The organism is Lacticaseibacillus hegangensis, from assembly GCF_003946465.1.
Taxonomy (GTDB): Bacteria; Bacillota; Bacilli; order Lactobacillales; family Lactobacillaceae; genus Lacticaseibacillus; species Lacticaseibacillus hegangensis.
This window is the reverse complement of sequence record NZ_RHOL01000013.1, coordinates 1-55174: the sequence shown is the minus strand read 5'-3', so window position 1 is coordinate 55174 and position 55174 is coordinate 1. Positions and strand designations below refer to the sequence as shown.

Sequence of the window (55174 nt, the reverse complement as noted above, 5' to 3'; positions counted from 1 at the left end):
TGATGGCTAAGGCTTACTTGGAAGCCAGCGCACCCATTGGATCCCATGGCTTCAGGACGGTTGGGTTGTCGTATTCAGCCTTGATTGTCGTCTGCTCGTCGGCGGACAGGTACTTCTTGTTCACGACGACTTGGTAGACGAATTCGGAGAACCACTCATCGGAAGCGACAAAGTAGCCATTTTGGCCGGCCTTTTCGCCCCAGGAGTTTTCGACCTTCCACTTGGTTGGCTTGCCGTCAACGATGTCAACGCCAGTCAGGACCATCGCGTGGGTCATCAAGCTTTCGCCGTAGTCCAGGCGCTCTGCTTTGGTCATGTCAAAACTCGTGTTGAACAGGGCGTTCTTGTCGTACAGCTTTGGATCCATGATGCCAAGCTTGCTATCGGAAGACTTGCCGACATCAGAGCCGAACCAGACTGTTTCGCCGGCTTCAAGCTGCTTGATGGCCAGCCGCTTCATTTCTTCAGATGTGACGTTGAAGTGACGCACTTCGCGGCCGCCGACCACATTGCCGAGCATCTCGACGGTGTACAGGTGGTTGAACGGTTTGTCGGCAGTCGGACCATTGATCAGGGACTGGTAAGCGTCAGTGTCCCAGCCGACGTACTTGGCGAAAAAGGCCTTCGGGGTCAAGTCGCGGTCGATGTGGTAGTTCTTGTCATCGTCGCGGTACTCGAAATCGAACTTGGTCGGCGGCACGCCCAGCGTGTAAGCCAGGATGCGGTAGTCTTCGGACAACATCTTGTCCTTGGCTGATTCGATGTCGTCCTCTGAAGCTTTATCTGCAACCAGCTTGCGAAGGGTGACAGCGTCTTTGCGCAGCTTCAGGTTGAGCACCGAATTCATCTCGTTGGACTTGCTGGAGGAGTACGTTTCAGGCATCACAGACTTCGGCACGATCCCGTACTTGTCGATGAGGGCCGTCAGCATGTCCCACTGACCACCATCGCCTTGAGGGTTGGCCATCAGCCAGGCCACCTTGCGTGAATCGATGTCCTGATCTGCGGTCTTGATGACATTTTCATAGAAGTAGTTGGACTTTTCGAACTTGTCCCAGAAGAATGTGTAATTCTGGGAAAGTTCGAAGTCCTTGATCTTAAACTGCTTTTGAATGCTGTGGCGCATGGTGTTCAGCGCGGCAAACATCCAGCAGCGGCCGGACTGTTTCTGGTCGGCAACCTTGCCGGTGCTCAAATCGATGGAGAAGGTCTGAGTCATCGTGGTTTGGCTTTCAGTGTTCTCGGCACTCTTCAGCACCCCATTGTTCATGACCGCCTTTTGAATCGCGGCGGACGCAGGGGTCTTTTCGAGATCCTGTTGGTACTTTGCGAGGTCTTCAGCAGTAACTGCCTTTGACATATGCACTTCACTCCTTTTTCATTAGAAAATGATGAAATATTAACAGACTTCCACATTTTAGCATAACCACCTCACAGATTGAACCCGTGGGGTCAAGAAAAAACCGACCACCGCGGTGGCCGGTCCAGATCTATTCGCTTGGAGTGGGCCGAAGCACGTCTGCGTACTCCGGCTTGGTGTCAAATTCGTGGCGGGCAAAGGTACAAAGGGGCTCAATTTGCTTGCCGGTTGCGCGCGCTTCGTCGACGACCGCGCGGACCAGTTTACCGGCAATGCCCTGGCCGCGCAGCACGGGATCGACAAAGGTGTGGTCGATGACCAGGTTTTGGCCGTCATCGATGGCCTGGTAGGTGACTTCAGCGATCAGCTTACCAGTTTCGTCATTCATGAAATAGCGGCCTGGTTCGTGTTCAAAAGCCATGTTGTCACTCCTCTCGTCTTCGCTTAATTATAGCAATTCGTTAGGATTAAGCCAAGAAACCGCTTTATCGTCGGCGGTCAAGGTTCAAGGTGGTATGATAGGAACACGTTCAACAAAATGGAGGTTACTATGCGCACGCGAGGATTTGAGATTGTTTCCGCCTACCGAAATGCCGGGGTTAAGCTGCCCGAGCGGCAGACCAAAAACGCGGCGGGCTACGATTTTTTTGCCCGGGAGGACTTTGTCCTGAAAAGCATCTGGCGGTATGACTTTATTCGCCTGTTCCGGCTGATCAAAAACGAACATCCGCTGACTGACGGCGACCTGCAGCGTGCCAGCAAGATACTGAAGCCCTTGCTGGTGCCGACTGGCGTCAAGGCCTACATGCAGCCCAATGAAGTGCTGGTGTTGGCCAACCGCTCCAGCAACCCGCTCAAGCGCGGCTTGGTGATTCCCAACGGCATCGGCGTGATTGATGCGGACTACTACGGGAATCCGGCTAACGAAGGCGAAATTTTTATCCAGATGGTGAATTTTTCCCCGCGCGACGTCGTGATCGAACAAGGCGAGCGGATCGGGCAGGGGATCTTCATGCCGTACCTGCTGGCAGACGGCGACAACGGCACCGGTGCGAAGCGGACCGCTGGGTTCGGCTCGACCGGGCGGTAAAGCACAGAAAGAAGGCGGCCCATGGCCAAAACCAAAACGCAATACGTGTGCCAGAACTGCGGCTATATCTCGGCCACGTTTCTCGGCCGTTGCCCGAACTGCGGAGCCTGGAACTCTTTAGTGGAAGAAACCCAAAGCGTGACTCCGGCCAAGGCGGCGCCGGCCCCACGCCACACCAGCGCCGGCGGCCAGGTCAAGCCGATGCTGATGAGCAAGGTCTCCATGCAGCGCGAGCCGCGCACCTCGACGGACCTTGGCGAGCTTGACCGGGTCCTCGGCGGGGGCATCGTGCCTGGGTCGTTGATCCTGATTGGCGGCGATCCCGGCATCGGCAAGTCCACGCTGCTGACGCAGGTCTCCGGCCGTCTTGCCAGCAAGGGGGCGAAAGTGCTGTACGTGTCGGGGGAGGAAAGTGCCGCCCAGATCAAAATGCGGGCGACCCGGCTGGGCGTCGGCGATTCCGGCATGTACCTGTACCCGGAAACCGACATGCCGAGTATTTCCCAGGCAATAGACGACATGCACCCGGATTACGTCGTCATCGACTCAGTGCAGACCATGAACGTGCCGGAAATGAACTCGGCGGTCGGGTCGGTCAGCCAGATTCGCGAAGTGACGGCCGAGCTGATGAAGATTGCCAAGACGGAGCAGATCACGATTTTCATTGTTGGCCATGTCACCAAGGAAGGCGCCATCGCCGGCCCGAAGATTCTCGAGCACATGGTGGACACCGTCTTGTACTTTGAAGGAGACATGCACCACACGTACCGGATGATCCGCTCGGTCAAGAACCGTTATGGCTCGACCAACGAGATTGGAATTTTCGAAATGCACCAGAACGGCCTGGCAGAGGTGGCCAACCCCTCGGAATTATTCTTGGACGAGCGGCTGCCAAACGCCACCGGCTCCGCGGTGGTCGTGTCGATGGAAGGAACCCGCCCGATCTTGGTCGAAATCCAGGCGTTGATGACGCCCACCATGTACGGCAACGCCAAGCGGACAAGCAGTGGCCTTGACCACAACCGCGTGTCGTTGATCATTGCGGTGCTGGAGAAGCGAGCCAACCTGATGCTGCAAAACCAGGACGCTTACCTGAAGGCGACCGGTGGGGTCCGGCTGGACGAGCCGGCTATCGACTTGGCCATGGCGATGGCGATCGCCAGCTCGTACCGCGACTCGGAGATCTCCCCGACTGACTGCTTTGTCGGCGAGATTGGGCTGACCGGCGAGGTACGCCGGGTTAATCGGATCGAGGACCGGATCAAGGAAGCAGCCAAACTCGGGTTCAAACGGATTTTTATTCCAAAGAATAATCTGCAGGGGCTGCCGGCACGTGATAAAATTAAAGTGATTGGCGTGGCTAGCGTGTCCGAAGCGCTGGACCGAGTCTTTGTAAAATAACTTGGAAAGGAGGAACGAGATGAAAAAACGTGTAATCAACATTTTGTTTGCGTTAATTGGGATCGGCGTTGGGGCAAGCGTTATGCCGCTATTTTGGGCGCTGTTAAAGCTCGACCAAACCACGTGGCTGAACAACGTCATCGTCGACAGCCTGATCGGCATTGTGGTTTTCTTGATGCTTTCGGAGCTGCTTTCCGGCTGGATCATCCGCAAGCTTGACCAGGTCGAAAAAGCCATGAACGCAAAGTCACCATCGTTCCTGTTGTTTGGCAGTTTAGGTACCATCATTGGCCTCGTGTTTGCAGCCATTATTTCGATTTTCTTTTCCAGACTTCCTGGGCCTTTAGGCACTATTCTGCCGCTGATTTTGATGCTGGTGTTCGGCTACTTCGGGTTCCGCATCGGCACCACGCGCCGCGAAGAGTGGCGTCGCCTGTTTGGGGTGCGCAACCGGGATAAAAAGCCGGATGACGGCAGCCAGTCAGTGCTGGACCGCAAGGCTGGCGAAAACTTCCACAAATACAAGCTGCTGGACACGTCGGTCATTATTGACGGCCGAGTGCAGGCAATCGCCAAGACTGGTTTTCTGGAAGGTACGCTCCTAGTCCCGACCTTTGTGGTCCATGAGCTGCAGCTGATTTCTGACTCGGCAGACGCCTTGAAGCGCGGCCGCGGGCGGCGCGGCCTGGATATCATTAACTCGATGAAAGAGGACCCGGAGATCAACGTCGAAATGTACGACGGCGACTTCGAGGACATGACCGAGGTCGACTCCAAGCTCCTGAAGCTGGCGAAAATGCTGGACGGGGTGGTCGTCACCAACGACTTCAACCTGAACAAGGTCGCCCAGTTCCAGAACGTGCCGGTGTTCAACATTAACGAGCTGGCCAACGCCTTGAAGCCGGACCTGATCCCTGGCGAAGGCATGACCGTCACCGTCATCAAGTCTGGGACCGAGCGTCAGCAAGGGGTTGCGTACCTTGAGGATGGCACGATGGTTGTGGTCGAAGACGGGCAGTACTTCATGAACAAGCCGCTGGAGGTCATCGTGACGTCTGCGATTCAAACTGCCGCGGGCCGCATGATTTTCGCTAAACCGGCGCATCAGCAGCAGTCACTGAAAGCCGAGGATGAAAAGCACGAGCAAAAGCCGACTAGCAAGCCTGGCAAAGCCAAAAAGTAACCGGAAAGTCCGCTGAAAACGCGGGCTTTTTATTTTGGAGAAATGAAAGGCCAAGCGCCTTGTGGTACACTAGCAATGCATGTTCTGGGCGCAAACCCGGGACGGGTACACGACACACAAAAAATGGAGGCATCATATTTTGTCAGATCGACCAATTCGGGTGCGTTACGCACCAAGTCCAACCGGCCACTTGCACATCGGCAACGCCCGCACGGCGCTGTTCAACTACCTGTTTGCCCGTCACTACAACGGGACGATGGTGCTGCGGATCGAAGACACCGACACCAAGCGCAACATTGCAGATGGTGAAAAAAGCCAGATCGATAACCTGCACTGGCTCGGGATCGACTGGGATGAAGGCCCTGACAAGGGCGGCGACTTTGGCCCGTACCGCCAGTCTGAACGCAAGGACATTTATCACAAGTACATCCAAGAACTGGTGGCCAAAGGTGACGCTTACGAATCTTACAAGACTGAAGAAGAGCTGCAGGCCGACCGTGATGCGCAAAAGGCTGCCCACGAAGCCCCGCATTATGTCTACGAGTATGAGGGTCTGACTGAAGACCAGAAGCAGGCCAAGATCGCCGAGGCCAAGGCCAAGGGGCTGAAGCCGGTTATTCGCTTCCACATTCCAGCCGATCACACGTATGAGTGGAACGACATCGTTAAAGGCGACATCTCCATTGATGGCAACACCATCGGCGGCGACTTCGTCATTGAAAAAGCCGACGGGATGCCGACTTACAACTTCGCCGTGGTCATCGATGATCACCTGATGCAGATTTCCCACGTTCTGCGCGGGGACGATCACATCGCCAACACCCCAAAGCAAATGGCGATTTACGAAGCCTTTGGCTGGGAGCCGCCAGTCTTCGGTCACATGACCCTGATCATCAACGGGGCTACGGGCAAGAAGCTGTCTAAGCGCGACGAGTCCGTGCTGCAGTTCATTGAGCAGTACAAGGAGCTCGGCTATCTGCCAGACGCGATGTTTAACTTCATCACGCTGCTGGGCTGGTCCCCAAAGGGCGAAGACGAGATTTTCACCCGCAAGGAGTTCATTAAGCTCTTTGACGAAACGCGCCTGAGCAAGTCACCGGCGCGCTTTGACCAGAAGAAGCTCGAATGGGTCAACAACCAGTACATCAAAAAGACTGATCCCAACGAGCTGACCGCGCTGGCCGTGGATAACCTGATCGAGTCGGGGCGCCTGGCCAAGGATCCGGATCCTTCGACCATTGAGTGGGCCCGCCAGCTGATTTCCCTGTACATCCCGCAGATGAGCTACACCGGGCAGATCAGCGACTTGGCCACCATCTTCTTCGAACAACCGAAGGACCTGGATGAAACCGACATGAAGGAGCTGGCCGACGACAATGCGCTGACTGTGCTTAAGCTCACGCAAGAGAAGCTGCGCGCTTTGCCGACTTTCTCTGCGTACTACATTAACCAGGCCGTTTACCACGTCCGGCTTGAAACCGGTGTGAAGGGCCGCAAGCTTTACATGCCCGTTCGCATCGCCACCACGCGCGAAATGCACGGGCCGCAGCTGGCCGAAACCATCGAGCTGATGGGCCGCGAGAAAGTCCTCGCCAACATGGATTACGTCATCAACGCACTGGAAAAATAGTTTTCGCTTGGCCGCTTGCCTGTGGGTGAGCGGTTTTTGCGTGCAACCACGAAATCTGTCAGGTGTACAGGGCTGCTTTTCACGGGTAAAATGGTTGGATACGAACAGGGGGATGGACCATGGCAGCGGCAACTCCGCAAAGCATTCTAAAAGAAAAATTCGGCTACGACGACTTTCGGCCTGGGCAAGACCAGGCGATCCAGCGCGTGCTGAATCACGAAAACACGCTGGTGATCATGCCGACCGGCGGCGGTAAGTCGCTGTGTTACCAGATTCCGGCGCTGCTGCAGGACGGGCTGACGATCGTGGTGTCGCCGCTGATCGCGCTGATGAAGGACCAGGTCGACGCGCTGAACGCCAACGGGATCCCGGCGACCTACATCAACTCGACGGTCGATTCGCGCGAGGCCGAGCACCGGCTGGACCTGTCGGCGCGCGGTGAGTACAAGCTGCTGTATGTCGCGCCCGAGCGGCTAGAGCTCGGCGGCTTTTTGCAGGAGCTGGGTGATTTGCGCATCGACCTTTTGGCGGTTGACGAGGCGCACTGCATTTCGCAGTGGGGCCACGATTTTCGTCCCAGTTACCTGGAGCTGACACGCATTGCCCAGGAACTGCCATCGCACCCGACTGTGATCGCGCTAACTGCGACGGCGACCACCCGGGTGGCCGACGACATTGGCCAGCGCCTCAGCATTCCGCAGGCCGGTTTCATCAATACCGGGTTTGCCCGGCCCAACCTCAGTTTTCAGGTGGTCAAGGGTCAGGATAAGGACGCTTACCTGCTCGACTACCTGAAGTTAAACCAGGATCAAAGCGGCATCGTCTACTGTGCCACCCGCAAAGAAGTCGAGCGGCTGTATGGGCTGCTGGACCGCCACGGCGTCAGCGTGGCCAAGTACCACGCGGGGATGGCTGAAGTTGAGCGCAATGCCAACCAGGAGGATTTTCTGTTCGACCGCAAGCTGGTGATGGTCGCGACCAATGCGTTTGGGATGGGCATTGACAAGAGCAACGTGCGCTTTGTGATCCACGCGCAGGTGCCAGGTGACCTGGAATCTTACTACCAGGAAGCCGGCCGGGCGGGGCGGGACGGGCTCGATTCCGAGGCCATCCTGCTGTATGCCCCGAACGACCTGGGCATCCGGCGCTTCTTCATCGATCAAAGCGACGGTGATGAGGACTACAAGCAAAATGAGTATCGCAAGCTGCAGGTGATGAACCAGTACGCCAACACGGGCGACTGCCTGCAGCAGTTCATTCTGCGGTACTTCGGTCAAACCTCCGAACCGTGCGGGCGCTGCTCAAACTGCTTGGACACGCGCGAGGCGGTGGACGTCACCGAGTCTGCGCAGAAGGTCTTGTCCTGCGTGGTGCGTTTGCATGGCCGTTTTGGCAAGGGCATGGTTGCCGATGTGCTGGCAGGGTCCAACAATCAGCGCATTCGCCAGTTTGGCTTTGCGGAATTGTCCACTTACGGGCTGATGGCGAGCATGCGCAAAAAGGACATTGCCAGTTTTATCGATTTTCTGACTGCCGGCGGCTACCTGGAAGCGCAAGGCGGGCAGTACCCGACTTTGGGCGTTACTCAGCTGGGCGCGGACGTGCTGCGCGGGGCGGCCAAAGTTTCACGCAAGCAGGCCGTCAAAGCTCACGCCAGCGTGGCAGTGGATGACGAGCTGTTCCAGAAGCTGCGCTCACTGCGCTATGAGCTCGCACAAAAGCAAAACGTGCCGCCTTACGTCATTTTCTCCGATGACACACTGCGCCAGTTGGCGCTGTTGCAGCCGCAAGACGAGGCGCAAATGCTGAACGTTAAGGGCGTCGGCGAGGCCAAACTGAAAAAGTACGGCAAAGTCTTCCTACAGGCACTGGCCGCAAGCTAGTAACCCCAGACGTTATCGCGTAGAATAAAGAAGGCTGTGAAGGCAAGCGGGTTTAGCGAGTGGGCTAGTCTAGGGCATGGCTTTGCCTGCAAAGCAGGTGAAGTCATGAGCGTAGTTAGGTCAGCTCGCGTTGCTTGCCGGAGCGCAACTAAGAAGACTGCGAAGGCGCGTGGGCTTCGCCAGAACAGCTTGCGTTGCTCACCTGAGTAAAACGAAGAAAGGGGCCATTTTATGCTTCAGCTTTATAACACATTGACGCGGCAAAAAGAGCCGTTTAAGCCGCTCGTCCCTGGGGAAATCAAGATGTACGTCTGTGGCCCCACGGTGTACAACTACATTCATATCGGCAACGCCAGAAGCGCAATTGCGTTCGATACGATTCGCCGCTACTTTGAATATCGCGGCTACAAGGTGGATTACGTCTCGAACTTCACCGATGTTGACGACAAAATCATCAATGCGGCCCATGAAACCGGTGAGGCGCCGCTAGCGCTTGCTCAGCGCTTCATTGACGCGTACATGGAAGACACGGCCAAGCTGAACATTGAGCCGGCCACGGCGCACCCGCGCGCCAGTGAAATGATTCCGGAGATCATCACGTTTGTCGCTGATCTGATCAAAAAGGGCTACGCTTACGAAGCCGATGGCGACGTTTACTACCGCGCCCGCAAGTTTGCCCATTACGGCGAGTTGTCAAACAAGAACGTTGACGAGCTGGAGCAAGGCGCCTCGCAGCACGTGGCCGACGCTGAAACTGCCCGCAAGGAGGATCCAATTGATTTTGCCTTGTGGAAAGCGGCAAAACCCGGTGAGATTTCCTGGGACTCCCCATGGGGCGCCGGGCGGCCCGGGTGGCACATTGAGTGCTCGGTCATGTCCACGACACTTCTGGGCAAGACCATCGACATTCACGGCGGCGGTCAGGACCTGGAATTTCCCCACCACGAAAACGAGATCGCCCAAAGTGAGGCCGAAACTGGTCAGAAGTTCGTCAACTACTGGCTGCACAATGGTTTTGTCACCATCGGCGAAGACGACGAGAAAATGAGCAAGTCGCTCGGCAATTTCATCACGGTGCACGACATTGTGAAGACAGTTGACCCGCAGGTGCTGCGCTTTTTGATGGCATCGACCCAGTATCGCCGGCCGATTCGCTACTCCGAGGCCGGCCTGAAGGAAGCTGGGCGCAACTTGGAACGCCTCAAAATCGCCCGCGACGCTATCAGCTACCGGCTCAAAGACGCGGCTGCTGGCACCGATTCGGCACTAGAGGCCAAGCTGGATGCGCTGGAGACGGATTTTGTTGCCGCCATGGACGATGACATCAACGTGCAAAATGGTCTTGCCGTCGTTTACGAGCTGGCCAAGCTGATGAATGAAACCGCCGCTGCACCGACTGTGGCGGCTGCGACTCTGCAGCACATGCTGAATAAGCAGGCCGCCTGGCTCGCCATTTTTGGCGTGACCTTCAAGGAAGAGCTGCTGGACGCCGATGTCGAGGCGTTAATTGCCGCCCGCAACGCCGCGCGCGCCGCCAAGAATTTTGCCAAAAGCGACCAGATCCGTGATAAGCTGCAGGCACAGGGCATTTTACTGGAAGATACCGCACAAGGAACGAGGTGGCGCCGCAAATGAGCGCAGATGCAAAACAGTTGAACGGAATCGCCCTAGCTTACCTGGGGGATGCGGTGTGGGAAGTCTACGTGCGCCAGCATCTGCTGGACCGCGGCTTAGTGCGCCCGAACCAGCTGCAAAAGGCGGCCAAGTCGTTTGTGTCGGCGAAGGCCCAGGCCAAGCTGATTGACGGCATGGAGTGCCAATCGCTGCTGTCCGAGACCGAATGGGACTACTACAAGCGCGGCCGCAACGCCAAGAGCTACACCCACGCGAAGCACACCGACGTGGTGACTTACCGGATTTCAACCGGCTTTGAGGCGCTGTTTGGCTACCTGAAGCTGACGGGCCAGGATGAGCGGATCGAGCAGCTGGCGCTTTGGGGTATCGACTACGTAGAAGAAGGAGGCACTGGCCATGGCCAAATCAAACCCGCGGAAAAATGATCCGCGCCGCGACCAACCGACGGATGAGGCCCACCAGGACGAGTTTGTCTTCGGCCGCCACGCCGTTGAAGAAGCCCTGCGCGAAGGGTCGAATAAGACCATCAATAAACTGTTCGTGCAAAAGGACCTCAACTCCGATCCCGTGCGGGTGATCGTTGACAAGGCGAAAAAGCAAAAGATCCTCGTTTCGCAGGTGCCCAAGGTCAAGCTGGACTTGCTGACAGACGGCGGTAATCACCAAGGGGTGATGGTCGCCATGGCTCCTTATGCCTATGTGACCATCGATGACTTGTTTGACCACGCGTCCGGGCACGATCCGTTTTTCGTGATTCTCGACAATTTGGAGGATCCGCAAAATTTGGGTTCGATTTTGCGCACGGCCGACGCGGTCGGGGTCGACGGCATCATTATCCCCAAGCACCGTGCAGTCGGCCTGACCAGCACGGTCGCGAAGGTTTCGACCGGCGCGATTGAGCATGTTCCGGTCGCCCGTGTCACCAACCTGGCTCAGACCATCAAAACGCTCAAGGAGCGCGGACTGTGGATCTTCGGCACCGCGATGGACGGCCAGGACTTTCGCCAGTGGAACGCCAAGGGCAAGGTCGCCCTGGTCATCGGCAACGAAGGCAAGGGCATCAGCCCCGGTCTGGCGAAGCTGATGGACGCTACCTTGACCATTCCCATGGTCGGTCATGTGCAGAGCCTGAACGCCTCGGTGGCGGCTGGCATCCTGATGTATCAGGGCTTTACCAGCCGCGGAGGCAAGTAGATGCGCCGGCACCTGCTGCTCGTGGACGGTTATAACGTGATCGGCAACTGGCCTGAGCTCGCCAAGCTCAAGGCCACCGGTCACTTTGACGCCGCGCGCGACCGGCTGCTGGACATTCTGGCGGAGTACCGCGCCCACGAAAATGCGGACATGATCGTGGTGTTTGACGCGATGTACGTGCCTGGCATCGGCGAGAACTACTCGAAATGGAACCTCAAAGTGGTGTTCACGCAGCAGGATGAAACCGCCGATTCCTATATCGAACGGCTGGCCAACGACCTCAACGGGCCGCTGGTGCAGCTGTCTGTGGTGACCTCTGATCAGGCGGAGCAATGGACGGTGTTTTCTCGCGGGGCGCTGCGAATCTCGTCGCGCGAGTTTTATCAGGAGATTAAACGGTCAGAGCGCGAATTCAATCATTCCACGGACCCGTTCATCATGCGTGAGCCCAAGCGCAACCAAATCTGGAGCAAAGACCAGTTGAAAAAACTCGACCACGCCCGGCGCAAACTGACGCGTCGCGAGGCGGAAGACAAAAAGAATGGACACAAGTAAAAATGACGTCGCCTCGCAATCGCGAGGCGACGTCATTTTGCTTCAATTTTGCGGGCGTTATTTCAGTAGCGCGTCTTTGACCTGAATCTTCTTTTTGATCAGGCCTTGTTCATAAAAGACATCGGCAATCTTCTGCTGCTCCTGGACGATGGCGTCGGTGACCGGCGTCATAGAGTAGGTGCGGCGCTCAACATCGAGCTTGATGATCGGCTTGGAGAGCTTGAGCGTCTTGCTCAGCATGTTGATCAGCTGGGTATGATGGGTGCGCGCCCAGGCCATATCTTGCCCCATGTACTTGATCAAGGCCTTGGAGATGGCCTTGTGCTTGGTGGCGTAACTGCGCGTTGACACCACAAAGTCACGGTTTTTCGCCAGGCCCTTGGCGTTGGTCAAAAGCTTCGCGTTTTGCTGGACCTGCGCCGTGGCGGTGTAGGGATCCCAGGTGACCCAGGCGTCCACACTGCCCTTGGCAAAGGCCACTGAGGCCGCGCCTTGATCCATGTTGACAAGCTTGACGTCGTTCAGCGCCAGGCCTGCTTTGGCAAGCGTCTGGATGATGGCAAACTGAGCCGCAGTGCCTTTGGCGTACGCGATGCGCTTGCCCTTGAGATCAGCCAGGGTGTTGATGCCGCTGTTCTTCTTGACCAGGACACCAGTGCCGTACTCCTTGGAGGCGCCGGCGCCGATGTAGACGAGGTCAAGCCCGTTGGCCTGGTTGACAACCGGCGGCGTGTCGCCAAGGCGCGCGTAGTTGATGTTGCCGGACTTCAAGGCGGTCATCAGGGCCGCACCATCTTGGAATTCCTTGAAGACGACCTGGTAGCCAGCTTTCTTCATTTTTTTGACCAGTTCGCCGTGCTGGCGCGAAATGTCTGCCGGGTCGGCCTTTTGATAGCCGATCACCACGCGCGTGAGCTGGTTCTTCTCGCTGCTGCTGGGCCGGGTCTGCGTGTAGCCGTAGCCGGCGATGGCCAGCCACGCCGCCAGCAGGACCAGCAGGGCACTGACTTTGAGGCGTTTAGATTTCATGCTGGCCCTCCGCGATCCATTGCTTCAGCTGTGGGCGCAGGACTTTGCCGGTTTGGTTGCGGGGAAAATCGTCTAGGAAAATGACCCGCGTCGGGGCCTCAAACTTGGCCAAGTGAGTGCGCCCGTATTCGAGCAGGGCCTTGCGCTGAGCGTCTTCATTGGCGCCTGGCGTGGTGGAGACCACGACTGCGGTCACTTCTTCGCCGTAAAGCTTGTCGGGGGTCCCGATGACGCAGAGCTGGGCGATGAAGTCCAGTTCATCGAGGACGTTTTCGACATGTGCAGGAGCGACTTTTTCACCACCATGGGAAATGATTTCCTTGGTGCGGCCCTTGACGAACAGGTAACCATCTTCGTCGAACTCACCCAGATCACCGGTCAAGAACCAGCCGCCTGTGAACGAGTCCGGGTGCGGATCAAGGTACGCATCGATGACGTGATCACCGCGAATCGCGATTTCGCCCACCGTGCCCGGAGCGGCAGAAAAGCTGCCATCGGCGTGGTGGATCGCGACGTCGGTGCCGACCGGCTTGCCGGCCGAGCCAATTTTCGGCGCGTCAAACGGGTTGATGGTGCACTGACTGGAGGCCTCGGTCATGCCGTAGCCCTCAATAATGCGCGTGTTGAAGCGGTTTTGGAACTCCACCAGCTGATCTTCAGGCAGCGCGAACGAGGAGCAGCGCACAAATTCGAGCTTCACCTGGTCTTTCAGCTCCTGGTAGGCCGCGTTAGCCTTGTCGTTGAGTAGCAAAATCGAGATCATGGTCGGCACGACCGCCGTCCAGGTCACGCCGTCCTGGGCCATCCAGCCCCAGTAACGCGAGGCAGAAAATTTAGGGGCGACGACAATTTTGGCATCGGCGTAGCGCATCGCCAGGCCGACCATCACCTGCGAGTTGATGTGAAACAGCGGCATGGTGATGAGCGCGACAGACTTGTCGCTCATGCGATTGCTTGGGGCGTCGTGGCTGGCCGCGTTGTACACAATGCGCTGCGACAGGCCGACGCGCTTCGGCTTGCCGGTGGTGCCGGAAGTCGACATGATCAAGGCGATGTCTTCCTCTTTTGGCGCGCTGTGATCCGGCTCGTCCTGCAGTTCCGCGGGCAGGGTGACCAGTACTAAGCTGGGAAAAGTCAGCAGCGACAGCACCGTTTTGCGATAGCGCGCGCCGTGCAGCTGCTCGGCCATGGCCGGTTCAACGAGCATGGCCTGATAGTCGTGGCTGGTTTGGTCGGCTACCAGCTCAGAGACTGGAGTGGTCGGTGACAAGGGGTGCACGGCGATGCCTTTTTGCCAGGCGGCCTGATCGATGGTGAAATAGGCGGCAGAGTTGGCCAGCGACACGGTCAGCACGTCGCCGCGCCCAAGCCCGGCAGCCAGCCAGGCCTGCTGCAGCGTTTGAATATCTTGATCTAAGTCCGCGCCGGTGAACCAGCGGGCTAAGGAAAGGTCCTTCAGGATCGGATCTTTGGCATGGCGCTGGGTTTGCTGTGCGAGTAAGTCATTGACACGAGTCATTTTGCGATTGCTCCTTTAGGTTTGCGATTCTTTTTCAAAATGTGCCACTGCGGCCGGCCAATCAGGATGCCAAACGGCGGCACCTTGTAGAAGAACCAGGCCAGGGCGAAGGAAATCCCCAGCACCAGCGCGTAGCCGACCGGAATCATGACCAGATAGCCCCAATCAGGCAGGTGGATCAGCGGCATCAAATACCCCAGAATCGTGAGGCCAATGGTCTGATCCAGATAGATCCCAAAGGAGACTTTTGAGCCGTTTTTGACGAAGGTCTCAACGCCCTTGGGAATGCCATGCTTGCGCCAGTCTGCGTACTTCAACCCGATGAAGAATACCGTCAGGATCATGAAGGTGTCGTAAACAAACATGTAAGGTTGGTGCGGCGACACGGCATAGCTGTGCGCAAAACCCAGCATGTTTCGGTTCCAGAAGTAGTACGGCACAGTGCCAAAGGACATGGCAATCGTGATGCCGATGACCCAGCGGTGCCACTTGCGCAGCCACGCGAGCACGGCGTTATAGTGCAGCGAGACATAAGTCCCGAAGATGAAGTAGAACTGGTAGGTGAACACGTTGATGCCGTAGGACGCCACCCACCAAGGCAAAGCGGAGCGGTCCATGAACTGGTAGCGATACTTGATGAACGCGACAATGGCCAGCTGCAGCAGTGCGGAGACGGCGAGAATCGCGTTGTGGTTTTTGACCTTTTTAAACAGCATCACCATGAAGGGGAACAGCACATAGAGCTGTAAGGTGACCACGATGTAGTACAGATAGAACTGGTCACCATGCAGAATGGCCGAGGTCAGCGTCGGCCAGAAGGTCTGCCAGGTGAAGGGCGGCAGGCCGAGCAGGCAGCTGGCGACCAGCAGGATGATGTTCCACAGCAGGTACGGCCAGCCAGAGCCGGCAAAGCGCTTCTTGAAAAATGTTGGCCAGTCATTGCGGTGATAGTAGTTGAGCGTCAACACCAATCCGGTGATGAACATGAAACCCATCCGCGTGAAATGGATCAGCAGGTGGGTCGCAAGCAGCGACATGTGCGCCCAGCCGTTCGCGTCGGTCATCGCGTGGGTGAAGGCGGTCGTCGTGTGGTTGAGCAGGACCCCGAAGATGAAAATGATGCGCATGATATCAACTTCGTACAGGTATTTGCGTTTTTTCTTAGGGGCCGTTTCAGCCAAGCCGTTCACCTTCCTTTGCTTGATCATCTGGGGCAAGAATCACCTTGAGGACTTCGTCGGCCACGCGGGCCACTCTTTCCGGGCTTTCACCCTTGGCGCCCGGCGTTTCAAACACGGCCCGCCCGTTTTTGACCACGATGACGCGGTTGGCCATGCGAGCGGCTTCGTCAACGTCATGGGTGATGAGCAGGGTGGTCAGGTGACTGGCGTCGCAGATTTTGGTGATGAAACTCTGCATGTTGCGGCGCGTCAGGGCGTCCAAGGCGCCAAGCGGTTCGTCGAGCAGTAGCAGTTCCGGGTCCGCCATCAGCGCGCGGGCCAGCGCCAGGCGCTGCTTTTGGCCACCGGACAGTTCGGTGGGGTAGGTCTCTTCAAAGCCGGCCAGGCCGACCGCTGTGAGCGTTTTTTTCGCCCGGGCCTGGACTTTGGCGTCATGGGCCGCGAATGACACGTTGTTCAGCGTGGTCATCCATGGCAGCAGGCGGCCGTCTTGAAACATCACGCGGGTCACCAGGTTTGCGTCAGCGTATTCGATGGTTCCTGCGGTTGGCTGCTCAAGTTGGGCGATCAGGCGCAGCAGCGTACTTTTGCCGCCACCGGACATCCCGACCAAGGCGACAAACTCGCCGGGTTGCAGGTCGAATGACACGTCGCGCAGCGCATGGTTATCGCCATACTGCTTGTAGATGTGAGAAAGCTTGACGACGGCTTTAGTCATTTGCCGCACCGCCTTTCGTTTGCCAGTCGAGGCACAGATCTTCCAGCGCCTTGGCAATCAGATCCGAGACCTTGCCCAGCAGCGCGTAAATCACGATGCAGAGCAGGACAGTTTCCATGTCCATGAATTCCTGGGCGTTGCTGGCCATGTAGCCAATGCCCGAGTTAGACGAAATGGTTTCCGCCACGATCAATGTCGTCCACATCACCCCTAAGGCGTACCGCACCCCAACGAGGATGGTCGGCAGGGCGCCAGGAAAAATGATTTTGGTGAACAGCTGACGTTTGGTCAACCCGTACGACTTGCCCATTTCGATTAGGTTGGGATCGACGCTGGAAATGCCGTGGAAGGTGTTGATGTAAATCGGGAACATGACGCCGATGGTGACCAGCGAGATTTTGGCCGTTTCCCCGATGCCCAGCAGAATGATGACAAGCGGGATCAAGGACAGATGAGGAATGTTGCGCAGCATCTGGATGGTGGAATCAAACAGCAGCCAGCTGATCTTGGACAAGCCATTGGCGAGGCCCAAAACAAAGCCGGCCAGGCCCCCAATCACAAAGCCGGTGGTGGCGCGGTAAAGCGAGATGCTGATGTTTTTCGGCAGCTCGCCGGTTTGCCAGAGGCGTACGCCGTCTTGAACCACCGCGAGCGGCGAAGGCAGGAGCTTGGAGTTGACCCAGCCCGCCGTTGCGGCCAGCTGCCAGATCAAAATCAGGATGACCGGAATCAGCCACGGCAGCAAATTATGCCAGTTAACATGAAAAGACCGCGGTTTTCCCGCGGACGACTCGGACGTTTGGTCCATGAGTGTATCCCCCTTAAGCCTGATGAAACAAGCCTACCGATGAAACTTGAATATTATGTGAAAATATTAAGAGTTAGCTAAGTAGGCACTGATAAAAATCATTTTAAGCCTTCCCAAAATGAATGTAAATGCTTTGGGCACGGCGTTTTAACAGCTGCCAGCCGGGTTAAGAAATAATGCCTTGTTCCCGTCTCGCGATGGCGTCGCGTGAAAACCTAGCCTGACGCCCTGTGTGGCTGGTCGCACTGGGACCTTATCGCAGGGGTCATGTAAAAATTGAAAATGTTTTTGTGAAATGCGCTCGCAAGCTTGGCTAATTAAACCAGTAAAGTCTGTTGTGATGGGGCCCACACTTGCGCAACATTTTCTCACAATCTTTGCCAAACGCCTGTTTTATAGGCAATCAGTTAACGCCTTGATACAATGAAACCGCTTTTAAAAAATCAGGGGGAGGCGTCGATATGACACCTGAGGAGTTGGAAATGATCCGCGGTGCGGCCACGGATTCGGAAATGTTTAAGCAAGTTTTCGATCAATACAAACCGATGGTGCTGCGGGTCATCACGGCCTATTACATTCGCGATTACACCCGCGACGACTGGCTGCAAGAAGCCAGAATTGCGATGCTCAAGGCGATCTCGCACTACGACGGGACCGCCGGCTCGAAGTTTGGCCCGTTTTACCGGATGGTGCTGCTGTCACACATTCATTCGCTGCTGCGCAAGCATTTAGCCCAGAAGCGGTCGGCAGATACGAACGCCATGGTCATGGCCAATCCCGGGGCGATTTTGCCGCCCAGTTTTGCCTCTGGGCAGCGCATCGAAGATAACTTGGTCCTGCGCTCTCAGCTGGGCGAGTATGTGGCGCAGCTGAGTCCACTGGAGCGGCGCGGCCTGCAAATGGTGCTGGAAAACTCCGATGCGGCCACCAGACGAGCTTATCGGCGCGCCATCGAACGCAGTAAGCTGAAGTTGACCCAATATTTCTCGGCCCAGATGAATTGACCAAAAAACACCCCTTCACGGCGATCTTACTGAATCGCAGTGAAGGGGTGTTTGGCTTGCGAGGCGCTCAGACTGGCGTTAGCTTTGCCGAGTCAAAAGCTGTTTGGTCAGGCGAATTAGTGTGGCGCGAGCCGGTTGATCTGGCAGGCTGGCCAGACCGGCCACTGCCTTATCGGTATACTGCGCGGCCAAGGCCTGCGCCTTGGAGACCCCGTCATAGCGCGTGATCAGGTCTAGCACACTTACCACATCTGAGTCGGTCATTGCGGCACGTTTATTCAACAGCGGGGCGAACTCGGCCTGGTGGTCGGCCATCGCCAAAATCAGCGGTGCCGAGTACACGCCTTGGCGGATGTCTTCGTGAACGGGCTTGCCCATGGCAGTGTCGGTACTGGTGTAATCCAGGATGTCGTCCATCAGCTGGAAGGCAATGCCGATGTTCAGGCCAATGGCTTCACATTTTTTGGCAAAGCGGAGGGACTGACCGCTTTCGTAGGCGCCGATGAACGCCGCCAGCGCAAATAACTGTCCAGTTTTACCTGTGACTTGCTCGGTGTAGTCGGCAATGGTCATGTCCACGTTGAAGCGCCGCGCCATCTGGGCCATTTCACCATTGAGTATGCGTTCCATGGACGCAGAGTCCTGTTGAACTGAGCGCAGGTCAGAGGCGTAATGGGCAATCAGCTGAAAGCACACGACGAAGAGGTAGTCACCGGCGTAAACCGCGACGTCGTTGCCAAACTGCGCAGCAATCGTCTTTGTCCCGCGGCGCACCGGTGCTTTGTCGATCACATCATCGTGGATCAACGTGGCCGTGTGCAGCGTCTCGACGGCCGCAGCCAGGGCGATAATTTTCTCGTGATCCGTTTCGTGGAACTGACTGAACAGCAGGCAGTAGGCGGGGCGGAGCAGCTTGCCGCCGGCGTTGATCATTTGGACTAGGGCCTTGGCGACGGCCGGATTATCGGGATGAATATTTTGATCGATCAAATCAAGCGTGGCGGTCAGGTCGGGGGCAAGTGCCGGGTAATCCTGCCACATGGCATGGATCTTCATGATTGACTCCTTTTTTTGGTGTGGTCAAAGCGCAGTCGTTTCAGCGTGTCAATGTGCTCAAAGAGGAAGTTTGCGGCAATGCCGACCGCCAGTCCGGCCAGGATGCCCATGAACGACAGCACTGGCAGGTAAAGCATCACGGTCCAGCTTTGGGCGATCAGACTAGCGACCAGCAGCTGGCCGACGTTGTGCAAAATGCCACCAGCTGCCGAAATGCCGATCATTGACACCCGTTTGTCACCCAGCTGCTTGATCAGCAGCATCCCCAGCCACGACAGCAGTGCACCGGCGCCGCTGTACATGAAGGTCGAGAGCGTCCCCCCGAGCAGCGTGGTCAAAAGCAGGCGCAGCAGCATCAGCAAGAAGCTGTCAGACACGCTCATGGTGTACAGAGACACGATGGTGATCAGGTTGGCCAGGCCCAGCTTGGCACCAGGGGCGAAGGCGAACGGAAACGGGATCATTCGCTCCAGCAGGCCAATAATGACGCCCTGGGCGCAAAGTAGTGCGATGTAAATGACCTGGCGGGTGCGCGCCGGCCGATACACGCGCGGCTTCATTCTGTCACCATCCCGCCGCCGCTCTCGCCGGTGCTGGATTTGATCTCGACCAGCAGTTTGTGCGGTAGGCACACGATGGTCTGACCCGGCTTTGAAATCCTGCCTTTTTTCACACAGACTTGGTCTGGACAATTGGCGTCGATGATCTGGATCTGATCGCCGGTCGTCACGATGTCGTTGTATTCGTTGCCTGCTTGGTAGTGGTAACGGCTGGTGCCGTGGTGGCCAGTGAGCTGAATCTGATACACGCGCTTGCCATTGTGGGTGACGTAGGCGGTCAGCGTCCGGCCGCTGCCTGGTTGGCTCTGGGCGGCCTGCTGGCGGGCAAAGACCACATACGGGATGAAGGAGGCGGCCAGCAGAAGCACAATGATGATGATGTCGCCTGGGCGAATCATTTTGAGATACTTATTGTGCGTCATACCAGCTGCCTCCTTTGTCAGTTTTTCAAAAAGCAACGGAGTCGGCCGCAGTCGACTCCGCCAAATAAAAAGGTTCCGAGGCTTAGTCTACCCCAGAACCCTTAGGCCTGGCAACGTCGCCTATTTAGGCGTATCGCTGCCGTACAACGCCTTTGGTGTGCCGTACCACCACTTGCCGAAGGTCTTCTGCAGGTAAGGGACGACCCACTTGTCTAAGCCGAATGCACGGCCTGAGCCGTTCATCACGGCAATGGCCATTGGAATCATCCAGATGTTGACCCAGTAGAACATGCCGCTCAGGCAGAAGATGATGGTGAAGGCGACAGACACCGCGCCGCTCAGCCAGGTGAACAGGCCAGCAACCAGTGCCAGGCCAATCAGGATCTCAATAATCGTCATCGACTTTTGCATGAAGAAGGCGACGTCTTGGTTTGGAATCATCGCTTTGGTGATCGTGTACATCCAGTTTGGCATCTTGTCGAAAACCATCATCGGTTCCTTGCCGTACTGATAGGAAAGGGAGAAGACGGTTTTGGCGGCAGGTGCTGCAGCCTTGGCCGCACCACTAGCAGCAGAGGTGGCGTCGGCGCCGGCGGCAGAAGCACCGCTGGTCGTCGCCGGTTGCAGCCAGTCAAACGGCAGGCGCAGCTTGTCGAGGAACCAGGACTCTTTGCCTGAGACCTTGCCAGCGCAATCAACCAGCCACATCAGGCCCAGGAAAATGCGGGACGGAACCGCCCAGAGCACATTGCCTTGGCGGGAAAGGTGGCCGCGCATCAAGTTGCGGTCGTTCTTGGTGCGGAAGAACTCGTGCATCATGTACTGGAAGAAGTAATAGCCCGAGTAGTTCTGCAGGAAGTACAGCATATTGACCAGGTGCTTCATCAGCATCGCGAAGAACCCGGAGAGATGGAAGATGTTCATCAGGTTGGCCACGCCGTAGCGGGAACCCAAAGACACCATGAAGCCAGAGTAGGATGCCTTGTAATCCAAGTCGCCGGCCTTGCCGGCCATTTTGCTTTCAATGTTGGTCAGCGCGGTTTTGGCACCAGCTTCGGCACCTTGCACGATTTGCGGCTCGCCGCGATCCGAGTTGCCGCCGAAGAACGAAACATCCCCCACGACGTAGACATCCGGGTCATCCTGACTTTCCATGTGCGAGTTGACCACAATGCGGCCGGCACGCCCCTGGGTGAGGCCGAACTGGGCAGCTTCGTCAGTCGCCTTGACGCCGGCCGTCCAAATCAACGTTGAAGTCGGGTAGGTCGAGCCGTCTTTCAGGTCGACGTGATCCTCGTGAACGCCAACCACGCCGGTGTTCTTCATGACCTTAACGCCTTTTTTAAGCAAATAGCGCTCCGCTTTGTTGGCATCCGAGCGGTCGAGCATGTTCATGATCGTCGGCGCCATTTCCATCAGCGTGAACGTGATCTCGCTAGGGTCAAGCTTGTTTTCCTTGGCCAAGGTGTCGCGCCAGTCGCGCAGTTCACCGATCGTTTCGGTCCCGGTGAAGCCAGAGCCGACAACGACGATGGAAAGCAGCGCCTTGCGCTTGGCTGGATCGTGCTCCTCAGCACCGCGCCGGACCACGTCTTGGATATGCTTTTTCAACGCAATGGCGTGTTCCCAGGAGCCCAGGGTAAAGCCGTAATCTTTGACCCCAGGGGTCCCGAAGTCATTCGGTTGAGAGCCGATGCCCAGCATCACGTAGTCGTAAGGGTAGGCCCCGTGCTTGGTCTTGACCAGTTTCTTCTCGCGGTCGATGGTGGTCGCCGTGTCCGTGACCAGCTTGACGTTCTTGCGCCGTGCAAACAAGCGCTGCAGGTCGTACTGGATCGCGTCTTCCGGGACGCGATCGGCGGCAACTTCGTGCAGTTCCGTCATGTAAGTGAAGTAGGAGTGGCGGTCGATCAGGGTGATCGTCACGTCCTTGTCTTTCTTAAAATGCTTGGCTAATCGTTTCGTCGCGTAGACGCCCGCAAACCCGGCCCCCACGATGACGATATTTTTTTGCGCCATGGGTAACACTCCTTAGATGTGAATAATTCCGCAAATCAATTAAATTGCAATGCTAATTATACATTTAAAACCCGGTTGTTGTCCATGAATTCGCGCAAGGCTGGTAACCGGTTACTGAAGGTCATCAGGGTGGTGACTAATTCATAGAGACAACGAAAGTGTTGGGGTAAGGACAATGGAAACGAATTCCTGCAAAATGAGAAAGACCTGATAAATGTTCGGCTTTTGTTGATTTTTGCCACTCGGGTGTTTACACTTGGTTTGTGTGAAATGTAACACAAAGTTCCTAATATTTTTCAAAAGGGGTATCGGAAAATGAAATTATCTAAGACTTTGGCAAGCATCTCCATCATTGCAGTCTCTGCTTTGACGCTGGCCGCTTGCGGCAGCAACTCCAGCAGCAAGGATTCCTCGTCCAGCAAGACGACGACCTCCAAGACGGCCAAGAAGTCCTCATCCAGCGCGAAGGCGCAAAAGCAAACCGCTGGGGCGCCGCTTAAAGATGGGGATTACACGCTTGCCGAAACCGGGTACGACCACGGTTACAAAGTCGAGATGGGCATGACCGTTGCCGATGGCAAGATCACCAAGACCACCTATGACTACGTGGACAAGGACGGCAAGTCCAAGACCAAGGACACCGAATACGAAAAGACGATGAAGAAGCAAGCTGGTGTCGGTCCTAAGGAATACATTCCGGCCCTGAACAAGTCCTTTAAGAAGAACGGGACGAACACCAACGCCATTGACGTCGTTTCTGGTGCCACCGATTCCAGTTTGACCTTCAAGAACTACGCCCAGCAGCTGGTTCAGGCCGCGCAGGCGGGCAACACCAAGAAGATCGAAGTCCAAAACACGGCGAAGTTGCAGGATGGCACTTACACGCTGGAGCAGGAAAATTACTCTCACGGCTACCGTACTGTCTTCTCCATCGTCGTTTCTGGCGGCAAAATCACGCAAAGCAAGTACGACAATGTGGACAAGAACGGCAAGTCCAAGACTCAGGATGCCGAGTACGAGAAGAGCATGAAGAAGGTCAACAACGTCGGCCCTAAGGAATACACCGAAAAGCTCAACGCTGCGTTGGTCAAGACCCAAAAGCCTGCCGAAGTTGACGTGGTTTCCGGCGCGACTGAAAGCTCCGATACCTTCATCCTTTACGCTGAACAGCTGATCAACGCCGCTCAGGCCGGCAACACGACACCAATTAAGGTTTCTAACATCGTGTACGCCGAATAATTTTTCGATTAAGCGCGAAAGCAGTGTCCTCGCGGATGCTGCTTTTTTTATGGCTGGGCCGTTATAATAGAAGAAAACGTGAAGGGATATTAATATGAAAAAGAGAGTGAAGGCACTCATCGCCCTGCTGGCGCTGGCCCTGCCGCTTGCCGCCTGCGGACAGCAAGCGGCGCCCAAGCCAAAACCCGCCGCCGTGATCCAGACGCCGCATCAGGATACCGAATTTTTGATGGGTACTGTGGTTACGCTCAGCGTCTACAACAAGGGCAAGGCGGGCGCGGTCGATGATGGGTTTGCCCGGGTCAGGGCGCTGGCCAAGAAGATCACCGTCAACCAGAAGGGCTCTGAGGTCGACGCGGTCAACAACGCGGCCGGCGAAAAACCGGTCAGGGTGTCCGATGATGTGTTCCGTCTGATCCAGTACGCCAAAAGTTATAGTGAACGCTCTAACGGCGCATTCGACCTGGCAATTGGACCGGTGACCAGCCTGTGGCACATCGGTTTTCCCGATGCCCGCAAGCCTGCGCAGGCGGAAATCGACCGGGTGCTGCCGCTGGTTCATTACCAGGATGTGGTGCTGAACGGCAGCAAGCGGACCGTTTACCTGAAGCAAAAAGGCATGCAGCTGGACCTGGGCGGAATTGCCAAGGGCTTCATCACCGACGAGGTGGTCAAGGTGTTCAAAAAAGATGGCGTCAACACCGCCATCATCGACTTGGGCGGCAACATTTTCGTCATGGGTCACAGCCCGAAGGCCACCAACCGGCCGTGGACGGTGGGCATTCAAGACCCCAAGAAGCCGCGCGGCACTTCGATCGGCACAGTGCCGGGCGCAAACATCACCGTCGTGACCTCTGGGATCTACGAGCGGCACCTGGTGGTGGATGGCCACAACTACTCGCATCTGATGAACCCGCGCACCGGTTACCCGTTTGAAAACAACTTGATGGGCGTGTCGATCGTGACGAAAAAGTCCGTCGACGGGGATGCGCTGTCCACTGCGACCTTTGACAAGGGCTTGCGCGGCGGTATGGCCTTCATCGAAAAGCAAAAGGATGCCGAGGCCATTTTCATCACCAAGGACAAGAAGGTTTACGTCTCCAGCGGCCTCAAGGGTAAATTCCAGCTGCTGAAGAATTCGGGGTACCAGCTGGCCACACTGAAATAAACGATTTGGGGGAGTTTGATGTCAGTCCAAAACTTTTTAACGCTCGTCGAAGCCCGTACCAAGCTCGCCAGCATTTTGCCATTCGGCGTCGGCACACTGTTTGCGCTGGTGTATTTTCACCAGTTCAACGGCGTGAACACGGCGCTGTTTTTCGTCGCGATGCTGGCTTTTGACATGATGACCACGGCCCTGAACAACTTGATGGACTACCAAAAGGCCAAGGATGAACAGTACCGCCGCACGGTCAACATCATTGGCAAAGCTCAGCTTTCGGTCGGTTTGGTGCGCGGGGTGGTGATTGCGCTGCTGGCCGTCGCCGCCGGGCTGGGGCTGGTGTTGAGTGCCCGCACGGACTGGCTGTTGCTGCTGGTCGGGGCGGTGTGCTTTGCCATTGGCATTTTCTACACGTTCGGGCCGCTGCCGCTGTCTCGCCTGCCGTTGGGGGAAGTGTTTTCCGGGCTCACCATGGGGCTGGGGATCCCGTTTATCGCTACTTATATTAATGTTGACGCCAAGGCGCTACTGAATCTTAATCTGGCCTGGCCGCTGCTGAGTTTAAGCGGCAACTGGCTGGCGCTGTTGACCTTGGGGCTGGTGTGCGTGACGCCGATGGCCACGATCGCAAATGTCATGCTGGCCAACAATATGTCAGATTTGGCCGAGGATGGGCGCAACCACCGCATCACGCTGCCAATGTACTTGGGCAAAACATACGCGGCCTGGCTGTACAGGTTCCTGGCAGTGGCCGGCTTTGCGGCAGTCGTGGTGGCTGTTACCCTGCGCCTGCTGCCGTGGCCGCTGCTGCTGGCCCTGCTGCCGCTGCCGCTTGCGGTACGCGATGCACGCCGCTTCACCGCGCACCCGGACAAGCGCACCACCTTCAGCCTGGCCCTGCGCACCCTGACGCTGGCAAACCTGGCGCTGATGCTGGGGCTGGTCGCCAGTTTGGGGGTGAGCCGATGAAGGAGAGCACACACCAATCGTTTCGGCCACTGACCTGGCCGCTGTTCTTCGAGCTGATTCGCCTGCCGGCCAAGCTGTGCAGCTTCTTGCCGTACCTGTTCGGTATCTTGTACGCCTGGTGGGGGTTTCACCAGTTTAATTGGGTGAATTCGCTGGTGTACTTTGTCGGCCAGATGAGTATTGCCTTATTTGTGACCGGGTTTAACAACGTGCAGGACTACTACAAGGCGAAAGATGAGCACTACCGGCAGACGCAAAACATTATCGGCCGCGAGCATTTAGCTCCGCATCGCATTTTGGCCTTGATGGGGCTCTTCCTGACAATCGCGGTTGGCGCCGGCTTGGTGTTGGTTTGGCGGACTAATCTCAGCCTGATTCTGATCGGTGGGGCCGCGATTTTCGTCGCGATCTTTTACACCTTCGGGCCGGTGCCACTGTCGCGCATCCCCTCGGGCGAGCTGCTGTCCGGTACCGTGGAAGGCTTTGGCGCGGTGTTCATCGCGGTGTTCGTCAACATTGTGCCTCAGCCGATCATGCTGACGCTGACTGGCAGCCGCTTTGTGTTAAGCGGCAACGTGCCGCTGGTGCTGGGACTCTTTTTCCTAGCGCTGCCGATTGTCATCCTTGACGGCACCATCATGTTTGCGGACAACATTTGCGATTTGAAGCAGGATCAGCGCAATCAGCGCTTCACGCTACCGTACTACCTGGGGAAAAAGCGGGCGCTGGCCATTTATCCGTGGCTGCCTGCCGCGGCCTACCTGGCCATCGTGCTGGCCGTCGGGTTGAGGATGCTGCCGGTGCCAGTGCTCTTGGTGGTGTTTATGTGGCCACGGGTGCGTCGCAACATTGACGCTTTTCTGGCCGTGCAGGACAAGGCGAAAACCTTCAACACCGCGGTGGCCAACCTGCTTTTGACCTTCGGCAGCGAGACAGTACTCTTGCTTCTGTGCATCCTGATCGACCTTGCAGTGCATAGGCTTTTCTGATACCATAGTTGGAAGCTAGGAGGGCTCATCATGTCCGTAAAAAAAGTCGCCTTGGCCTGCAGTGTCTGCGGACACCGGAACTATTACGTCCCGGAAAACCCGCGCCGCACGCAGCGCCTGGTGTTAAATAAGTATTGTAAGTATTGCGGGCGCCAGACTGAGCACCGCGAGACGAAGTAGGAGGCAGCAGTTATGAAGTTTATCAAAAGTGTGATTCACGAGATGTCGCTGGTCACCTGGCCGACCGCCAAGGAAACTCGGCGCGATACCACCACCGTCATCATCACGTCGCTCCTGTTTGCCGCTTACTTTGCCCTGGCAGACTGGGTCATTCTGTTGGTCCTGAAGGCGTTCATTTTTTAATCTTGATATCAAGGCTCGCTCTGGCGTATACTGGGGTCAGCGCAAAAACCGAAGCCTCTTGGCGACGGTTTTTTATTTGTCATCAAAAAGGAGAAAAACAATGGCTGAATCAGCTGAAAAGCTCTGGTACGTGCTTCACACCTACTCTGGTTACGAAAACAAGGTCAAGGCGAACCTGGAGTCTCGGGTCACCTCAATGAACATGGAAGACTACATTTTCCAAGTGATCGTGCCTGAAGAGGAAGAACACGAGAAAAAGGACGGCAAGGACAAGGTCAAGATGGAGAAGGTTTTCCCTGGCTACGTGCTGGTCGAAATGGTCATGACCGACGAGTCCTGGTTTGTTGTCCGTAACACCCCAGGGGTCACCGGCTTTGTCGGCTCGCACGGCGGCGGCTCCAAGCCAAACCCGCTGATGCCTGACGAAGTGGCGACCATTTTGCACTCACAGGGTATGGCCACCACACACTCCACGCTGTCCTTTGAAGTCGGCGAGACGATCACCATCATTGCCGGTGCGTTTGCCGGCATGAAGGGCAAGATCACCGCCAACGACCCGGACAAACAGAAGCTGAAGGCGACCATCAATATGTTCGAGCGTGAAGTCGCCGCCGACTTGGACTACGACCAGGTCGACAAACTTTAAGATGATCTGGCTCATTGTAATCGGGGGCGGGGCGTTAATCGCCTTCGCCCTCGATTTTTATGGTTTAGGGCACCCGGACAGGCAGCGCAAGGTTGACGTTGCCGATCGCGTACCCACGCTGTTTGTGCCCGGAGAATTTGGCACGCGTTACACGTTTGGCCACATGCTGCGGCGGCTGCCGGTGGACAAGCAGGTCGTCGCCCTGGTCCGGCAAAACGGTTCGGTGCACCTGCGTGGGCGCTTGGCGTTTGGCCCGCACGTGGCCGTTCAAGTGCTGTTTGCCGATAAACGGGTGCAGCCGGCAGCCCAGCTGATCGGGGTGAAGCGGGTGATTGCGGCGCTGCAGCAGCAGGCACCGTTTGCTGCGATCAACTTGGTTTCCCACTCGATGGGTGGAATCACGACGGTGCTTTACACCGTCAGCCGGCCAGCAGTTCCGGTCCGGGCGCTGGTCACACTGGCGGCGCCGTATAATGACACTGCGCTGGCCACTCCGGGTAAAGTCGTCAACTGGCCCCTTGGGCCGGCGGGGCCGAGTCAGACCACGCCGGTGTACGAATTTTTCCGCGCGCATGTGGCCGACCTGCCTGCAACTTTGCAATGGTTGAACGTGGCCGGTGATTTATTCAACGGGTCACAGCACGACGGGGCGGTGGGCGTTAACTCGGCGCTTTCGATTCGCTATCTGGCGCAAGACCACGTCGCACGGTATGCCGAAGTCGTGATCCGCGGGCCGCGGGCGGCCCACAGTTTGCTGCACGAGAATCGCCTGGTCGACGCAGACGTCGCGACGTTCCTGTGGCCGCTGCAGCTCAAGGCCTGATTGGTGCGACGACTCTTGCTTTTGGGCCTGAATCGTGGTAACTTAGTCGAGTATGTTTTGGCATACGCGTGGGAGGGCAAAATTACCTTGCCCATCATGACCACATCACGGACTTAAGGAGGTTATGTTTCGTGGCTAAAAAAGTAGCAAACATCGTTAAACTCCAGATCCCTGGGGGCAAAGCAACTCCAGCTCCGCCTGTTGGCCCTGCTCTGGGTCAAGCTGGGATCAATATCATGGGCTTCACCAAGGATTTCAACGCGCGGACCGCAGACCAAAATGGGATGCTGATTCCAGTTGTCATCACCGTGTACGAAGATCGTTCCTTTGACTTCGTCACCAAGACCCCGCCGGCAGCGGTTCTTCTGAAGAAGGCCGCTGGCGTAGAGCACGGCTCTGGCGAACCGAACACCAAAAAGGTTGCGAAGGTTACCAAGGACCAAGTGAAGCAGATCGCGGAAACGAAGATGCAAGACCTTAACGCCGCAGATGTAGAAGCTGCGATGCGCATGGTTGAAGGGACAGCACGTTCCATGGGCTTTGAAGTCGAAGGCTAATGCATGTCCGGATCTTCAGCGAAAGCTGAATGAATCAAGTGGAAGGGCTTCGGCCCGCTGACCACATTTGCAAGGAGGAAAATTCCAGTATGGCTAAGAAAGCAAAGAAGTACCAAGACGCTGCTAAGCAGGTCGACGCCACTAAGGCGTACACCCCTGAGGACGCAGTTGCTTTGGTCAAAAAGATCGATTTTGCCAAGTTCGACGCAACCGTTGAAGTGGCATACAACCTGAACATTGATGTTAAGCAGGCTGACCAGCAGATCCGTGGCGCTCTTGTGCTGCCTAACGGGACTGGTAAGACGCAGCGCGTCATCGTCTTCGCCGAAGGCCCGCAAGCTCAGGCTGCCCAAGACGCCGGTGCCGATGAAGTCGGTTCTGATGACTTGGTTAAAAAGGTTCAAGACGGCTGGCTCGACTTCGACGTTGCTGTTGCAACACCACCGATGATGGCCAAAGTTGGTCGTTTGGGCCGGGTCCTCGGGCCGAAAGGCTTGATGCCTAACCCGAAGACCGGCACCGTGACGATGGACACCGCGAAGGCGGTCAACGACGTCAAGGCTGGGCAGGTCGCATACCGTGCCGACAAGGCGGGTATCGTCCACGCCCCGATCGGTAAGGTTTCGTTTGACGACGCTAAGCTCATCGAGAACTTCAAGGCGCTTAACGACACCATCGTCAAGGCGCGGCCGGCATCAACCAAGGGTGTTTACATCCAAAGCTTGACGTTGACTTCAACCTTCGGCCCTGGGGTCAAGGTTGACGTTTCGGCATTCTAAACAAGCAATTCAATCAACACCGACTTCTTTTGGAGAAGCCGGTGTTTTTTTCTGAAAATTTTTCCTGTCAAATTTTGGCCAAAGGGTGTCACGCTGGGGGTTTTGTGCGCTGAAAACAGCAGATTTTAAATGTCCATGATATGGTGAGTGTGTATAAATCGGCAAAACGGGAGGTTTAAGATGACAACTGAACAAAAGCCAGGACCCATCGTCCAGTATCAGGACGTGAATAAGGTATACCGCGGCGGCAACGTGGCGGTTGAACACATCACTTTGACCATTGACCAAGGGGATTTTGTCTGCCTGATCGGCACCTCGGGCTCGGGGAAGACCACGACCATGCGGATGATCAACCGCATGCTGGAGCCGACCGGCGGCACCATTTTATTTAAAGGCCAAGACATCCACAAGCAAGATCCGGTGGCCCTGCGCCGCCACATCGGCTACGTCATTCAAAACATCGGGCTGATGCCGCACATGACGCTGTACGAAAACATTACCTTAGTCCCGAAGCTCCTGAAGTGGCCGGAAGAGAAGCGGCGCGCCAAGGCGGAAGAGCTGATCAAAATGGTCGATCTGCCAGTCGATTACCTCGACCGCTACCCGGCTGAGCTTTCAGGCGGGCAGCAGCAGCGCATCGGCGTAATCCGCGCGCTGGCCGCTAATCAGGATCTGATCCTGATGGACGAGCCGTTTGGCGCCTTAGACCCGATCACGCGTGAAAGTTTGCAGGATCTGGTCAAAAATCTGCAGCAGAAGCTGGGTAAGACTGTCGTGTTCGTGACCCATGACATGGACGAGGCCCTGAAGCTCGCCACCAAGATTGTGGTCATGGATGGTGGCCACATTATCCAAACGGCGACGCCGACCGAGCTGCTCCAGCACCCTGCGACCCCGTTTGTCCGGGAACTGATCGGTGAGGAGCGGCTGATCCAGGCGCGCGCCGATGTCACCACGGTGGGTGCCATCATGCTCAAGAATCCGGTGTCGATCACGCCGGGTAAATCGCTGGTCGAGGCGATTCAGCTGATGCGCGACCGGCGCGTTGACACCTTGCTGGTGGTTGACGACAACGGCTACCTCAAAGGCTTTATCGATATTGAGTCGCTGACGCGCCAGTACGCCAAGTCGACCGCCGTGGCCGACATCATGCAGAAAAAACTGTTTTACGTACAAGAATCCGCACTGTTGCGCGATTCCGTTGACCGGATCCTCAAGCGCGGCCTCAAGTACGTGCCGGTCGTCGATCAGGACAACAAGCTGAAGGGCATTGTCACGCGAGCCGCACTGGTCGATATGGTTTATGACACCATCTGGGGCGATAACGCCGACCACGATGCGCAGGCGCCAGCCACCGATGCTGAACCGCAGGCGGGAGGCGACCAAAATGGGTGACTTTCTGGCGCAGCACGGCATGGAGCTGTTGGTCAAAACCTGGGAGCAGCTGTACATCTCTGGCATTTCCCTGGGCCTGGGGATTCTCGTCGCCGTGCCGCTGGGGGTGATCTTGACGCGCTTTCCACGCACGGCCAAGGTCGTCATCGCCATTGCCTCAATGCTGCAGACGGTGCCCAGCCTGGCGCTGCTGGCCCTGATGATCCCGCTGTTTGGGATCGGGCGGGTGCCGGCGATCGTCGCGCTGTTCATCTATTCGCTGCTGCCGATCCTGCGCAACACGTATATCGGCATGGAAGACGTCTCGCCAGTCCTCAAGGATTCTGCCAAGGGGATGGGCATGACGGCCGGGCAGTCGATTGTGCAAGTCGAGCTGCCGATGGCGATGCCGGTCATCATGGCCGGTATCCGCCTGTCCGCGGTGTACGTGATCGCGTGGGCAACGCTCGCGTCATACATTGGCGCCGGCGGCCTCGGCGATCTGATTTTTAGTGGGTTGAACCTGTTCCAGCCGGCACTGATTATTGGCGGCACCATTCCCGTCACGCTCTTGGCCCTCGTGGTCGATTGGCTCCTGGGTAAACTGGAGAAGCGTCTGACCCCGCGGACCAGTCGGAAGGAGGCCTAGCCATGAAAAAGTTCACCAAACTCTTTGTGGTGCTGGCCACGGCCGTTTTGACACTGGCCGGGTGCGGGTTCCCCGGGATTTCGGGCAGTGATCAGAAGACCATTAAAATAGCGGCGCTTAGCACGACTGAAAGCTCGGTCATGGCCAACATGCTGGCCGAGCTGATCAACCATGAGCTGGGTTATCCGACCACGCTGGTGTCCAATCTTGGCTCCACCACGGTCACGCACCAGGCGATGCTGCGCGGAGATGCTGACATTTCGGCGACCCGCTACACTGGCACCGACCTGACTGGCACCTTGGACCTGCCGGTGGAAAAGGACCCGAAAAAAGCCGGCAGGATCGTCAAACGGGTCTTTAAGCAAAAGTACCACCAGACCTGGTTCCCATCCTATGGCTTTGCCGACACCTATGCCTTCATGGTGACCAAGCAGTTTGCCGCCCAACATCACGTCTCGACGATCAGCCAGTTGAAGCCACTGGCCCCATCGATGGCAGCTGGCGTGGACTCGTCCTGGATGAACCGCAAAGGCGACGGCTACGCGGACTTTAAGACCGGGTACGGCTTTGACTTCAAGCGCGTCTACCCAATGCAGATTGGGCTGGTGTACGACGCGGTCGAGGCCGGCAAGATGCAGACGGTGCTGGGCTATTCGACAGACGGGCGAATTCGCTCGTATGACCTCACGGTGCTGAAAGACGACAAGCACTTTTTCCCGCCGTATGACGCGTCGATGGTTGTGAGCGACAGCCTGCTGAAACAATACCCGAAGCTCGCACCGGTGCTGCACCGGCTGGATGGAAAAATCAGCATGAAAACCATGCAGGAACTCAATTACCAGGTGGACGACCAACTGAAGGAGCCATCGGTGGTCGCCCGGGAATTTCTGGTCAAACACAATTACTTCCGGGGAGGCGCTAACTGATGGCGAACATGAATACGTGGCAGCAGTTCTTTTACTACATGACGACCAACGGCAGCTATGTGCTCAGCCAGTTTACGCGCCATTTTCTGATTTCGATTTATGGCGTGCTGATCGCGGCTGTGATCGGGATCCCGATTGGTCTGTTCATCGCCCGCAACCGCAAACTGTCCAGCACGATCATCGGCATTGCGAACGTGATCCAAACCATTCCCAGCTTGGCGATGCTTTCAATCATTATGCTGGGTCTGGGGCTAGGGGTGAACACGGTGATCGTCACCGTCTTCCTGTACTCGCTTTTGCCGATCATTAAAAATACCTACACCGGCATGGTCAGCGTCGACCCCACGGTAATCGATTCCGCCAAAGGCATGGGGATGACCTCGTTTCAGCGCCTGTACATGGTGGAGGTGCCGCTGTCGATGAGTGTGATCATGGCGGGTATCCGTAACGCACTGGTGGTGGCCATTGGCATCACGGCCATCGGGGCCTTTGTCGGCGCCGGCGGGCTTGGCGATATCATTATCCGCGGGACAAACGCAACCAACGGTGGGGCCATCATCCTCGCCGGCGCGCTGCCTACTGCGCTGATGGCAATCATTGCCGACCTGGTGCTGGGCTTTGTCCAGCGGCGGCTTGAGCCCAAAGAATCGAGTCATTAGACAATCACCAGCGCCTGCTGTGAAAATGGCAGGCGCCTTTTTGGCGCCTGCGTGAAGTATTTCTTGACGCTGTGGGCGGTTCATGATACGCTTCTCGTTGTGATAATTCACTCTGCCTAAGACTCAGGTGGCGCAAGCCTTAATATCCTGCCGAGGTGGTATCAGTTCGTTAGATACCTCTATGTCTTGGTAGACATGGAGTTTTTTTATTGAAAAAAACTTCAACCAAACTATAGGAGGTGAAAATCTATGAGTGAATCAATTATCGCTGCGAAGGCTAAGGTGGTTGACGGCATCGTTGAGCAGTTCAAGGCTGCCAAAAGCGCTGTTGTTGTGAACTACCGTGGTCTGACTGTTGATGAAGTAACGCAGGTGCGTAAGGAATTGCGTGATAACGGGGTCAAGATGGAAGTCATCAAGAACACGTATCTTCGCCGTGCCGCTGACGCCACTGGTTACAAGGGCTTGGACGATCTGTTCAAGGGCCCGACCGCGATCGCCTTTTCTAACGACGACGCTGTTGCCCCTGCCCGCATCATGACGAAGTACGCGAAGCAGTTCGATGACCTCGTTGTTAAAGGCGGGATCATCGAAGGCAAGGTTGCCAGCCTGGAACAGATCACAGAACTGTCCAAGCTGCCAGACCGCGATGGGATGTTGTCAATGCTGCTGTCTGTTCTGCAGGCACCAGTCCGCAACGTCGCATACGCCGTCAAGGCCGTTGCCGACAGCAAGGACGCAGAACCAGCTGCATAATGTGGCTGAAGCTGCCTAGTCGATCCGTAATCAAACACAATACAAACTGGAGGATACAATCATGGCTTTAGATACAAAAGCTATTGTCGACCAGTTGAAGGATGCTTCCATCCTTGAACTGAACGATCTCGTTAAAGCAATTGAAGATGAATTTGGCGTTTCCGCAGCTGCTCCTGTAGCCGCTGCCGGTGCCGCTGGCGGCGACGATGCAGGCGCTGCTAAGGATTCCTTCACCGTTGAACTGACCGAAGCTGGCCAGGAAAAGGTTAAGGTTATCAAGGAAGTTCGCACGATCACAGGCCTTGGCCTGAAGGACGCGAAGGGCTTGGTTGACGCAGCACCTTCCAACATCAAGGAAGACGTTACTGAAGACGAAGCTAACAAGCTTAAGGAACAGCTCGAGGCTGTTGGCGCAACCGTTACCCTCAAGTAATAATTGCCCAAATGCCGGGTGCCCCGTTGCGGGTGCCCGGTATTTTTTTTTTGCAGAAAAAAGGCCGACCGGAGAGGGTCGACCATCATTCTTATTCCGTTGTAACGGCAAAGCTCAGTGGGTCGGTCAAGTTAGGCCCGCGGTAGTCCAGTTGTAAGTTGATGCCCTTGCCGACCACCACGCCAGCATTGCCAAAGTAGGCCCAGAAAGTCGTCCTCGCATAGCCGCCAGGCGTGAGCTTAGTCGTTCCTTGCTGGTTGGGCAGGACGGTGGCCGGCGCAAGGAATGGCCCCGTGATTTCAAACTGGTTTGGGGTCGGGACAAAGCCTGCCTGATCGGCGAAGTTGGCATACTCTGCCGTGATTTGGACGCTGAGGTTCTTTGGCAGCTTACCGCTTGCCACGAGGCTTTGACCCTCAGCATTCAGTTGATGGGTGACCTGGGTGATGCGCAGGCCGTAGCTGTCGTCCGGTGCAAGCCCCAACTTGTTGAGGGGCAATACCCGCGAGCTCGGCCCGCTGCTCGGCACGACGCTGAGGGCTTTTGTCGCCGTTTTGCCGTGAAGGGTGGCCACCAAGTCAAGTTCGCCTTCGTCGATGGCACCGTTGATCGTGGTGGTTTTGCCGGTGCCTTCACCGCTGACCAACACCTTATTGTTGGCATCGCGGTCGCGCAGCGTGAATTTGGCGTTGTTGGTCAGCTTGAACTGTAGCTTGACCTTGCCGTCACTTGATTTAAAAAGGGTAGTGGGCACCGTGATTGCTGGCCCCGGCAGATTTTTACTGGTGGCGCTAGATTTGGTGTTACTTTGATCGTTTGCCTGGGGGCTGCAGGCGGTGAGGCCGCCGGCAACCAGCAGGAGCGCCAGCCCCGGCAGCACTTTGTTGAATAATTTCATTGTTTTCCTCCGTATGGGTCTAATTGTACGGATTGGCGGCTGCGATGTAAACGGACTTAATGTTATTGTTAGCTTAAGGGCGAAGCCGCGATTAGTTTTTCTCAAGTCATGACGATGCGGGTTTGCGAATATGGGTATCGCTTTTATCGCGGCCAGGGGTTACGCTTTATATGAACAATACCGCCGCTAAGGTGCAGCCCGCACTGTAGGTGGACCTTGTGCCCAGATCAACCGGGCGAGCACCATTGGGGCGGCAATGAAGGAGAGACACCATGAGTCATTACTATACAAACGATCCCGATCTGCCGCATGATGAGCAGACCTTTTCTTACGATTTAGCCGGCAACCGGCTGGAGTTCACCTCCGACAACGGCGTTTTTTCCAAGCGCACGATTGATTTTGGCAGTCGCACGCTGATTGAGACGGTCGTCGATCAGGTGCTGCCTGATGGGCCACTGCTGGACGTCGGCTGCGGCTACGGGCCAATTGGCCTTGCCTTGGCCAAACACTATCCGAACCGGCAGGTGACCATGTCGGACGTGAACGAGCGCGCCCTTGCCTTGGCTAAACGCAACGCCGAGGCCAACAAAATCGCAAACGTGACGATCGTCGAGTCCTCGGTTTACGACCACATTACTGGGCAGTTTGGGGTGATTGTCACCAATCCCCCGATTCGAGCAGGCAAGGCCATTGTGTCTGCCATCCTCGCCGGCGGACATGAACATTTGGTGCCCGGCGGTCAGCTCTACTGCGTCATTCAGAAAAAGCAGGGCGCACCGTCGGCTTTGAAACTGATGCAGGCGACCTTTGCCAGTGCAGAAAAGGTCAAAATGGCCCATGGTTACTACATTTTGCGCGCGACCAAGTAAGGAGGAACTATGGCTGAACTAACTCCGGATGATTTCATGGCCGCGGCTTTGGCCGAGGCTAGGGCCGCCGGCGTGATCGGTGAGGTCCCAATTGGGGCCGTAGTGGTCAAAGATGGCCAAATTATCGGCCGCGGCCACAATTTGCGCGAGCATGCGCAAGACAGTACACTTCATGCCGAAATCCTCGCGATTCAGGAGGCCTGCATGACGCTGCACACGTGGCGGCTTGAAGACTGCGACCTGTACGTGACACTGGAGCCCTGTCCGATGTGCGCGGGGGCGATGATCAACGCCCGAGTGCGGCGGTGTTTTTACGGCGCCAAGGACCCCAAGGCCGGGGCGGCCGGCTCGCTGGTCGATTTGCTGAGTGATCCCCGCTTTAACCACCAGGTTCAAGTCGTCGGCGGCCTGCGCGCCCGCGACAGCGGTGAGCTGCTGGTCGCCTTTTTCCAAGGAATCCGGGCGAAGCGGAAAGCGGCCAAGCAGGCTGGCCAAAGCCCAGAGAAACAGGTATAATGAATCTTGCCGAAAGGCCTTGAGGCAATGGCAGCCTTTCGAATTGTGTCAGGTCCGGAAGGAAGCAGCACTAAGAATCGTTTGTCATGTGCCTTAAGTTTTTGAGCAAATAAACAAGGACGCACCCGCAGCGGGTGGCGTCCTTTTTCTGCTCATCAGGTGATGGCCCCGTCAGTTCAGCGCCAGGTGGTCAAGTGCCGAAGCGACAGCTGGATCGCGCTGCGTGCCGGCCGCCACAATACGCCCGCCTTGCATAACGAAAATCCGGTCCGCCTTTTCGAAGGTGGCGGCATTGTACTGGTGGGTGATCATGACAAAGCCTTGCTTCATGTTAAAAATGTCTGCCTGGAGTTGATCGGCAATCTTCGGGTCGAGTCCCGTGGTCATTTCGTCCAGCACCATGAACTGATAGTGTCGCAGCAACAGGCGAGCCAAAGCGACCCGCTGTTTTTCCCCACCTGAAAGCAGGGGGCTGGTGCGGTCGACCACCGTGTCCAAATCGTGCACTGCGAGCCAGTCGCTCATGCCGGCCTGCCGCAGGGCGGTTTCGACCTGATCATCCGCGTAATCTGTGCTGAACAGCGTGACATTATCGCGCACCGTCCCGGCAAAAATATCGGCCTGCTGCTCGAGCTCGCCAATCAAGCCAAAGACGGCTGCCGGCGCTAACTGCGCGGCGGGCTGATTGCTCAGGGTGACCTGCCCGGCGGTCGGGTTCAGCTCCCCAAGCAGCAGCCGCATCAGGGTGGTTTTCCCACTGCCACTGGCCCCGACCAGCAAGTACTTGCGGCCCGGCTCAAGCGTTAGGTCGATGTCGTGGAGCACATCTTGGTAGCCGGCCTGCTGAGCCGAGATCAGCGGGCTGGTCAAGGTCAGTGCCGCGGGCGCGGTCTGAGCGGCAACCGGTCCGGCGTCTTGGGCCAAGTCGGCCAGATGACTCGCAACCTTGCGAGCCCCGTAGAACTCCGCTAGCATCTCGGTCAGCAGTGCCATTGGCCAGTTGAAGAAGCTGGCCAGCTGGGAAAAGGCAACCAGTTGACCCAGCGTGATCTGACCCTGGCGCACAAAATAGGCACCAACCAGCCAGGTGCCCAGGTACATGACGTCACCCAGGAAATCGGACATACCGCTGGTGATTTTTTGAACTTGCTGCTCGCGTGTGGAAGTGTGCCGCACGTCCGCGCTGACCGTTTGGTGCAGGCGGCGAAACGGCGGCTGTGCGAGTGCGTGGGCGATGGTCGTAAATCCGCTAAGCGCATCCGTGACGCGGCTGGTGTAGCGCTCAATTGCAGCAACCACATCGTCTTTGGCATGTTCAAGCGGCTTTTTGACCAAAAACGGAAAGACTAGCGCCGGCACGCTCAGCAGCACGACAGCCAAAGTAATCACCGGGTCGATCAGCAAGGTGCCAGCCGCGGCAAAGACCAACAGCATCAGCAGGTAGAAGGCACGCAGAATCACGTGAAAGTAACTGCTGGTGACAATGTCGACCTGTTTGGTGAGCTGGGTGACGTAATTACCGACCGGCTGCTGGCCAAACATATTCGGCCGTAGCGCCAGGTCATGGCGGAATAAGTCACGCCGCAGCTCATCACCCATGCGCAGCGGAAGCGCCTCGTTGACATACTCGCTGGCCGAATCCGTGACGGCCTGGATCACTAGGTACCCCAAAATCAGGGGGACGGCGACAGTAAAGGCGAGATTGACGCGCCCGGTGGCGATGTCAGTGATCAGCTGCAGCACGTATGAGTAGGCGACCAGCACGGCCGCAGCGGCGATACTGAGTCCGATGGACAAGGCAACGCGCCATGGGTGACGGGCAAAGTAATGAAACATTTTTCTCCTCCAATTCTAATCTTTCAAAGCGTAGCACTTCACCAGGAGTGTGACAATGTGAAATAAAGAGCGCCGCCAACGCTCTGGGCTAGGCTAGCCATCCCGCTAAAATCACCCCGCTTCGCAGCCTTCATAGTTGCACTCAGTGAGGCAACGTGGGAGTGGCTTGATCAGCTTGTAGCGCTGTGCGCGTACAAGCTGACATGCGGCAGCAGCTACGGCGACCGCCCTGCCGCCAAAGCCCGGCGGCAAAGCTGTCACTTAGGCTAGCCATCCCACTAAGTTCGCCTCACTTCACAGCCTTCATAGTTGCGCTCAGCGGGGCAACGCGGGCCTGTCTAGCTACGGCAGCAGCCTCGCCGCCCAAGTACGGCGGCAATGCCGCTACCTAGGCTAGCCATCCCGCTAAGTTCGCCTCACTTCACAGCCTTCATAGTTGCGCTCAGCGGTGCAACGCGGGCCTGTCTAGCTACGGCAGCAGCCTCGCCGCCCAAGTACGGCGGCAATGCCGCTACCTAGGCTAGCCATCCCGCTAAGTTCGCCTCACTTCACAGCCTTCATAGTTGCGCTCAGCGGTGCAACGCGGGCCTGTCTAGCTACGGCAGCAGCCTCGCCGCCCAAGTACGGCGGCAATGCCGCTACCTAGGCTAGCCATCCCGCTAAAATCGCCCCGCTTCGCAGCCTTCATATGTTAAACTAGAACAGTTAGAAAGGATGAGGACGCGTGGCTTATCAAGCGCTATACCGGGTCTTTCGGCCCCAGCAATTCAAAGATGTGATCGGCCAAGACGCGATCACCACAACGCTAAAAAATGCGCTGATCGAGCAGCAAACCAGCCACGCCTACCTTTTCTGTGGACCGCGCGGGACTGGGAAAACCAGCGTCGCCAAGATTTTGGCCAAGGCACTGAACTGTCGCAATCTTAAAGATGGCGAGCCGGATAATACCTGCGACCTCTGCGTGGCGATCAACAACGGCAGTCTGACGGATGTGATCGAAATCGATGCTGCTTCGAACAATGGGGTCGACGAGATTCGCGACATTCGCGACAAGGCTAAGTACGCGCCGACTGAGGGCAAGGTCAAGGTTTACATCATTGATGAAGTCCACATGCTGTCGACGGGGGCCTTTAATGCCTTGCTGAAAACCCTGGAGGAACCGCCGGCGCACGTGGTGTTCATTCTCGCCACCACCGAGCCGCAAAAAATTCCGGCCACGATCATCAGCCGCACGCAGCGTTTTGACTTTCGCCGGATCACCGCCGATGACATCGTCAAGCGGATGCAATTCATCTTGGACGATAAGCAAATCACTTACGACAATCAGGCACTGATGGTGATTGCCAAGGCCGCAGAGGGGGGCATGCGCGATGCGCTGTCCATCCTCGACCAGGTGCTGGCGTTCGGCCAGGAACACGTCACGGTGGCAAATGCACTGGACGTCACAGGCGGGGCGGCTGCTGTCCAGCTTGGCGAGTACTTGCAGCACGTGGCGGAAAAGGACACCGCAGCGGCGCTGACCACCATCGAACAGCTCCTGGCGTCCGGAAAAGACGCCGGCCGCCTGATCGACGACCTCATTGGCTACCTGCGTGACCTGCTGGTGTTCCAGCAAGCGCCGGCACTGGTCAACGACACAGCCAGCGCGCTTCAGGATAGTCACTTCAAGGCCCTGGCCGAAAAGTTTCAGCCTGATCAGCTGTACCACATGATTGCGGTGCTGAACACCACGCAAGGCCAGCTGCGGCTGACGAACAGTCCCACGCTATACCTGGAAGTGGCAACCGTCCAACTTGGCCAGCCGGCACCCCAGCCCGCCGCAGTTGAATCGGCCCCGCCGGTGGCTAGCGCGGAAGTCAAGCAGCTTGAGCAGACGGTGGCTAAGCTTTCCAAGCAGCTGCAGACGCTGCAGCAAGGGGCGCCAGCGCCAGCAGCGGCGCCGGCTAAATCGGCCGCGCGCGTCAGCGTGAAGGTGGCCAAAGAAAAAATTTATCCGATTCTCGGTGCCGCAACGAAGAAAGATCTTGAGGCGGTCAAGGAGATTTGGCCAGACCTCCTGTCGATGCTTTCGGTGCCAGACCAGGCGATGATGAAAATCTCCAAGCCGGTGGCTGCTAGTCCGACCGGCGTGATCGTCAGTTTTGCCTACGACATTCTGATCGAACGGGCCAACAGCGATACCGCGCTGATGACCGCGCTCGCGGATGACCTCGGCAAGCTGATGGGCGGCCCGCGCCAGGTCGTGCTGGTGCAGGAGCAGCAGTGGCCTGCGGTGCGCAAACAGTACTTGGACGAGCACGGCGCGCCGAAGGCTAAGTCAGCGCCGCAGGAAGAGTCTCCGGTGGTCAAGCCAATCACCGACTTATTCGGTAAAGAACCCAATATTACAGTCAAAAATGACTAGAAAGCGTGATTGATATGATGCGTGGCGGCAATATGGCAGGCATGATGAAACAGATGCAAAAGCTGCAAAAGGAAATGACCCAGGCCCAAGAAGAGCTGAACAACAGCGAATTCACGGCGACTTCGGCCTCAGACATGGTCACCGTGACCCTTGCCGGGGATAAGACCCTTAAGGACATTCAAATCAAGCCCGAGGCCATCGACCCTGACGACCCTGACATGCTTCAGGATTTGATCATTGAAGCGATGAATGCAGGCCTGAAGCAGGTCGATGACGCAACCAAGCAGAAGATGGGCAAGTACACCCAGGGTCTGCCGCGCTAGGAGGCACCATGCAATATCCACAACCGATTGAAAAGCTGATCGACAGCTACATGAAATTACCCGGGATTGGCAGTAAAACCGCGACTAGGTTGGCGTTTTACACCATCGACATGAATAAGGACGACGTGGCTAGTTTTGCCGCCGCTTTGACGGCGGCCAAGACGCAGCTGCACTACTGCAGTATTTGCGGCAATATCACCGATGATGACCCCTGTGAGATCTGCCAGGATAAAAGTCGCGACCAAAGCACGATCTTGGTCGTGGAGCAGCCCAAGGACGTGATGAGCATTGACCGCACCAACGATTACCACGGGCTGTACCATGTGCTGCACGGGGTTTTGAGCCCAATCGAAGGCAAAGGTCCGGAAGATTTGAACATCGAAAGTCTCATCAAGCGCCTTCAGGATCACCCCGAGGTTAAAGAAGTCATTGTGGCCACCAACGCGACGCCTGAGGGTGAATCGACTGCCCAGTACTTGGCGCGGCTGATCAAGCCGGCGAAAATCAAGGTCACCCGGCTGGCGCACGGCCTGGCGGTGGGCTCAGACATCGAGTACGCCGATCAGATGACCCTGCTGAAGGCCGTCGAGGGTCGGACGGAACTATAAGGAGGCGGCGCCATGTTTTTTGGCAAAAAAAAGCCCAGCATTAAGGACGCGGCAGACCTGCAGCTGATGGATGAAATCTATCGGGTGCGTGACCGCATGGCCAGCCAGCGCAAGCTTGTCGGCTCGTTTCGGGAAATCGACGAGGTGACCAAAGCGCAGCTGGATCTGCAGGCGGCGCTGTTCGATTTTTTGCATCGCGAAGCCCGGGAGCGTCAGGTTCCCGGCCGGTTGGTCGAGCAAATGGCCGCACGTTATCTTGAAGAAAATCAGTAAGGGCTTCGCTGCGGCGAGGTCTTTTTATTTGGAAGCAACCGGTGATGGTTTAATTCGGTCGGCTTTTCAAGTAAACTAGAACCATTAACAGATGAAAGAGTTGAAGGCAGTGGCAGGCAGATTCATTACGTTCGAAGGCCCGGATGGGGCAGGCAAGACCAGTGTACTGAACGCGCTGATCCCAATTATTGAAAAGCACGTGGCCATGCCCGTGCGACTGACCCGCGAGCCCGGCGGGGCCGAGATCTCGGAGAAAATTCGCAGCCTGATCCTTGACCCAGCGAACACTGCGATGGACGCGCGCACCGAGGCGCTGCTGTATGCGGCCTCGCGCAGGCAGCATCTCGTTGAGGTCATTGACCCCGCGCTGGCCGCCGGGGACATGGTGATTTGCGACCGCTTTGTCGACTCTTCAGTGGCTTATCAAGGCGGAGGCCGCCAGATTGGCGAGGCGGCCGTACTGGCGATGAACCAGTTTGCCACCGATGGGCAGGCGCCGGAGCTGACGCTTTATCTCGACATCGAAAGCGCGGCCGGCTTGGCCCGCATTAAGGCGCATCGCCAGTCGCGGCAGTACGACCGGTTGGACCAGGAAAGCCTGACCTTCCATCAGCGGGTGCGCGCGGCTTATCTGCGCTTAGCTCAAGCGGAGCCAACGCGGATTAAAACCATTGACGCCAGCCAAGCGTTGCCGCAGGTCGTGGCCGATTGCACACAAGTGTTAGCTGCTCACTTAGGGCCCGCTTGGCAGTAAACTAGTCATGAAGCAGGATTTGATAGCCGAAAACAGGGGGAAAAGCATATGAAGTTGATTATGGCCATCGTTCAAGACAAGGATTCGAACCTGTTGTCTAGCGAGTTCATCGACGCAAACGTGCGGGCGACCAAGCTGAGCTCCACTGGCGGCTTTTTGAAGTCCGGGAACACCACTTTCATCATCGGGGTGGAAGACGAGCGGGTGGATGAGGTGCTGCAGATCATCAAAGAATCTGCGCAGACCCGTCGCCAGTTCATGACCCCGCCGGTCAATTTGGATGCCACCTCCGATTCCTCAATGGCGTACCCGGTTGAGGTCCAAGTCGGCGGCGCCACCGTCTTCGTGCTGCCAGTGGACGCGTTCCACCAGTTCTGATGAACACGATTGAACAATTGCAGCCGACGCTAGTGCGTCAGTTTAGTCAGATCGTCGGCGCCGGTAACCTGAGTGCCGCCTATATTTTTGCCGGGGCGGCTGGGACCGGTAAGGCGGCGCTCGCGCAGTGGCTCGCGATGCGCCTCTTTTGTCAAAACGTCCAAGCTGGCCGGCCCTGCGGTGAGTGCGCCGAGTGCCAGCGGGTCTTGTCTGGCAACCATCCGGATGTGGTTTGGCTGAACCCTGAGGCCAAAAGCATCAAGGTCGACGACGTGCGTGCAATGCGGCAGGAAATGAGCAAAACTGGGGTCGAAGGCAATCGCCGCGTCTTCGTCATTGAAGGCGCAGAGCGGCTGACGGCCGGTGCCGAAAACAGTTTGCTGAAGTACTACGAGGAGCCAGTCCCGGGGATGACCATTATCCTGACGACCACGGCCAAAAATCAGCTGCTGCCGACGATCCGCTCGCGGGCGCAGGTGATCAACTTTCCCAAGCCGCCGGCCGCAAGCGTTCAAGAAGCGCTGACCGCCAAGGGCGCAGATGCGCGGCTGGCGGCAGTGGCTTCAAACTTGACCGCGGACATTGCGGCCGCCTCGGCGCTGATCGAAGATGAATCGTTTGACAAGCGCGTGACGGCAGTGCTGCAGCTGGTTTCACAGCTGGGTAAAAATGACGCCACGGCGTTTGTCGCGGTGCAAACGACACTGGTGCCACTGGCGAAGACGCTCCCGGAGCAAACCCAGACGCTGGCCCTGCTGGGGCTGGCCTACGCCGATGCGCTGAATCAGCACTACCACGTGCAGGCGCCGCGCACCTACGGCAATGACCTGGCGATCCTTGCGCTGGCCGAACAGCCGGGGTCGCGGCTGAGCACTGGCCTGGCGGCGGTTTTGACTGCGGAGATCCGCCTGGGCCAAAACGTGTCGTTCCAATCGGCAGTCGAGGCCTTGGTGCTGCAACTTTTAGAAGGGTGATTTTGTGGAGAAAAAAGATCTGTACGACAACTTCATTCAACTGGAGCATGATGCTCAGGCGCTGCTCACGCGCGTGACCGGGCTGAAAGCCGATATGGCCAAGGCCTTAGAGCGCAATGCGGAGCTGGAAATGGAAAACAAGCACCTGCGCGAGCACCTCGAAGCGCTCGATAACACCCATGCCGAGTCGACCGGTGCCACTGAGCTGACCAAGTCTAAGGCCAACCTGGAAAGCTTGTACAACGAAGGGTTTCACGTGTGCCCTTACATGTACGGACAGCGCCGCGTGGACGATGAGCCGTGCGCCTTTTGTCTCGACGTCATTTACGGTGAGCGCTGATGACCGCGCAGCAGATGTCCAGTTTTGCCAGCCACGACACCGGCACCCTGTACTTGGTGCCTACGCCCATCGGCAATCTCGACGATATGACGTTTCGGGCGGTCAAAACGCTCAAGACCGTGGACCTGATTGCGGCCGAAGACACGCGCAACACCCAGAAGTTGCTCAATCATTTTGAGATCGAAACCAAGCAGATCAGCTTTCACGAGCACAACACCCAGGCACGGATTCCCGAGCTGCTCGCGCGCCTTGAACAGGGCGAGTCGATTGCCCAGGTGTCGGATGCGGGGATGCCATCGATTTCCGATCCCGGCAAGGAGCTCGTCAAAGCGGCCATTGAGGCGGGTATTCCGGTGGTGCCGCTTCCTGGGGCTAACGCCGCCTTGACGGCGCTGATCGCCAGCGGCATCGAACCACAACCATTCATGTTTTACGGTTTTCTGCCACGCAAGGCCAGCGAGCAGAAGGCGGCGCTGACCGCCCTTGCCGAGGAGCCTCAGGCAGTCATTTTCTACGAGTCGCCGTATCGGGTGGCCAAAACGCTGACGACCATTCGCGACATTTTTGGCGAGCGCCAAGCGGTCTTGGCCCGGGAGCTGACCAAAAAGTTTGAGGAATTCATCCGCGGCAGCTTGTCGGAGCTTATCGACTATGCCAGCGCCGGCGCGCGCGGCGAGTTCGTCATTATTGTTGCGCCTGGAGAGAAAAAGGCCAAGGCGCCAAGTGATGTGCCGGTCGCCACGCAGGTGCAGACACGCATTGACGCTGGCGCGCGGCCCAATGACGCGATCAAGGCGGTCGCCAAGGAAAACGGGCTGAAGCGGCAACAGGTCTACAATGCGTTTCACGGTATTCAGGAGGAATCATGATATACAAAGAGGAACTGACGGTGCCTTTTTTCATGGGCACGCAAACTGGCACGCTAAGTTTAGCCAACATGGCCAACATCATGCTGCTGGTGTCTGAGAATCAGCTGGATCAAGTCGATGCCGGCATTGCTGGGCTGGCCAAGCACGGCGCCGGCTGGGTGATCACCCAGTACCACATCGACGTGACGCGCATGCCGAAAATCGACGAGCACCTGGTTGCTGGCACCGAGGCCACCTCTTACAATAAGCTGATGACCTATCGTGAGTACTGGCTCGAAGATGATGCGGGCCAGCGCCTGGTGACGATGCGCGGCGCATGGGTGATGATGGATCTGGAAAAACGCAAGATCATTCCCATCATTCCGGCATTTGCGGAAAAAGTCGGCGCGAAGTTCGATAGCAAGGTCGAGCGCTTCCCGCGGCTGGCTAAGCAAGGCGAGTTCGACACCACCGTGCCTTACCGGGTGCGGTACTTCGATATCGACGGCAACGGCCACGTCAACAATGCGCACTACATGGAGTGGATGGAAGACGTCTTAGGCGAAGACTTTCTTCTCACGCACCGGCTAGTCGAAGCCGACATCAAGTACGCGCGGGAAGTTGCCTATGGCACCACCGTTGACTCAGCGGTCCGCATTGATGGCGACACCTCGTATCATCTGATTTCAACCGCCGGCGTAGCCAACGCTGAGGCAAAGCTGCGCTGGGCGAAAAAGTAGGCCAGCTGGACGCTTGATGGCGCAAAAAAATAGCAGCCGGGTTCACAAACTTGTGTCCCTGACTGCTATTTTAGTGGGCCAGCTCTAGTTTCATGCCGGCCAGCGGACTGTCATCAAAATTTTCTTTCTGCTTAACGGTTTTGCCAAAATTGTCGATCAGGCCGTGGAACTCCTGGGCATCTTTCAGCGTCCAATCCGCGACTTCAGGTAGCCGACGGTAAAGCTGCTGGTACGTGTTGGCCGGGACACCGAGCCAGCCGAACAGGCGCCTTGAGTAGTTGTCAGCGATGAAGGTCGGCTGGTCAAACACATACAGGCGCAGCGCGTCAGCTGTTTCCTGACCGATGCCGGGCAGGGCGAGCAGCTGCTGGCGCAAGTCTGCCGCCGGTGTCTTGCCAATGGCGTCCAGATCAAAGCGACGGGCTTGCAGCCAGGCCATGAGCGCCACCAGCGCACGGCTTTTGTTTTGATAAAACCCGCTGGGTCGAATCAACGGGATCAGGTCTGCCTGCGAAAGTGCCGCGAGGCTTGCCGGCGCAAATTGAGTGGCCGCACGCAGGTTGGCCAGACTGCGATCGACGTTGCGCCAATTAGTGTTTTGTACCAAAATGGCGCCAACTGCGATCTCCAGTTTAGAATCCGCTGGCCACCAGCCTGATGGCCCCAGCAAGGCGGCTAAACGCTGATACAGCGTCCAAGGGGTGAGCTCAGCTGACGGCATTGTTCACGTACTCAGCCAGAGCCTGGCCAGTCAGCCCTGAAGACAAACCGACAATCAGCTTGATGCGGGCCTTTTGCCCGTTCAGCCCCTGGCAGAAGGTGACGCCCATTTGTTTGAGACCCACGCCGCCGCCTTCGTAATCGTAAATGTCCTCGGCCATGCCGTTGAAGCACCGCGACACCAGCACGACGGGCACACCGCGGTCCAGCAGGCGCTGCAAGGCCGGCAAGGTCGCAGGCGGTAGGTTCCCTGCCCCCAGCGCTTCAATTACCAGGCCAGCGGTTTCTTTCGGCAGCGCGTCAAACAAGGTGCCGTCCATTCCGGCGTACGCCTTGAGTAGATAGACGTTGGCTACCACGTGATCGATCGGCGCCATGCCTTTTTGAAGCAGCTTTTCAAAAAAGCGGGGCCCGTTCTTGGTCACTAGCCCGATGGGGCCAAACGACGGCGTGCGAAACGTCGAGACGTTGGTCGTGTGGGTCTTGGTGACAAACCGTGCCGTGTGGATCTCGTCGTTCATGACCACCAGGCAGCCCATCCCGCGTGCTTGGTTGCTGGCAGCTACGCGGACGGCGCTGAGAAAGTTGTAATTGCCATCGGCGCCAATCTCGTTGCTGGAGCGCATGGCACCGGTCACCACCACGGGGATGGTGGAAGGAGTCGTGAGGTCCAGGAAAAAGGCGGTTTCCTCTAGGGTGTCCGTACCATGGGTGACCACGACGCCGTCAATGCCGTCGACTTCCGCCTGCCGAATACGCTGGCTGAGGGCCAGCATCTTCTCCGGCGTGACGTGTGGGGAAGGCAGGTTGAAAATCTCCTCGGAAGAGACGGTGATGTCTTTAAGCTGGGCGGGCACGGCCATCATCGGGTTGTTAGTGCTAGGCACCACATCACCGGCGTCATTTTCGGTCATCGAGATCGTGCCGCCGGTGTGTAAAGCAAGAATATGTTTCATGAGCTGCCTCCTAGAATGATTAGTTTTAGCTTAGTGGGCGGGCCGCGGGAATGCAAGCCAGGACCCAGACAAAAAAACACCGCCAGGGCAGGCGGTGTTCTTGCCTCTGGGCGGAGGCTGTAACGCTAGGTTACAAGAGACAATGATACGACCAGCCGGTTAAAAGTGCTTTGGTGGCGGAGAGGAAAGTGTGAAGAGTTCGCTGTGAGTCTTCTCATCTCAATCGCCAAGTGAAGCTTCGCACGTTGTTGCAATTTTCTGCAAACGGTCTAGACTTATGCTCGTACCACTAATCTAGGAGTAGGCATCAACGCGTTAAGTGCCACCGGAACGGAATGTGAACGGTGGACGAAGGCCATGTGGGCCGCGGTGTTGACGCCGCATTCGCCTGATCGTTAGGCGTCTCCAACAAAGGAGATTGTCACTATGGAAGTATTATCTTTTTCTGGCCCCAAGATGAAAACGACGCGCACCGTCGTTTTGATGGGTCTTTTTTTGGCGATGGATATCGTCTTGCAGCGGTTCTCGTTTGGGCCGGCGTTTCTGAAGTTTGGGGTCGGCTTTTTCGCCACCGCGCTGATGGGCTATTACTTGGGCCCGTGGGTGGCGGCGGTCGATGCCGCCATGGCTGACCAAGTCGGCGTGCTACTGGCCGGGGGACCCAACATCCCGCTGTACACGATTAGCGCAGCGGTTGCGGCGTTCATCTACGGGGCATTTTTCCACAATCACAAGGTCACGCTCTGGCGTGTGCTCGCACCGGTGGCCATCGTGCTGATTTTTGTCAATATTGGCCTGGGCACCTGGTGGCTGGCACTGACGGGGTTCAAGTGGCAGGTGATCCTGCCGACGCGTGCCGTCAAGAATCTGATCATGATTCCGATCCAGACGGCGCTGACCTACGCGGCGTTACGCGCGGTCGAACGAATCAAGCCGCGACTATGACTTAGCATGATTGAAGCGCTCATTACGAGTGCTTTTTTGGTCTCGAGATTAAACCTGGAGCAAAAAAATATTTTGCAAAAAATCATTGACAGCGTTTGCATTGCGTGCTATCTTTATATCGGATGATGGGAGGGCGAGGACGGTACCGCCTCGTCAGATTCACTCGGAAACTCCCTGGCGATCCGACCTGCACCTTGGGGCCGCCAGGCACGTTGAGCCTTCCGATCGGTTTGGCGATGAAGACCATGTGAAGAGCATGGGGTCCTTACAGGACGCGTGAGGGATGCTGCTATCACTTTCCTAACTTAATAAAGCGACCGGCCCTGGTGACAGTGGTTGGGATAGCAGGCAGGGGCAACCCTGCAATAAAAAGCCACCGGGGCAACCACGGTGGCAGGGGACACCATTTCGCAAGAGATGGTGCCCTTTGCGTGCTTCAGGGATGAGCACACACGCCCTTGGGTTGGCAAATGGCCATTCAATGGTAGAATAAAGACCGACTAGAAACGGGGGCAAGGCAATGAAAATCCTAGCGATGGACACGTCCAATCAGGCGATGAGTGTCGCGGTGATGGCGGACGGCCAACTGCTGGCGGCATCGACAATCAATCATAAGAAGACCCACAGTGAGCAACTCCTGCCGACCATCGACCGTTTAATGACAGTCAGCGGCCTGACCCCTGCTAAATTGGATCGGGTGGTCGTGGCAGATGGTCCCGGTTCTTACACCGGCGTGCGCATCGCGGTCACGACGGCCAAAACGCTGGCAGACACGCTCAGCCTTGAACTGGTTGGAGTGTCGAGCCTGGCGGCGCTGGCAGCTGGAGCGGTCGGCACCACCAACTTGATCGTGCCCATCATGGACGCCCGCCGGCAAAACGTGTTTGCTGGGGTCTACCAGTGGCTGGATGGTGAGCTGATCAACGTGGTCGAGGACCGGCACTTGGCGCTGACACAGCTGCTGGGAGAGCTCAAGCTCCTGCGGCAGCCCAGCACGTTCGTTGGCAGTGACGTGGCTAAGTTCACTGAGTCAATCAAGGCCACACTTGGCGCCTCGGCGCATTTTGTCGATGCACTGGCCAACTTGCCGCAAGCGGGACGCTTGGCACTGCTTGGCGCACAGCGCACGCCGGTTGACGTGACCACTTTTGTGCCGCGCTACCTGCGGCTCACTGAAGCGGAGACGAATTGGCTCAAGACGCATGACGATAAGGGGCACGCACCTTATGTTCAGAAAGTTTAAGCAGTGGTTTGACCGTGAACCGCCCGTTGAGCTGGCTTTTCCCGCACAATCCTTGCATGTTGGCGAAACCACTTATCAGCTGCGGCGGATGACCAATGATGACATCGATGCGGCCCTGGTCATGGAGAAGGCAATCTATCATGACACGCCTTGGGATCGAATCGCGTTTATCTCTGAGCTGCGGAAGACACAACGCTCACTTTATTTAGTGTTGTTTGATGAAGACGTGTTGACCGCGTTCATCGGTTGCTGGTTCGGCAAAGACGAGGCACACATCACTAACATCGCGGTGGCCCCCTTGTATCAAGGACAGGGCATCGGTGAGGCGCTGATGCGGCTGATGATCGATAAGGCGTATGACCTTGGCACCAGTGAAATCACGCTGGAGGTGCGGACGGACAACGCGGTGGCGCAACACCTGTATCACAAGTTAGGGTTTCAGGATGGCGAGATTCGTCGTGGCTATTACGTCAGCACGCATGCCGACGCAATGGACATGCGCAAACCGTTGGAATAGAAAGGATAAGTCATGACAAAGCGCGAATTGATCTTAGCATTTGAAAGCAGCTGCGATGAAACCTCCGTGGCCGTAATCGAAGACGGCACCAAGATCCTCAGCAACATTATTGCCACGCAGATCAACTCGCACAAGCGTTTCGGTGGGGTCGTACCGGAAGTGGCCAGCCGCCATCACGTGGAACAGATCACCGATTGCATTGATTTGGCGCTGAATGAAGCCAATGTCAATTATTCAGACCTGACCGCCGTGGCCGTGACTTACGGTCCGGGCCTGGTCGGGTCGCTGCTGATCGGCGTGACCGCCGCCAAGACGGTGGCGTACGCCCACCAGCTGCCGCTGATTCCGGTCAATCACATGGCGGGGCACATCTACGCTGCACGGTTCGTTAAGCCGCTGCAGTACCCGCTGCTGGCATTGATGGTGTCCGGCGGGCACACGGAGCTGGTCACGCTGACTGCCCCTGGCGAGTTTCACATCATCGGGGAGACGCGCGACGATGCGGCCGGTGAAGCTTACGACAAAATCGGCCGGGTGCTTGGCATCACCTATCCGGCTGGTAAGGAAGTCGATCGCTTGGCACACTTGGGCCATGACACTTTCCATTTTCCCCGCGCCATGGACGGCGAGGACAACCTCGACTTTTCTTTCAGCGGGCTAAAGTCGGCGTTCATCAACACGGTGCACCACGCCGACCAGATTGGCGAGCAGTTGAGTCGTGAAGATCTGGCTGCGAGTTTTCAGGCGGCGGTCGTTGACGTGCTGGTGGATAAAACTGTGCAGGCGCTACACCAGCACCCAGTTGATCAACTGGTAGTCGCCGGTGGAGTTGCCGCGAATCAGGGCCTGCGCGAGGCGATGACCGCGCGGCTGGCCGAAGAGTTTCCCAACATCGACGTGATTATTCCACCGGTGCGCCTGACCGGCGACAACGCGGCGATGATCGGCGCGGCGGCGCACATTGAGCTCGCCAAGCACCACTTTGCCGACGAGACGCTTAACGCGGTGCCAAACTTGAACTTTCAGCACGCTTAAGCGTGACAAATCATCAACAAGACCACGTTGCAACCGGAGGAGTGTCCCAGGCTGCAATGTGGTTTTATTTGTCTCACCGCCACAGATCGATCGCCGAAAAAATCAGCAAAGCACCGACAATCAGGTTAATGCCGTGAAAGTGGCGGTGGTAGAAGCGGTTGATCAGCTGGCCGCCCAGCGTCCAGGTCAGCGTGCCCAAAGCCCCCAGTGCGACCATCAAGGTCCAGCGCAGGGGAATCGCCGATAGTGCTCCGGTCAGGCTGAAGGCTCCTAGCCCGGTGATAAAGTACAAGTAGCATTTAATGTTGGTGAATTGAAGCAACAGTCCAGTGGTAAAACTGGCCGTGCTGGCGCTGTTGTCGTCGGGGCGACTGATCATGACATGGTAGGCCAAGTAGACGAGATAGGCCGAGCCAATTACTTTCATTACGGTGATAAAGGTCGGTGCACGCTGAAGCCAGTCAGCAAACAGCCCGGCGGCGATGCCAATCACACCCATACCGACCGCCATGCCGAGGTTCAAGCGCAGGCTGCGCGCGAAGCCGCGCGTTTGCCCCGAGACCATCGCCATGATGGTGTTGGGTCCTGGTGTGAAGGACATAATTAAGAGAAACGAGAGAAAAGCGAGCATAGGCGCCTCCAAATATAATTGCAAATGCAATGGGATAATGATGCTAAGCTTACTCGTTTCTAATTGCAAATACAATCAGTTATCAGTTTCATTTGGCGAGTAAGGCCGGTATACTTAAGCGGGAGGCGAGCTGATGTTTGATGTGATTCGAGAAATTGGGGCCATCACGCGCCTGATTCAAACCAAAAGCAACGCTGAGTTTCGGGGGTTGGGCCTAGGCAACAACGCGTTTATTTACGTCATTCGCGCCTGTGAGCAACCCGGTATGTTCATGGGTGAGCTGGCCGATTCGGTCCAAATCGACCGCACGACCGCCTTCCGCACGATCAAAAAAATGGTCGCGGGCGGATGGTTTGAGCTAAGAGCCGACGCGACTGATCAAAGACTGCGCCGGGTTTATCCAACCAAGAAAGCCAAGGCGGTTTATCCGCGCCTGCATGCCTTCGAACAGGCGCAGTCTGATTACCTGCTCAGCGGTTTGACGCCAAATGAGCGGACGCGGCTGACCGCGCTGGTCAAGAAGCTCAAGGTCGAAGAGCCTTAGCCAATAAAAAATCACCGATTACTCGGTGATCGAAGCCCGACGCAAAATGTCGGGCCTTTTTCTCGTTTTAGTCCTGCATGTCCTCCAGCTTGAGGCTGGCTTTCTCCCAGGCGTCTTCCACCTGCTGGGAGGTTTTTTGGTTCTCGTCAAGCTGAGCCTGCAGCTTTTGCATTTTGACGTAATCGCTCAGGGCCTCAGGGGCGGCCATGGCGGTTTGAATCTGTTCGGCCTGCTGGGCAAGCTCATCGATCTGCTGTTCAAGCTTATCAACCTCGCGCTGGACCTTCCGCAGGTCGCGCTGGTTCTGCTTGCTTTGCTGGTAGTCGACCGCGGCCGCGTTGCCGGGCTTTTCTTCCGGCTGCTCGCCCTTGGCCTCCGCTTTAGCGGCCTCGACTTCTTCGAGCTTTTGCTGGTAGTAGTCCCAGTTGCCCAGGTACAGGTCTGAGCCGTCCGGGCTGATGGCCACGATGCTGGTGGCCAGCTCGTTGATGAAGTACCGATCATGGGAGACGAAGAGCACCGTACCGTCAAAATCGGCCAGCGCGTCCTCCAGGACCTCCTTGGAGTTGATGTCCAAGTGGTTGGTCGGCTCGTCAAGAATCAGGAAGTTGTCGTGCCGCAGCGCGAGCTTAGTGAGCTCTAGCCGGGCCTTTTGGCCGCCAGATAGATCGCCGACCCGTTTTTCAATGTCCCCGGCGTCAAAGAGAAAGGCGGCCAGCGCGGAGCGGACGCTTTGCTCCGTCATGGTCGGATGATCATCCCAGATTTCAGCGATGACGGTTTTGTCCCAGTGCAGCTGGTGCTGATCCTGATCGTAGTAGCCAGTTTCAACATTCGTGCCGAACCGAGCCTCGCCGGCCAGAAATGGCAGCTGGCCGAGAATGCTCTTGAGCAGGGTCGATTTGCCGACACCGTTGGGGCCAATCACCGCGATGCGGTCGTGCTTATTGACCTGAAAATCGATTGGGCCGGCCATCGGGGCTGCCTGGTCGTAGCCGATCGTGGCGTGCTGGACTTTCAGAACCTCATTGCCGCTGGTTTTCTCCGCCGAAAAGTGAAAATGGACCTTCTTCTCAGTGCCATTTGGGCGCGGCAGCCGCACCATTTTCTCCAGCTGCTTGCGGCGGGCCTGGGCCTGCTTGGTGGAGGAGGCGCGCACGATGTTCTTGTCGACGAACTCCTGCAGCTTGGCGATTTCTTCCTGCTGCTTGTTGTAGGCTTTCCATGCCAGCGCGTTGTTTTCCGCTTTGCGCTTCAGGTAGCCGGAATAGTTAGTGGTATAGTGCACGGCCATGGAAGGGGTCAGCTCGTAGATTTCCGACACCACGTGGTCCAGAAAGTACTGGTCATGGCTGACGGTTAGGATGGCGCCGGCGTACCCCTTGAGGTAACCTTCGAGCCAGCCGAGCGTGTCGATGTCCAAGTGGTTGGTCGGCTCGTCGAGGATCAGCAGGTCGTGCTTTTCCAGCAGCAGTTTGGCCAGGGCCAGCCGGGCGCGCTCGCCGCCGGACAGGGTGGCCACCTTCATGTCCCAAGTGTTCTCGGGGAAATTGAACCCGTGCAGGATCCCGCGAATTTCGGCACGATAGCCGTAGCCGTTTTGCTCCTGGAAGTCGTGCTGAAGCTGGTCGTACTGCTTCATGGTTTGGTCGAAAGCGGCCTGGTCCTGGGCCAGTGCCGGGTCAGCAATCTGCGCCTCTAAGGCGTGCATGCGCTTTTCCATGGCAATCAGCGGCGCGAATACGGTCAGCAGTTCATCAAAAATGCCGCGCTCGGAGTCCAGTCCCGAATCCTGCGCTTGGTAGCCGATTGAGACATCGTGGGCCAGGGTGACCTGACCATAGTCGGGTGGGTTGAGGCCGGCGAGAATCTCCAGCAGCGTCGTTTTCCCGATGCCGTTGGGCCCGACCAGGCCGATGCGCGCACCAGTTTGCACTTCTAAGTTAATGCCCGTGAACAGGTCGAGGCCGTTGAAAGTGCGGCCGACACCTTGGGCTTGCATGATGATCATGGTGATATCTCCTTACTTTGCCCGCATGGGCGCGAATCGTCTGCAACCAGTTTACCATACCAAATCCAGCCACTCGTGAAAAAAGGTGAGCAAGCTGGAGCCACAGGGCTGTCAATCGTTTTTCGACTTTGTCGCGAAAATAAGTGATTATCTGCTCGGTTGATAAGCCATTTGGTTGGCTTCGTAACGGTTCATTCCTAATGACATAAGATAGTCTCGATAGTTCATCAAACGCCATGG

General features: G+C 56.9%; 60 protein-coding genes, 1 other RNA gene, 1 riboswitch and 1 other annotated feature. Of the genes, 44 read left to right on the top strand and 17 right to left on the bottom strand.

Annotated features, from left to right (window positions below):
• Positions 1-13 precede the first annotated feature (13 nt).
• Both EKM86_RS05500 and EKM86_RS05495 read right to left on the bottom strand, forming a co-directional pair.
• Positions 14-1360, bottom strand: a complete 1347-nt coding sequence (locus EKM86_RS05500; RefSeq protein WP_125755864.1) for a C1 family peptidase — start codon at positions 1358-1360, stop codon at positions 14-16.
• Between the two features lie 130 nt (positions 1361-1490).
• Positions 1491-1781: a GNAT family N-acetyltransferase gene (locus EKM86_RS05495; RefSeq protein WP_125755862.1), complete on the bottom strand. Its 291-nt coding sequence runs from the start codon at positions 1779-1781 to the stop codon at positions 1491-1493.
• Between the two features lie 129 nt (positions 1782-1910).
• Here EKM86_RS05495 and EKM86_RS05490 point away from each other — a divergent pair, with 129 nt between their 5' ends.
• From EKM86_RS05490 to EKM86_RS05450, 9 genes are all read left to right on the top strand, one after another.
• Positions 1911-2450, top strand: coding sequence for a dCTP deaminase/dUTPase family protein (locus EKM86_RS05490; RefSeq protein ID WP_125755860.1), 540 nt, complete (start codon positions 1911-1913; stop codon positions 2448-2450).
• A 21-nt stretch (positions 2451-2471) separates the two neighbouring features.
• A complete protein-coding gene (gene radA, locus EKM86_RS05485) occupies positions 2472-3851 on the top strand; it encodes a DNA repair protein RadA (RefSeq protein ID WP_125755858.1) in 1380 nt (459 codons plus the stop codon).
• Between the two features lie 19 nt (positions 3852-3870).
• Positions 3871-5034 (top strand): PIN/TRAM domain-containing protein, encoded by a 1164-nt coding sequence (locus EKM86_RS05480; protein WP_125755856.1) that lies wholly within the window; start codon positions 3871-3873, stop codon positions 5032-5034.
• A gap of 139 nt (positions 5035-5173) precedes the next feature.
• Positions 5174-6664 (top strand): glutamate--tRNA ligase, encoded by a 1491-nt coding sequence (gene gltX, locus EKM86_RS05475; RefSeq protein ID WP_125755854.1) that lies wholly within the window; start codon positions 5174-5176, stop codon positions 6662-6664.
• 119 nt (positions 6665-6783) lie between these two features.
• Positions 6784-8547, top strand: coding sequence for a DNA helicase RecQ (recQ, locus tag EKM86_RS05470; RefSeq protein WP_125755852.1), 1764 nt, complete (start codon positions 6784-6786; stop codon positions 8545-8547).
• A 231-nt stretch (positions 8548-8778) separates the two neighbouring features.
• Positions 8779-10182 (top strand): cysteine--tRNA ligase, encoded by a 1404-nt coding sequence (gene cysS, locus EKM86_RS05465; protein ID WP_125755850.1) that lies wholly within the window; start codon positions 8779-8781, stop codon positions 10180-10182.
• Complete coding sequence (locus EKM86_RS05460; protein WP_125755848.1) at positions 10179-10607, top strand: Mini-ribonuclease 3; 429 nt, start codon at positions 10179-10181, stop codon at positions 10605-10607. The genes cysS and EKM86_RS05460 overlap by 4 nt, the downstream gene beginning before the upstream one ends.
• Complete coding sequence (gene rlmB, locus EKM86_RS05455; RefSeq protein WP_125755846.1) at positions 10579-11376, top strand: 23S rRNA (guanosine(2251)-2'-O)-methyltransferase RlmB; 798 nt, start codon at positions 10579-10581, stop codon at positions 11374-11376. The genes EKM86_RS05460 and rlmB overlap by 29 nt, the downstream gene beginning before the upstream one ends.
• Positions 11377-11931: an NYN domain-containing protein gene (locus tag EKM86_RS05450; RefSeq protein ID WP_125755844.1), complete on the top strand. Its 555-nt coding sequence runs from the start codon at positions 11377-11379 to the stop codon at positions 11929-11931.
• 57 nt (positions 11932-11988) lie between these two features.
• Here the strand turns inward: EKM86_RS05450 and EKM86_RS05445 are convergent, their stop codons facing one another.
• From EKM86_RS05445 to EKM86_RS05425, 5 genes are read right to left on the bottom strand one after another with little or no spacing between them, the layout of a single operon-like run.
• The gene (locus tag EKM86_RS05445) at positions 11989-12960 is read right to left on the bottom strand and encodes an aliphatic sulfonate ABC transporter substrate-binding protein (RefSeq protein WP_125755842.1); all 972 of its coding nucleotides are present in this window, start codon (positions 12958-12960) and stop codon (positions 11989-11991) included.
• Positions 12950-14479, bottom strand: coding sequence for an AMP-binding protein (locus EKM86_RS05440; protein ID WP_125755840.1), 1530 nt, complete (start codon positions 14477-14479; stop codon positions 12950-12952). Before EKM86_RS05440 ends, EKM86_RS05445 begins: the two co-directional genes overlap by 11 nt.
• The gene (locus tag EKM86_RS05435) at positions 14476-15687 is read right to left on the bottom strand and encodes an acyltransferase (RefSeq protein ID WP_125755838.1); all 1212 of its coding nucleotides are present in this window, start codon (positions 15685-15687) and stop codon (positions 14476-14478) included. Before EKM86_RS05435 ends, EKM86_RS05440 begins: the two co-directional genes overlap by 4 nt.
• Complete coding sequence (locus EKM86_RS05430; protein WP_125755836.1) at positions 15653-16378, bottom strand: ABC transporter ATP-binding protein; 726 nt, start codon at positions 16376-16378, stop codon at positions 15653-15655. Before EKM86_RS05430 ends, EKM86_RS05435 begins: the two co-directional genes overlap by 35 nt.
• Positions 16371-17186 carry an ABC transporter permease subunit gene (locus EKM86_RS05425; RefSeq protein ID WP_125755834.1) on the bottom strand — a complete coding sequence of 272 codons (816 nt, stop codon included), beginning with the start codon at positions 17184-17186 and terminating at the stop codon, positions 16371-16373. The genes EKM86_RS05430 and EKM86_RS05425 overlap by 8 nt, the downstream gene beginning before the upstream one ends.
• Before the next feature lie 461 nt (positions 17187-17647).
• On the opposite strand from EKM86_RS05425, the gene EKM86_RS05420 reads away from it, so the two are divergent.
• Positions 17648-18190 carry a sigma-70 family RNA polymerase sigma factor gene (locus tag EKM86_RS05420; RefSeq protein WP_125755832.1) on the top strand — a complete coding sequence of 181 codons (543 nt, stop codon included), beginning with the start codon at positions 17648-17650 and terminating at the stop codon, positions 18188-18190.
• Between the two features lie 78 nt (positions 18191-18268).
• Here the strand turns inward: EKM86_RS05420 and EKM86_RS05415 are convergent, their stop codons facing one another.
• The 4 genes from EKM86_RS05415 to EKM86_RS05400 all read right to left on the bottom strand — a co-directional run bounded on the left by EKM86_RS05415 (position 18269) and on the right by EKM86_RS05400 (position 22247).
• The gene (locus EKM86_RS05415; RefSeq protein WP_125755830.1) at positions 18269-19246 is read right to left on the bottom strand and encodes a polyprenyl synthetase family protein; all 978 of its coding nucleotides are present in this window, start codon (positions 19244-19246) and stop codon (positions 18269-18271) included.
• On the bottom strand, positions 19243-19806 hold the full coding sequence (locus tag EKM86_RS05410) for a Gx transporter family protein (RefSeq protein WP_125755828.1): 564 nt from the start codon (positions 19804-19806) through the stop codon (positions 19243-19245). Before EKM86_RS05410 ends, EKM86_RS05415 begins: the two co-directional genes overlap by 4 nt.
• Positions 19803-20228, bottom strand: a complete 426-nt coding sequence (locus tag EKM86_RS05405) for a NusG domain II-containing protein (protein WP_125755826.1) — start codon at positions 20226-20228, stop codon at positions 19803-19805. The genes EKM86_RS05410 and EKM86_RS05405 overlap by 4 nt, the downstream gene beginning before the upstream one ends.
• Before the next feature lie 120 nt (positions 20229-20348).
• Positions 20349-22247 carry an NAD(P)/FAD-dependent oxidoreductase gene (locus EKM86_RS05400; RefSeq protein WP_125755824.1) on the bottom strand — a complete coding sequence of 633 codons (1899 nt, stop codon included), beginning with the start codon at positions 22245-22247 and terminating at the stop codon, positions 20349-20351.
• A 315-nt stretch (positions 22248-22562) separates the two neighbouring features.
• Here EKM86_RS05400 and pplA point away from each other — a divergent pair, with 315 nt between their 5' ends.
• From pplA to rplL, 16 genes are all read left to right on the top strand, one after another.
• The gene (gene pplA / locus EKM86_RS05395; RefSeq protein ID WP_125755822.1) at positions 22563-23486 is read left to right on the top strand and encodes an extracellular electron transfer flavoprotein PplA; all 924 of its coding nucleotides are present in this window, start codon (positions 22563-22565) and stop codon (positions 23484-23486) included.
• A 94-nt stretch (positions 23487-23580) separates the two neighbouring features.
• Positions 23581-24654 carry an FAD:protein FMN transferase gene (locus EKM86_RS05390; RefSeq protein WP_125755820.1) on the top strand — a complete coding sequence of 358 codons (1074 nt, stop codon included), beginning with the start codon at positions 23581-23583 and terminating at the stop codon, positions 24652-24654.
• Between the two features lie 18 nt (positions 24655-24672).
• Positions 24673-25617 (top strand): 1,4-dihydroxy-2-naphthoate polyprenyltransferase, encoded by a 945-nt coding sequence (locus tag EKM86_RS05385; RefSeq protein ID WP_125755818.1) that lies wholly within the window; start codon positions 24673-24675, stop codon positions 25615-25617.
• On the top strand, positions 25614-26606 hold the full coding sequence (locus EKM86_RS05380) for a UbiA family prenyltransferase (protein WP_125755816.1): 993 nt from the start codon (positions 25614-25616) through the stop codon (positions 26604-26606). The genes EKM86_RS05385 and EKM86_RS05380 overlap by 4 nt, the downstream gene beginning before the upstream one ends.
• A gap of 30 nt (positions 26607-26636) precedes the next feature.
• Complete coding sequence (rpmG, locus tag EKM86_RS05375; protein WP_125755814.1) at positions 26637-26786, top strand: 50S ribosomal protein L33; 150 nt, start codon at positions 26637-26639, stop codon at positions 26784-26786.
• Between the two features lie 12 nt (positions 26787-26798).
• On the top strand, positions 26799-26969 hold the full coding sequence (gene secE / locus EKM86_RS05370; RefSeq protein ID WP_125755812.1) for a preprotein translocase subunit SecE: 171 nt from the start codon (positions 26799-26801) through the stop codon (positions 26967-26969).
• A 100-nt stretch (positions 26970-27069) separates the two neighbouring features.
• Complete coding sequence (gene nusG, locus EKM86_RS05365) at positions 27070-27615, top strand: transcription termination/antitermination protein NusG (RefSeq protein ID WP_125755810.1); 546 nt, start codon at positions 27070-27072, stop codon at positions 27613-27615.
• Position 27616: 1 nt separating this feature from the next.
• The gene (locus EKM86_RS05360; protein WP_125755808.1) at positions 27617-28438 is read left to right on the top strand and encodes an alpha/beta hydrolase; all 822 of its coding nucleotides are present in this window, start codon (positions 27617-27619) and stop codon (positions 28436-28438) included.
• 131 nt (positions 28439-28569) lie between these two features.
• Entirely contained in the window at positions 28570-28995 is a 426-nt protein-coding gene (rplK, locus tag EKM86_RS05355) for a 50S ribosomal protein L11 (RefSeq protein WP_125755805.1), read from the top strand.
• A gap of 89 nt (positions 28996-29084) precedes the next feature.
• On the top strand, positions 29085-29774 hold the full coding sequence (rplA, locus tag EKM86_RS05350; RefSeq protein WP_125755803.1) for a 50S ribosomal protein L1: 690 nt from the start codon (positions 29085-29087) through the stop codon (positions 29772-29774).
• Positions 29775-29954: 180 nt separating this feature from the next.
• Positions 29955-31169, top strand: coding sequence for a betaine/proline/choline family ABC transporter ATP-binding protein (locus tag EKM86_RS05345; protein WP_125755801.1), 1215 nt, complete (start codon positions 29955-29957; stop codon positions 31167-31169).
• Entirely contained in the window at positions 31162-31797 is a 636-nt protein-coding gene (locus EKM86_RS05340) for an ABC transporter permease (RefSeq protein ID WP_125755799.1), read from the top strand. Before EKM86_RS05345 ends, EKM86_RS05340 begins: the two co-directional genes overlap by 8 nt.
• A gap of 2 nt (positions 31798-31799) precedes the next feature.
• Entirely contained in the window at positions 31800-32723 is a 924-nt protein-coding gene (locus tag EKM86_RS05335; RefSeq protein ID WP_125755797.1) for an osmoprotectant ABC transporter substrate-binding protein, read from the top strand.
• The gene (locus EKM86_RS05330; protein WP_125755795.1) at positions 32723-33382 is read left to right on the top strand and encodes an ABC transporter permease; all 660 of its coding nucleotides are present in this window, start codon (positions 32723-32725) and stop codon (positions 33380-33382) included. Before EKM86_RS05335 ends, EKM86_RS05330 begins: the two co-directional genes overlap by 1 nt.
• A 97-nt stretch (positions 33383-33479) precedes the next feature.
• Positions 33480-33599 (top strand) — a sequence feature (ribosomal protein L10 leader region).
• A gap of 32 nt (positions 33600-33631) precedes the next feature.
• A complete protein-coding gene (gene rplJ, locus EKM86_RS05325; RefSeq protein WP_125755793.1) occupies positions 33632-34138 on the top strand; it encodes a 50S ribosomal protein L10 in 507 nt (168 codons plus the stop codon).
• A 61-nt stretch (positions 34139-34199) separates the two neighbouring features.
• On the top strand, positions 34200-34571 hold the full coding sequence (rplL, locus tag EKM86_RS05320; RefSeq protein ID WP_125755791.1) for a 50S ribosomal protein L7/L12: 372 nt from the start codon (positions 34200-34202) through the stop codon (positions 34569-34571).
• A 91-nt stretch (positions 34572-34662) separates the two neighbouring features.
• Here rplL and EKM86_RS05315 read toward each other — a convergent pair whose 3' ends face one another.
• Positions 34663-35469, bottom strand: a complete 807-nt coding sequence (locus EKM86_RS05315) for a hypothetical protein (protein WP_125755789.1) — start codon at positions 35467-35469, stop codon at positions 34663-34665.
• Between the two features lie 272 nt (positions 35470-35741).
• Between EKM86_RS05315 and EKM86_RS05310 the strand changes: the two genes are divergently transcribed.
• The 3 genes from EKM86_RS05310 to ffs all read left to right on the top strand — a co-directional run bounded on the left by EKM86_RS05310 (position 35742) and on the right by ffs (position 36957).
• A complete protein-coding gene (locus EKM86_RS05310) occupies positions 35742-36338 on the top strand; it encodes a class I SAM-dependent methyltransferase (RefSeq protein ID WP_125755787.1) in 597 nt (198 codons plus the stop codon).
• Positions 36339-36347: 9 nt separating this feature from the next.
• Positions 36348-36854 (top strand): tRNA adenosine(34) deaminase TadA, encoded by a 507-nt coding sequence (gene tadA / locus EKM86_RS05305; protein WP_125755785.1) that lies wholly within the window; start codon positions 36348-36350, stop codon positions 36852-36854.
• 16 nt (positions 36855-36870) lie between these two features.
• Positions 36871-36957: signal recognition particle sRNA small type (ffs, locus tag EKM86_RS05300), an RNA gene on the top strand.
• Between the two features lie 68 nt (positions 36958-37025).
• Here ffs and EKM86_RS05295 read toward each other — a convergent pair.
• Entirely contained in the window at positions 37026-38690 is a 1665-nt protein-coding gene (locus tag EKM86_RS05295) for an ABC transporter ATP-binding protein (protein ID WP_125755783.1), read from the bottom strand.
• A gap of 724 nt (positions 38691-39414) precedes the next feature.
• Between EKM86_RS05295 and dnaX the strand changes: the two genes are divergently transcribed.
• The 10 genes from dnaX to EKM86_RS05245 all read left to right on the top strand — a co-directional run bounded on the left by dnaX (position 39415) and on the right by EKM86_RS05245 (position 46332).
• Entirely contained in the window at positions 39415-41094 is a 1680-nt protein-coding gene (dnaX, locus tag EKM86_RS05290) for a DNA polymerase III subunit gamma/tau (protein ID WP_125755781.1), read from the top strand.
• Between the two features lie 17 nt (positions 41095-41111).
• Positions 41112-41417 (top strand): YbaB/EbfC family nucleoid-associated protein, encoded by a 306-nt coding sequence (locus EKM86_RS05285; RefSeq protein WP_125755896.1) that lies wholly within the window; start codon positions 41112-41114, stop codon positions 41415-41417.
• Between the two features lie 8 nt (positions 41418-41425).
• Positions 41426-42025: a recombination mediator RecR gene (recR, locus tag EKM86_RS05280; protein ID WP_125755779.1), complete on the top strand. Its 600-nt coding sequence runs from the start codon at positions 41426-41428 to the stop codon at positions 42023-42025.
• Positions 42026-42037: 12 nt separating this feature from the next.
• Positions 42038-42298, top strand: a complete 261-nt coding sequence (locus tag EKM86_RS05275) for a YaaL family protein (protein WP_125755777.1) — start codon at positions 42038-42040, stop codon at positions 42296-42298.
• 109 nt (positions 42299-42407) lie between these two features.
• Complete coding sequence (gene tmk / locus EKM86_RS05270) at positions 42408-43052, top strand: dTMP kinase (protein WP_125755893.1); 645 nt, start codon at positions 42408-42410, stop codon at positions 43050-43052.
• 48 nt (positions 43053-43100) lie between these two features.
• Positions 43101-43430: a cyclic-di-AMP receptor gene (locus tag EKM86_RS05265; protein ID WP_125755775.1), complete on the top strand. Its 330-nt coding sequence runs from the start codon at positions 43101-43103 to the stop codon at positions 43428-43430.
• On the top strand, positions 43430-44404 hold the full coding sequence (gene holB, locus EKM86_RS05260) for a DNA polymerase III subunit delta' (RefSeq protein WP_125755773.1): 975 nt from the start codon (positions 43430-43432) through the stop codon (positions 44402-44404). The genes EKM86_RS05265 and holB overlap by 1 nt, the downstream gene beginning before the upstream one ends.
• A gap of 4 nt (positions 44405-44408) precedes the next feature.
• Positions 44409-44744 carry a DNA replication initiation control protein YabA gene (locus tag EKM86_RS05255; protein WP_125755771.1) on the top strand — a complete coding sequence of 112 codons (336 nt, stop codon included), beginning with the start codon at positions 44409-44411 and terminating at the stop codon, positions 44742-44744.
• The gene (rsmI, locus tag EKM86_RS05250; RefSeq protein ID WP_125755769.1) at positions 44744-45613 is read left to right on the top strand and encodes a 16S rRNA (cytidine(1402)-2'-O)-methyltransferase; all 870 of its coding nucleotides are present in this window, start codon (positions 44744-44746) and stop codon (positions 45611-45613) included. Before EKM86_RS05255 ends, rsmI begins: the two co-directional genes overlap by 1 nt.
• A complete protein-coding gene (locus EKM86_RS05245; RefSeq protein WP_125755767.1) occupies positions 45610-46332 on the top strand; it encodes an acyl-[acyl-carrier-protein] thioesterase in 723 nt (240 codons plus the stop codon). Before rsmI ends, EKM86_RS05245 begins: the two co-directional genes overlap by 4 nt.
• A 70-nt stretch (positions 46333-46402) precedes the next feature.
• On the opposite strand, the gene EKM86_RS05240 is transcribed toward EKM86_RS05245, so the two are convergent.
• Positions 46403-47053, bottom strand: coding sequence for an endonuclease III domain-containing protein (locus tag EKM86_RS05240; RefSeq protein WP_125755765.1), 651 nt, complete (start codon positions 47051-47053; stop codon positions 46403-46405).
• A complete protein-coding gene (locus tag EKM86_RS05235; protein WP_125755763.1) occupies positions 47040-48008 on the bottom strand; it encodes an asparaginase in 969 nt (322 codons plus the stop codon). The genes EKM86_RS05240 and EKM86_RS05235 overlap by 14 nt, the downstream gene beginning before the upstream one ends.
• Positions 48009-48302: 294 nt before the next feature.
• Positions 48303-48400: riboswitch (THF riboswitch) on the top strand.
• A 34-nt stretch (positions 48401-48434) separates the two neighbouring features.
• On the opposite strand from EKM86_RS05235, the gene EKM86_RS05230 reads away from it, so the two are divergent.
• The 4 genes from EKM86_RS05230 (at position 48435) to tsaD (ending at position 51748) form a co-directional block, all read left to right on the top strand.
• Positions 48435-48953: a folate family ECF transporter S component gene (locus tag EKM86_RS05230; protein WP_125755761.1), complete on the top strand. Its 519-nt coding sequence runs from the start codon at positions 48435-48437 to the stop codon at positions 48951-48953.
• A 520-nt stretch (positions 48954-49473) separates the two neighbouring features.
• Entirely contained in the window at positions 49474-50196 is a 723-nt protein-coding gene (gene tsaB, locus EKM86_RS05225) for a tRNA (adenosine(37)-N6)-threonylcarbamoyltransferase complex dimerization subunit type 1 TsaB (RefSeq protein WP_125755759.1), read from the top strand.
• The gene (rimI, locus tag EKM86_RS05220) at positions 50180-50713 is read left to right on the top strand and encodes a ribosomal protein S18-alanine N-acetyltransferase (protein ID WP_125755757.1); all 534 of its coding nucleotides are present in this window, start codon (positions 50180-50182) and stop codon (positions 50711-50713) included. Before tsaB ends, rimI begins: the two co-directional genes overlap by 17 nt.
• Before the next feature lie 12 nt (positions 50714-50725).
• A complete protein-coding gene (gene tsaD / locus EKM86_RS05215) occupies positions 50726-51748 on the top strand; it encodes a tRNA (adenosine(37)-N6)-threonylcarbamoyltransferase complex transferase subunit TsaD (RefSeq protein WP_125755755.1) in 1023 nt (340 codons plus the stop codon).
• A gap of 73 nt (positions 51749-51821) precedes the next feature.
• Here tsaD and EKM86_RS05210 read toward each other — a convergent pair whose 3' ends face one another.
• On the bottom strand, positions 51822-52349 hold the full coding sequence (locus EKM86_RS05210) for a LysE family transporter (RefSeq protein ID WP_225419359.1): 528 nt from the start codon (positions 52347-52349) through the stop codon (positions 51822-51824).
• A gap of 163 nt (positions 52350-52512) precedes the next feature.
• On the opposite strand from EKM86_RS05210, the gene EKM86_RS05205 reads away from it, so the two are divergent.
• Complete coding sequence (locus EKM86_RS05205) at positions 52513-52923, top strand: MarR family winged helix-turn-helix transcriptional regulator (RefSeq protein WP_125755751.1); 411 nt, start codon at positions 52513-52515, stop codon at positions 52921-52923.
• 67 nt (positions 52924-52990) lie between these two features.
• On the opposite strand, the gene abc-f is transcribed toward EKM86_RS05205, so the two are convergent.
• Positions 52991-54934, bottom strand: a complete 1944-nt coding sequence (gene abc-f / locus EKM86_RS05200; RefSeq protein WP_125755749.1) for a ribosomal protection-like ABC-F family protein — start codon at positions 54932-54934, stop codon at positions 52991-52993.
• Positions 54935-55174: the final 240 nt, after the last annotated feature.

Coding starts and splice junctions, on each gene's coding strand:
- EKM86_RS05500 (WP_125755864.1), bottom strand. CDS start 1,360: ATGTCAAAGGCAGTTACTGCTGAAGACCTCGCAAAGTACCAACAGGAT.
- EKM86_RS05495 (WP_125755862.1), bottom strand. CDS start 1,781: ATGGCTTTTGAACACGAACCAGGCCGCTATTTCATGAATGACGAAACT.
- EKM86_RS05490 (WP_125755860.1), top strand. CDS start 1,911: ATGCGCACGCGAGGATTTGAGATTGTTTCCGCCTACCGAAATGCCGGG.
- radA (WP_125755858.1), top strand. CDS start 2,472: ATGGCCAAAACCAAAACGCAATACGTGTGCCAGAACTGCGGCTATATC.
- EKM86_RS05480 (WP_125755856.1), top strand. CDS start 3,871: ATGAAAAAACGTGTAATCAACATTTTGTTTGCGTTAATTGGGATCGGC.
- recQ (WP_125755852.1), top strand. CDS start 6,784: ATGGCAGCGGCAACTCCGCAAAGCATTCTAAAAGAAAAATTCGGCTAC.
- cysS (WP_125755850.1), top strand. CDS start 8,779: ATGCTTCAGCTTTATAACACATTGACGCGGCAAAAAGAGCCGTTTAAG.
- EKM86_RS05460 (WP_125755848.1), top strand. CDS start 10,179: ATGAGCGCAGATGCAAAACAGTTGAACGGAATCGCCCTAGCTTACCTG.
- rlmB (WP_125755846.1), top strand. CDS start 10,579: ATGGCCAAATCAAACCCGCGGAAAAATGATCCGCGCCGCGACCAACCG.
- EKM86_RS05450 (WP_125755844.1), top strand. CDS start 11,377: ATGCGCCGGCACCTGCTGCTCGTGGACGGTTATAACGTGATCGGCAAC.
- EKM86_RS05445 (WP_125755842.1), bottom strand. CDS start 12,960: ATGAAATCTAAACGCCTCAAAGTCAGTGCCCTGCTGGTCCTGCTGGCG.
- EKM86_RS05440 (WP_125755840.1), bottom strand. CDS start 14,479: ATGACTCGTGTCAATGACTTACTCGCACAGCAAACCCAGCGCCATGCC.
- EKM86_RS05435 (WP_125755838.1), bottom strand. CDS start 15,687: ATGATCAAGCAAAGGAAGGTGAACGGCTTGGCTGAAACGGCCCCTAAG.
- EKM86_RS05430 (WP_125755836.1), bottom strand. CDS start 16,378: ATGACTAAAGCCGTCGTCAAGCTTTCTCACATCTACAAGCAGTATGGC.
- EKM86_RS05425 (WP_125755834.1), bottom strand. CDS start 17,186: ATGGACCAAACGTCCGAGTCGTCCGCGGGAAAACCGCGGTCTTTTCAT.
- EKM86_RS05420 (WP_125755832.1), top strand. CDS start 17,648: ATGACACCTGAGGAGTTGGAAATGATCCGCGGTGCGGCCACGGATTCG.
- EKM86_RS05415 (WP_125755830.1), bottom strand. CDS start 19,246: ATGAAGATCCATGCCATGTGGCAGGATTACCCGGCACTTGCCCCCGAC.
- EKM86_RS05410 (WP_125755828.1), bottom strand. CDS start 19,806: ATGAAGCCGCGCGTGTATCGGCCGGCGCGCACCCGCCAGGTCATTTAC.
- EKM86_RS05405 (WP_125755826.1), bottom strand. CDS start 20,228: ATGACGCACAATAAGTATCTCAAAATGATTCGCCCAGGCGACATCATC.
- EKM86_RS05400 (WP_125755824.1), bottom strand. CDS start 22,247: ATGGCGCAAAAAAATATCGTCATCGTGGGGGCCGGGTTTGCGGGCGTC.
- pplA (WP_125755822.1), top strand. CDS start 22,563: ATGAAATTATCTAAGACTTTGGCAAGCATCTCCATCATTGCAGTCTCT.
- EKM86_RS05390 (WP_125755820.1), top strand. CDS start 23,581: ATGAAAAAGAGAGTGAAGGCACTCATCGCCCTGCTGGCGCTGGCCCTG.
- EKM86_RS05385 (WP_125755818.1), top strand. CDS start 24,673: ATGTCAGTCCAAAACTTTTTAACGCTCGTCGAAGCCCGTACCAAGCTC.
- EKM86_RS05380 (WP_125755816.1), top strand. CDS start 25,614: ATGAAGGAGAGCACACACCAATCGTTTCGGCCACTGACCTGGCCGCTG.
- rpmG (WP_125755814.1), top strand. CDS start 26,637: ATGTCCGTAAAAAAAGTCGCCTTGGCCTGCAGTGTCTGCGGACACCGG.
- secE (WP_125755812.1), top strand. CDS start 26,799: ATGAAGTTTATCAAAAGTGTGATTCACGAGATGTCGCTGGTCACCTGG.
- nusG (WP_125755810.1), top strand. CDS start 27,070: ATGGCTGAATCAGCTGAAAAGCTCTGGTACGTGCTTCACACCTACTCT.
- EKM86_RS05360 (WP_125755808.1), top strand. CDS start 27,617: ATGATCTGGCTCATTGTAATCGGGGGCGGGGCGTTAATCGCCTTCGCC.
- rplA (WP_125755803.1), top strand. CDS start 29,085: ATGGCTAAGAAAGCAAAGAAGTACCAAGACGCTGCTAAGCAGGTCGAC.
- EKM86_RS05345 (WP_125755801.1), top strand. CDS start 29,955: ATGACAACTGAACAAAAGCCAGGACCCATCGTCCAGTATCAGGACGTG.
- EKM86_RS05340 (WP_125755799.1), top strand. CDS start 31,162: ATGGGTGACTTTCTGGCGCAGCACGGCATGGAGCTGTTGGTCAAAACC.
- EKM86_RS05335 (WP_125755797.1), top strand. CDS start 31,800: ATGAAAAAGTTCACCAAACTCTTTGTGGTGCTGGCCACGGCCGTTTTG.
- EKM86_RS05330 (WP_125755795.1), top strand. CDS start 32,723: ATGGCGAACATGAATACGTGGCAGCAGTTCTTTTACTACATGACGACC.
- rplJ (WP_125755793.1), top strand. CDS start 33,632: ATGAGTGAATCAATTATCGCTGCGAAGGCTAAGGTGGTTGACGGCATC.
- rplL (WP_125755791.1), top strand. CDS start 34,200: ATGGCTTTAGATACAAAAGCTATTGTCGACCAGTTGAAGGATGCTTCC.
- EKM86_RS05315 (WP_125755789.1), bottom strand. CDS start 35,469: ATGAAATTATTCAACAAAGTGCTGCCGGGGCTGGCGCTCCTGCTGGTT.
- EKM86_RS05310 (WP_125755787.1), top strand. CDS start 35,742: ATGAGTCATTACTATACAAACGATCCCGATCTGCCGCATGATGAGCAG.
- tadA (WP_125755785.1), top strand. CDS start 36,348: ATGGCTGAACTAACTCCGGATGATTTCATGGCCGCGGCTTTGGCCGAG.
- EKM86_RS05295 (WP_125755783.1), bottom strand. CDS start 38,690: ATGTTTCATTACTTTGCCCGTCACCCATGGCGCGTTGCCTTGTCCATC.
- EKM86_RS05285 (WP_125755896.1), top strand. CDS start 41,112: ATGCGTGGCGGCAATATGGCAGGCATGATGAAACAGATGCAAAAGCTG.
- recR (WP_125755779.1), top strand. CDS start 41,426: ATGCAATATCCACAACCGATTGAAAAGCTGATCGACAGCTACATGAAA.
- EKM86_RS05275 (WP_125755777.1), top strand. CDS start 42,038: ATGTTTTTTGGCAAAAAAAAGCCCAGCATTAAGGACGCGGCAGACCTG.
- EKM86_RS05265 (WP_125755775.1), top strand. CDS start 43,101: ATGAAGTTGATTATGGCCATCGTTCAAGACAAGGATTCGAACCTGTTG.
- holB (WP_125755773.1), top strand. CDS start 43,430: ATGAACACGATTGAACAATTGCAGCCGACGCTAGTGCGTCAGTTTAGT.
- rsmI (WP_125755769.1), top strand. CDS start 44,744: ATGACCGCGCAGCAGATGTCCAGTTTTGCCAGCCACGACACCGGCACC.
- EKM86_RS05245 (WP_125755767.1), top strand. CDS start 45,610: ATGATATACAAAGAGGAACTGACGGTGCCTTTTTTCATGGGCACGCAA.
- EKM86_RS05240 (WP_125755765.1), bottom strand. CDS start 47,053: ATGCCGTCAGCTGAGCTCACCCCTTGGACGCTGTATCAGCGTTTAGCC.
- EKM86_RS05235 (WP_125755763.1), bottom strand. CDS start 48,008: ATGAAACATATTCTTGCTTTACACACCGGCGGCACGATCTCGATGACC.
- EKM86_RS05230 (WP_125755761.1), top strand. CDS start 48,435: ATGGAAGTATTATCTTTTTCTGGCCCCAAGATGAAAACGACGCGCACC.
- tsaB (WP_125755759.1), top strand. CDS start 49,474: ATGAAAATCCTAGCGATGGACACGTCCAATCAGGCGATGAGTGTCGCG.
- rimI (WP_125755757.1), top strand. CDS start 50,180: ATGTTCAGAAAGTTTAAGCAGTGGTTTGACCGTGAACCGCCCGTTGAG.
- tsaD (WP_125755755.1), top strand. CDS start 50,726: ATGACAAAGCGCGAATTGATCTTAGCATTTGAAAGCAGCTGCGATGAA.
- EKM86_RS05210 (WP_225419359.1), bottom strand. CDS start 52,349: ATGTCCTTCACACCAGGACCCAACACCATCATGGCGATGGTCTCGGGG.
- EKM86_RS05205 (WP_125755751.1), top strand. CDS start 52,513: ATGTTTGATGTGATTCGAGAAATTGGGGCCATCACGCGCCTGATTCAA.
- abc-f (WP_125755749.1), bottom strand. CDS start 54,934: ATGATCATCATGCAAGCCCAAGGTGTCGGCCGCACTTTCAACGGCCTC.